This is a genomic window from Methylobacterium sp. J-070, assembly GCF_022829385.1.
Classification (GTDB): Bacteria; Pseudomonadota; Alphaproteobacteria; order Rhizobiales; family Beijerinckiaceae; genus Methylobacterium.
The window spans coordinates 1-46,016 of the sequence record NZ_JAKSXX010000098.1; the positions used below are offsets into that span (position 1 = coordinate 1).

Sequence of the window (46,016 nt, forward strand, 5' to 3'; positions counted from 1 at the left end):
GGGAGGGCGCCATGCAGATCGATATTGCGGCCGTCGAGACGACGGCGGGGGTTGCGCTGACGGGTCCGCCCCTGCGGGCGCGGAGCTGGCTGCGCCGGCTGGACGACGGGCTCGGCTACCTGGTGGAGATCCCGGCGGCGGCGCTCGTGCTGGCCGAGATCCTGGTGCTGCTCGGCGGCGTCGTCAGCCGCTACGTGTTCCGCGAGCCGCTGGTCTGGTCGGACGAGCTCGCCTCGATCCTGTTCCTGTGGCTCGCCATGCTGGGCGCCGTGGTCGCCTTCCGCCGGGCCGAGCACATGCGCATGACCGCCTTCGTCGCCATGAGCGGCCCGCGCCTGCGCGCCTTCCTGGAGACGGTCGCCCTGGTGGCCGGGCTGATCTTCGTGGCGCTGCTGCTGGAGCCGGCCTGGGAATTCGCCAGCGAGGAGACCTTCGTCCAGACCCCCGCGCTGGAACTCAACAACGCGTGGCGCGCCGCCGCCCTGCCGGTCGGCCTCGGCCTGATGCTGATCGTCGCGGTGATCCGCCTGCTGGAGACCGCCGACTGGCGCCTCACCGCGGGGGCGCTCGTGCTGGGTGCCGGCGTCGCCGCCGGCCTCGTGGCGCTGCAGCCCTGGCTGATGGACCTCGGCAACCTGAACCTGCTGCTGTTCTTCGTCCTCGGCGTCGGCGCCCTGGTCTTCTCCGGGGTGCCGATCGCCTTCGCGTTCGGCCTGTCGACCTTCGCCTACATCGCGCTGACCACCAACGCGCCCTCGATGGTCGTGGTCGGGCGCATGGACGAGGGCATGAGCCACCTGATCCTGCTCGCCGTGCCGCTGTTCGTGTTCCTCGGGCTGCTGATCGAGATGACCGGCATGGCCCGGGCCATGGTGGGATTCCTGGCCTCCCTGCTGGGCCATGTCCGCGGCGGCCTGCACTACGTGCTGGTCGGGGCGATGTACCTCGTCTCGGGCATCTCCGGATCGAAGGCCGCCGACATGGCCGCGGTCGCCCCGGTGCTGTTCCCCGAGATGAAGGCCCGCGGCGCCAAGGAGGGCGACCTCGTGGCGCTGCTGGCCACCACCGGCGCGCAGACCGAGACGATCCCGCCCTCGATCGTGCTGATCACCATCGGCTCGGTCACGGGCGTGTCGATCACCGCCCTGTTCACCGGCGGCCTGCTGCCCGGCCTCGTGCTCGCCGCGACCCTGTGCGCGCTGGTCTGGTGGCGCTACCGCCGGGAGGACCTGAGCCACGTGGCCCGGCCCTCCGGACGCATCATCGGCCGCGCCTTCCTGGTGGCGATCCCGGCGCTGGCCCTGCCGTTCGTGATCCGCTTCGCCGTGGTCGAGGGCATCGCCACCGCCACCGAGGTCTCGACCATCGGCATCGTCTACGCGATGCTCGCGGGCCTGCTGATCTACCGGCAGTTCGACTGGCGGCGGCTCTACCCGATGCTGGTGACCACCGCGACGCTGTCGGGGGCGATCCTGCTGATCATCGGCGCGGCCACCGGCATGGCCTGGGCGCTGACCCAGTCGGGCTTCTCGCAGACGCTGGCGGAGGTGATGAAGAGCCTGCCGGGCGGCACGCTCGGCTTCCTGTTCGTCTCGGCCGCCGCCTTCATCGTGCTCGGCTCGGTGCTGGAGGGGATCCCGGCGATCGTGCTGTTCGGGCCGCTGCTGTTCCCGATCGCCCGGGCGGTGGGCGTGCACGAGGTCCACTACGCCATGGTGGTGATCCTCGCCATGGGCATCGGGCTGTTCGCCCCGCCCTTCGGGGTCGGCTACTACGCCGCCTGCGCGATCAGCCGCATCCATCCCGACGCCGGGATGCGCCCGATCGTCGGCTACATCGTGGCCCTCCTGGCCGGCCTCCTCGTCATCATCCTCGTCCCCTGGTTCTCGATCGGCTCAGCGAATCCGACGAGACTGGCTAGGAAGGCTCCTAAAGCGCCGGAAGTGGGCAAACGTATTGCCGCCGGCCTCATGAGCTCACTTCCCCGCTTACAGGGACCTTGCGGCGGCGCTGCTCGCGCACGCCAAGGTAGGCCATAGCGGCGAGCGCGAGGGCGACGAAGCCCCAGATCCGCAAGTCGTGAAAACCTAAGCTGCTGCCGACGCCGATGCCGAGCGGGGCGGCGATGTGGAACATGGCGACCGAGGCCCGGGGCAGCCCGAGGGCAAAGGCCGAGCCGAGTAGGTAGAGCAGGGCGACGAGGACACCGACAGCACCGCCGGCGCTGATCGCCTAATCCTTGGCTATGCCGCCGCCGAGGCTGACGGCGCAGGATTGTAGGCCGACGGCGAGGGACATGCACAGCCCGATGATCAGCACGGCGATGCGCATGATTGGTCCTTGGCTGCGCTGATGGTGGCTGGAGTTCGGGGAGGCGAGCTTCGAGGATATTGAAGCCGTCAATGATAGGAGCCGGGCGACAGGCGAAACCTGACGTTGGTTTCATGTCGAATATATTCGGTGTTTTTGCGGCGGGCAAGGTGATGCCAGTGCCGGCATGGAAGGCCGAGCGCGCGTCGCCTGGAACCTGCGGCGGCTGCGGGTTGAGCGGGGCATCACCCAGGAAGGTCTGGCGGTCGATGCCGGCGTCGACCGCACCTACGTCAACGGCATCGAGCGGCGCGACTTCAACCCGACCGTGGATCTGCTCGACCGCTTGGCGACAGCTTTAGCGGTCGACATCCTCGACCTGCTGGCTGTGCCGGCGAGCGACGAGGCCGAGCCGTCGCCCCTGTCGGCGGGACGGAAGCGACGCTGAGCGTGAATGAAGAGGGATCATCCGGCTGAATTCGCGACTCGACTGTCATGGTCCGCCAGCCGAAGCGATATGCCCTGCACGGGATACACGCGATGCACGGGCTTTTGCGAGGGTAGGTAAGGGGTACAGGCGTCGGCACCCAGGTGCAGTTGCCCAACCTCATCAACCAGCCCCTCGAACCCCTCAAACCCGCCTTCGAACGGCTCAACCAAGCTGAAGAAACCGCCAACCAGGGTTCTGGTGTTTGCCTGCCTTCCACTCCCCATGATCAATTTGATGCATATGGCCAAGCTCGGCTGGGGGTGACGCGGCAAGGCAGGTGCTCGGCCTAGCTGAACCTCGGCTCCAATGCCGTCAGTCAGTTGCTCGACGCCTTCGGACCCGTCTTTTATGCCAACGCCTAGGGGATGGGACGGAGCTGGATCGTGCGGTTCAACCATGTCGCCAACCGGGTGAACCCGGGTCATTTCCAGACCGTCGTGGACATATTCGTCGGGCAGCTGGGGTTCGTCGAGCTGCGGCGGATCGAACGCGCCGTGTGGTTGCGACAGCCCGGGGCCAACGTGGATCTTCAGCTCAGCCGTAGCGACACCGGGCATCGGGATCACGACCGGGAGCGCTCGCAAATCTCATTCCTCAGCGACACCTCAAAAGCCGACCTCGACCGATTGGCCGCGTGGTTCCTCGCCAGCGGGCTGCCAGCTCATGTCGGCGCCTATTCCGATCGGGAATTCTACCTCGATGTGCCGGCAGCTTTCGTCGATTTCGTCGTCGAGGCGATGCTGCCTGAGCTCGCCGCTTACGACGTCGTGGTATGACCCTTCTCAGACCTTCAGAAGGTCCGCTTGCTGGAGGTCTGATCGAACCAGAATGACCGAAGGTGGCCGGAAGCGGCTGGTCCGCTTCGAACAAGACTTGCCGGGAAAGCGGACGTGAAACTCTGTTCCGTAGACGGCTAAGCCGGCTAAATGCAGATGCCCGTTTGCAGGCGATCCAGTGGCTGAAGCGGACCTTGTGTCCTGGCTTTGTTAGGCAATGTCGGACCGCACACCATAAAAGATTTAGGGACTGGTCAGTTAAAGCTCGATAGACCGACCCGGTTTGCGGCAACGAGTCTTATCTGATTTACCGGCCGTGCTATCGGATCTACGAGTCGGATCTGAGACGCTAGACTCAGGATCTAGCATTCACGTTACCTGGGCACCCCCATTCTGCCTTCGATCGAAGGACCGGACGCCAGCCGTCGGCACAGACTCTTCAACCTTCAGGTCGGCTACAGAGGGCTTGCTTGTCCGCGAGGCCGATAAGCCAAATCGGATCATCGTCAGTAGGAACATTGCCAGCATCAAGACAAAGACGCTAAACGAGATAACCCGCTGCTGCATGTGCTCCAAACCGAGCGTGGTTCCGATCCGGTTCGGATCCGTGGTCGAACGCAGCAAACGCGCACGTTCACCGGACCAGCTTCCAAAAACGAGATAGTTGAGCGTCCCGCCAACGCGGCTCGCGTCACCACGAGCGACGTATTCAATGTGGCAGGTGGAGACGAGATAGTACCAGCGCGTGCACTTCGACTCCTTGATCGCCAGGTCGTCGACTAACACCCACCGGCCGCCGACTTGCAGGTCGCTTGCGAGCTGTGGGCCGGCGTAAACCAGAGGACCGATGAGGGTGAACGCCACGGCGGCAAGGAACAAGAAACCGCGCACCATCTGTCTGCCTCCGATATGCACGTAATTGGTGCTGTCTGCCGCCCCTAGAGCGGGCCGAGGGTTTCTTCGTCAGACCCAGGACAAGGCCCGCGCCTTGGCGAACATCCGCGTGCCAGACCACGCCATGAATGCCGCCATGGCGCCGACGCCGAGCAACGTCGGCAAGCTACCCGCGAGAAGGCTACCGGCTAGCGCCGCAAAGCCCCAGAGGAGGGCAAAACCCCAGCAGATCAGGCCGCGGAGGTAGTACGTTCCCGCCTTGGCCGCCGCAGCACCGGCGACGGCCGCCGATCGAGCACCGGTGACGATCGCGCGCTCGCGCCCCCAAGCTTCGGTCGGTTTGCGGATCATCAGGCTGCCCGCCCTGCCTTGAGAGCAGCCAGCCGCTGGGCGATGGCCGCACTCTTCTGAAGCGCGTCGATCTCGGCAACCCGGTGGATCGTCCCTGCTTCGGCAGGTGTGAAGCCGACGCCACCCGCACCCTTCATAGCGCGCTCAAACGCCTTCTCCGCCACGTCGAGCCGCTGACCAGGTGAGTGTTCACGACGTACGGGGCAGTAGCCAATCCCCGCCTCGCGTTTTGAGATCTCGAAGGCGGCAAGCGCTTCCTCCATCTGCCCCTTGCGCGCCACCAGTGCCGCGAGGCCGGGCTCCAGTTCCGCCTCCTCGGCCCGGACCTGCGCCTGCACATCCTCGAGCGCCTTGGCCTGGGTCTCGAAATCGATCTGCCGGGACAACGCCGCCTCGGCGAGATCCTCCCGGCCCTCGTCGACGGCGAAGGCGGCTTTGCCACCCAGATCCTCGATGCGCTTAGCCAGCAGCTGTTGCTGGCGCGCCGCCTGCAGACGACGCACTGTCATGCTGTCGAGCTCTGCCTTCGCCTGATCGATGGCCCGCTCCGCTTCGCGGATAGCCTCGCGCATCAGCACCGGGCCACCGGCGGCCTCCAGCCTGTCGATCGCGTCCTCGACCGAAGCCGATAAAATTCGCGACATTCGTGAAAAGATCGATTCAGACATAGCGCACCTCGACAGCACCCACGATGTAAGATCGACTAACGCTTATTGAGCTTTGATTAAGACCGAGCAGTAATTCTCGGCGAGATAAACAGTTTCTATACCCGGCAGCTCCATCGTGGCAGGCGTTTCGATGAGAGGCGTGCCCTCATGGTTGATACCGGTCTCGTCCTGCTGGCCATCGCGTTGGCCGCCGCTCCATTCTACATCGTCGTGGCGACCCGCAATCGCCTCGTCGCGCTCGATCAGCGCTGCGAGACGGCGTTTGCCGACATCGATGCGCACCTCAAACACCGGCAGAACCTGATCCCAGGATTGGTCGAGACGGTCAGAGGCTATGCCAAGCACGAGCACGATGTGCTGCTCGGCGTCACCGAGGCGCGTACAGCCGCCCTCGCCGCAATCCAGCCCGAGGCACGTCTCGAGGCCGAGAAGAACCTGACGCAGACCATCAATGCCCTGATCGGGGCGGCCGAGCGCTATCCCGATTTGAAGGCGTCGAGTCAATTCGGCGCGTTGCGCGATGAATTCGTCTCTGCAGAGAACCGCATCACTGCATCGCGCCGCTTCTACAACCTCGCTGTCGGCGAGTACGGGGCGACTCTGCGCCAGTTCCCCGGCAGCCTCGTCGCGCGGCTCTGGAAGATGCAGCTGCGCAGGCCGTTCGACCTTGGCATCGAGCGCGTTCTTATCGACGAACCTGTCGCCTTCAAGTTCTGAACTGCCTGCGAGAGCCACATGTTGCGCGTCAACGGCCTGTTCGGCTGGATCGCGGCGAACGACCGACGTTCACTGGTTCTGTTCGCCGGCTTTCTCGCCGCCTTCCATGTCGGAGCCGTACTGGCGCTCTACCTGCCGCTCGCTGCTCTCGACCCAGAGCATGCGCCGGGCTTCACCTGGGCCGGCTACGCGAGCCGCTACCTGATTCTGGTGACGCTTGCCGGCATCATCCTGTTCGTTGCGCTTCTTCTCTGGCACGTCCATGCCGTGCGCAGGATCATGGCCTTCACGTTCGTGGACGAGCAGGACGAGCCGCGCTTGTGCCGCATCGTCGAACCGCTGGCGATCAGCATGGGCCTACCGCTACCTTATGTCGGCGTGATCTCCTCGCCTGCGATGAACGCATTTGCGTGCGGCATACGGCGCAAGGACGCTGTCGTCGTTGTGACGCGCGGGCTCATCGACGGTCTCGACGACGACGAGTTGGCAGCCGTGGTCGTGCACGAGCTCGCGCACATCCGCAATGGCGACATCCGCCTGATGGCCGCGGCCAACGTATGCCTGCGCCTGCTCGACTGGCTGATCACATCACGGATGAAGCAGACTACGCCGCTGAAGGAACTCGTGGGTCTCCCGATCCTGACGTTGTGGTTTCCCCCGATCCTCGTGTTCGTGCTGATTGTCAACTTCATCGCTCAGTCGGCCTTGAAGGCAGGCCGGCTCATCCGGCTTCTGATTTCTTCATCCCGTGAGTTTGTCGCCGACGCGGTCGCCGTGGAGGTGACGCAGAACCCCGCCGCCCTCATCTCGGCCTTGCGGAAGGTGCACGGCAACAGTGCGATCGCCGGACTCCCCCTCGGACAGGACGCGATGATGATCGATGGCGCGGTCGATGGCGGATTGGCGACGCACCCGAGAATGGATGACCGCGTGACCGCAATCGTCGCGGTGACTGGGTCCATGGCGCTTGTTGCTGCTGCGCGACATGACACGCGACCGAATGTCCTACGCAGGTCAGCCGACCGCCCGCATGACGCATCGGTCCATCCTGACAGGCCAGGGGGAGAGCGCGCGCTGAGCGCACTCCGTCGCGTCGCCGTTGATGACACTAGGAACTGGCTCGGTCTGACCCGCAACATGAGCTACGGTGCGATCCTGGCGGTTGCAGTCGTCCTTGGGAGTCATGCCAAGCAGCTCGATCGCCCGGCCGCGCTGATCGCGGTCTTCGATCCTCGACCGTTCAACGTCTTCCTCGCGGCTGCCGCCAAGGGCATAGCCTGCAACGTTGGAGCGATCGCCGCCCTGGCCGATGTTCCACTTCTGGCTCGGAAGTGCGATCCGAAGGAGATGACCGCATTTCTCACCGTGCAGAGTGAGCATGCTGGGCCGTTTGGCGCGATGTTGGCTGTGATGGCCGATAATCCGAGCGGCACCTTCTCGTCGCCTAATGCCAAAGAAAGGCGCGCAGTCAGTCGTTAGCTCTTTAAGCGGACCAGGCGTCCGGTCTTGCGCGACGGCAATCCCACGTGGCGCATTCTGGCCGAAAGCCGCCCGTCCGCTTCTGAGGATAGATGCCGCATGAGCAGATGAGTGCTTCGCGACCTATTTCGAGCACAGGCAGGATGCGCGTATCAGGCGGCCAGCCAATCCGGCATTGCGTCAGCAGCTAGTCTCGAGTAGCGGCAGCTCTGATCCGATGTGACTTCACGTCCGAGCCACAGCGGCTCACTCTTGTCGCAATGGTCTTGCGGTACTCTCCCAGTATCGCTTGCTTAGCCGTTCGGGCGTGATGAAGTGGAGCGATCGGCGACTGCCCTGACGCTCTGGTACAACGCGTCAACGCCAGTCCGGTCCTCCAACTCACGGCTACCGGGTCAGCGCGTCACAAGCGCGCCGGCGCTCGGGAAGAACAGCTGTTCGCCGCCGATTTTGAAACCCGCGATCGCCTGCTGTCCCTCTGGTGAGACAAGCCAGTCGATGAAGGCCTGTCCCCGCTTCGCCTTCACGCCAGAGCGCCTATCGGGGTTCACCAGCATCACCCCGTAGGGATTGAACAGGCTCGGGTCCCCCTGAACTAGGATGACTAGGTCGGCGCGATTCTTGAACGCGAGCCACGTCCCCCGGTCGGCGAGGATGTAGGCGCCGAGGGCGGAGGCCGCGTTGAGCGCGGGACCCATGCCTTGGCCTACATCCCGGTACCAAGAGCCTCGCACGGCCGCGAGATCGACTCCCGCCTCCTTCCAACTGCGCAGCTCGGCACTGTGGGTGCCCGAGCGGTCACCGCGCGACACGAATGCCGCCTTGCTGGCCGCGAGCTTGGCGAAGGCCTCACTCACGCCCCGGCCGCGCACGCCCGCCGGATCGGAGGCCGGGCCGATCAGCACGAAATCGTTGTACATCACGTCGTACCGCCTCTCCGCGAAGCCCTCGGCGAGGAACTTGTCCTCGGCCGGACGATCGTGGACCAGCACCACGTCGGCATCGCCGCGGCGCGCGGCTTCGAGCGCCTGTCCCGTGCCCAGGGCGACAACCTTCACGTCGATCCCGGACGTCTCCCGGAAGAGCGGGAGGATGTGTTTGAACAGGCCGGACTGCTCGGTTGAGGTCGTAGAGGCGACGACGATCGAGGTTGGTTCGGCGTCGGCCGAAGGCAGGAGGCCGGCCGCGCTCAGGAGTGCAGCCAATCCCAGGGTCAGGAGGCGACGACGAAAGGGGTCCACGGCAACTCACAAGCGAGGTAGGCCCGCGCCTCGGACGTGCAGGGCGAGAACAGGATTTGGCGGGATGGACCATGCTCGACGGCGCGGCCGGAGGCCAGCACGATCACCGTGTCCGCGAGGCGCGCCACCTGCCCAAGATTGTGTGAGACGAGCACCACCGTGGTGCCCGCCCGCGCCATCGCGGACACCAATCCCTCGACGATCTCGGTCGAGGCTGGATCAAGGTTGGCGGTCGGCTCGTCGAGGAGAAGCAGGTCAGGTCCGACCGCCCAGGCGCGGGCCAGCGCCAGCCGCTGCTGCTCGCCACCGGAGAGCCGCGTCGCGGCATCGCGTGCGCGCTTCGAGAGGCGGACGCGGGCGAGCGCTTCCTCCACCCGTGCGGAACGAGCAGGACGGGGCAGGCCTCCGAGAGCCAGCGCGACGTTCGCGAACGCGGTTGCGCGGATCAGCGCCGGCCGTTGAAACACGAAGGCCCGCCGGTGCGGGCCGACCTGAACCATTCCGCCGTCGGGTCGCAGTAGCCCGTCGATGACCCTGAGGGTGACGCTCTTGCCGGCCCCGTTCGGGCCGATGATGGCCGTGACGCTGCCCGAAGCAATCTCCAAATAGAGATGGTCGAGCACCGTTCGGCCGTCGAGTGACAGAGTCACGTCTTCGAGGCGAATGGCTGGCGTCGCGCTCATCCATACACTCGCGCGGCGTGCCGGCGGAGCACGGCCACGGCGACGTTAACCACCAGAACGAGGCCGATCAGCACGAGGCCGAGCGCCAGGGCGAGACTGAGATCGCCCTTCTGGGTCTCCAGCGAAATCGCCGTCGTCATCGTGCGGGTATACCCGTCGATGTTCCCGCCGACGACGAGGACCGCTCCGATCTCCGAGATTGCCCGGCCGAACGCGGCGAGCGCCGCGGTTACGAGGGAGAAGCGCACGTCGTAGATCATCGCCATGGCCTGACGCGGTGCGGAAAGCCCGAGGGAGCACAACTGCTCTCCGAGATGCACCCGGGCGTCGGCGACGATCTGCTGCGTCAGGGCGGCGATGAGCGGGGTCGCGAGCGTCGCCTGTGCGGCGATCATCGCGGCCGGGGTAAACAGCAGGCGGAGCGGTCCGAGCGGACCCGAGCGAGAGAGGACGAGGTAAAGTGCGAGGCCGACGAGCACCGGCGGCAGCCCCATGAAGGCGTTCAGTAGGCCGACCGCCGCGCCCCGTCCGGGAAAGCGGGCGACAGCCAGGAACGCACCCAGGGGTATGCCGAGCACGAGACCGATGCCGACGGCGGTGAGACTGACACGCAGCGACAGCCACGCGATCGCCAGCACGTCCCGATCCAGACTGCACAGGCGGGATAGGATTTCCTGGAGCGTCTGCATCATGCGCCCGGGCCGGTCCGCGGGAATGGGACGGGGCGGATGGTGAGATCAGCCGCCGAGTCCGACCTCGAGACGCAAGTTCGGTGGAATGGACCTGTCATGGCTGCCAGGGGAGCGCGTGCGGATAGGCGGCGAGCATATCGCCCGGGGCGACCATTGTCGTGTCGTCGGGACGTTCGACGAGGCCATCGCTATCCGTCGGGGATGTGAGCAAGCCCCCTTCTCGGGGTGACTTGCTCGCTGCGGGGCGTCGTCTGTGCCGCACTCCAGGCAGCGCCGCGCGTATTCTCGCCGACACGGCTTCTTTCGGTACGCGAGCGCGGCGCGCGCTGGGTCGACCGCCACGCCGGCCCTTGATCATCGAACCCGGATGGCGCATCGCCGCCACTATGATCCGAAATGCGTCCTCGGCGCTGATCCCGCTTCGGGAGGCGACGAACCTGCTCAGCGGCGAGGTTGCTCCCGTCGCCCCCGCGACCGTTCCGCTCGCAGCGGCGCTCGGACGCGTCGCCGCAGGAACGGTCGTCGCGCACGCCGCTGTGCCCGCGGGCCTGACGGCGATGCGAGACGGCTTCGCGGTCGAGGCCGCTGCGGTGGGCGGCGCGTCGGCCTACGCGCCGATCTTCCTGGCGCGACCACCGCCATGGGTCGAGGCGGGACAGCCGCTGCCGTCCGGCACCGATGCCGTCCTGCCCCCGGAGGGATTTGCGGACGGGATGGTCGTCGCGGACATCGCCACGCGGGAGGGCGTGCGGGGAGCGGGGGACGACGTTGCCGCCAACGAGAGGCTGATCGAGGCGGGCACCCGGATAGAGCCGCTTCACCTGCTCGTCTTTGAGGCAGTCGGCCTCAAGTCGGTAGACGTCCGTCAGCCACGCGTCCGCGTCGTCACCGCGGGTGCGTCCAGCTTCGATACCGTATCGCCCCTGCTCAGGCGTCTGATCGAGCGGGCAGGCGGGGCGACCGACGCCGTTCGCGCCCAGGGTGTCGGCGACATCGTCGATGCTATCCGCGGCGGTACGGCGGACGCGGTACTGGTCGTCGGGGGAAGCGGTTTCGGCCGCTCGGACCATAGCGCGGCGGCCCTCGCCCTTGCCGGAGAAGTCCGCGCGCATGGCATCGCGATGCGGCCTGGGGAAACCACCGCCGTCGGCTTCGCAGCCGGCAGGCCGGTTCTCCTGGTGCCCGGGCGTCCCGAGGCGGCGCTCGCCGCATTCTTGGCACTCGGCCGTCCTCTCATCGCGAGGCTTGCCGGCGCGCAGGACCGCTTGTCTCGGCGGCACGTCCTCGTACGAAAGATCGTCTCGTCGATCGGGCTGTCTGAGGTCTTCTTCATCCGAAGCGGGTCGGATGGCGTCGAGCCTCTCGGTGCAGCCGACCTTCCCCTCATTCGGTTGGTACAGGCGGACGGCATCATCGTGGTCGAGCCAGAAAGCGAAGGCTTTCGGGCCGGCGAGGAGGCAGAGGTTTGGGCCCTGTGAGTGCCGACGCAGACCGTGACGAGGCGGCGGATTTCGCCGAGCGTCTCGCCGCGGCCTCGAGCCAGGAGCAGTTTCTCAGGGTGATGAGCCGGGACGAGGCGCTCGCAAGATTCCGGGCGGCGGTCCCGCACACGCGCCTGCCTTCAGAGACGGTACCCTTGGAGGAAGCGCTTGGGCGCGTGCTCGCCCGCGACGTCGCCTCCCCGATGGACGTTCCGCCCTTCGACCGCTCCCTGGTCGACGGCTTCGCCCTGCGGGCGACAGACACGGAAGGAGCCGGGCCGGCGAGTTCGCGGCGTCTCACGCTGAACCGCGAGATCCTCGCCTGCGGCGTCGCGCCGACAATCGTCGTCCAGCCGGGAACGGCGACGCCGATCTCCACTGGCGGCATGATCCCACGCGGGGCCGACGCCGTGGTGATGATCGAGCACTCGGAGTTCGACGCCAGGAGCTTCGCCGTCGATGTTTTGACCGCAGTTCGGCCCGCGCAGTTCGTAGGCTATGCTGGGGCTGACATGGCCCGCGGCGAGACGGTGCTGCGCAGGGGAACACGGATCACCGCCCGCGAAATCGGTATGCTGGCGGCGTGCGGCCTCGCGGCCGTCGACGTCACCAGACGCCCGCGCGTCGCGGTCCTGTCCACGGGGGACGAGCTGGTCGCACCGGGCGAGCCCCTGCCCAAAGGCGCGATCTACGACTCGAACGGCGCGATCATCGCGGCCGCGGTGACCGAGAACGGCGGGGAACCGCTTCGGCTCGGGATCGTGCGCGACGATGCTGCCGTCCTCGAGGTCGCCCTCCGGTCCGCCCTACGCGACAGCGACCTAGTCGTGCTCTCGGGGGGTACGTCCAAAGGCGCTGGCGACGTCTCGCACCGTGTGCTGTCCCGCCTCGGCGAGCCGGGCATCCTGTTCCACGGCGTGGCCCTGAAGCCTGGGAAGCCACTCTGCGTGGCGGTGGCTCAAGGAAAGCCTGTCATCGTCCTGCCGGGGTTCCCCACCTCCGCGATGTTCACCTTCCACGATTTCGTCGTCCCTTTCGTGCGGGCGCTTGCCGGACTGCCGCCGCGGGAGGACGAGACGATCGAGGCGCGCGTGTCCCAACGGGTGCCCTCCGAGCTCGGTCGGACCGAGTTCGTGATGACCTCGCTCGCCCACGGTTCCGACGGGGCTATCGCCCTGCCGCTGCCGAAGGGCTCGGGTTCGGTCACCGCCTTCTCGCAGGCGGACGGGTTTTTCGCGGTTCCAGCCGCGCGCGCAGGCGTCGAGGCCGGAGAGGGCGTCTCCGTGGTTCGCCTAGGCGCCGGCGTCCGGGCGCCGGATCTGACGATCGTCGGCAGCCATTGCATCGGTCTGGACCGGGTGGTCGGCCTGCTCGCTGAGCGAGGCTACCGCGCCCGTACCATCTGGGTCGGGTCGGCCGGCGGCCTCGCCGCCTTGCGACGCGGCGAATGCGATGTCGCCGCCATGCACCTCTTCGATCTCGAGACGGGCCGGTACAACACCCCGTTCCTCACCGAAGGGATGTCCCTCGCCCCCGGTTGGCGCCGCCTCCAAGGCGTCGTGTTTCGCCGCGGCGACGCTAGGTTCGAAGGTCGGGACGCCGCGGACGCGGTCGCCTCCGCGCTCTCCGACTCCGACGCCGTGATGGTCAACCGCAACGCTGGATCGGGCACGCGCCTGCTCGTGGATGGGCTGCTGAACGGTGCCCGGCCGGCGGGATTCTGGAACCAGCCGCGCTCGCATAACGCCGTCGCCGCGGCGGTCTCGCAAGGCAGGGCTGACTGGGGCGTGGCGATAGCAAGCGTCGCGGATGCCTACGGGCTCGGCTTCCGCCCGCTGACGGAAGAGGCTTACGACCTGGCCTATTGCGAGCAAGCCGAGGGGATGCCGGCGCTAGCAGCCTTTCTGAGACTGCTCGGCGAGCCTAAGACGGCCGCGGCGCTGCGCGATCTGGGCTTCTCGGCCGCCGCAAAATCCTCGTGACGCGCACATAGCTTGCCGGCCTCGTCGCGGGCGGCGCGCCCCCGCCCGACCTGGCCGAGATCGCATGCATTCGCATCCGCCAAACGGCCCCGCGGTGGACCCACCTCGATGGAACGAAACGGACAATCTTGTCGCCCGCCGGGATGATCGACGATGCCGTTTCGCGTAAGGACGCCCGCGAGGCGCTGGGGCCTCCATCGAAGCGGCGGTATGCGTTGGGCGAGGACACGAGCATCAGTTTACGGATCGAGCTCGGCTCGGACACCTTGCTCGGACCGGGAAAGGCCGCCCTCCTAAGCGGCATCCGCGACACTGGTTCCATCGCCGCCGCGGGGCGCCGGATGGGCATGAGCTACAAGCGAGCCTGGTATCTCATCGACACGTTGAACAAGGCATTCCAGGAGCCGCTCGTCTCCGCAAGCAAGGGGGGACGCCGGGGCGGCGGCGCCATCCTGACGAGCACGGGCGACACTATCCTCGACAGTTACCTGCGCATGGAGCGGCTCGCCTCGGAGGCCGTGGCGGGCGAACTCGACCTCCTCGCTTCGCTGATGAAGCCCGATTCCTAGGATCGACGCCGCCGCGCGGAGGCGCGCATCCAGTAGGAGCAGAGTCGCGAGGTTGAGCGTCGGCCTAGCCCGGGAGCCCGCGGCTTGGTGCCCGCAAGCCTGCTGCTTCCGGCGCTGCCCGCGGCACGCGCCTGCTGTCCACCATCAAGGTTCGGCGGCACGCCTGGGCGCGCCGCCGGAGGTCGCGCTGCCTACTCGGCGGCCATTGGGGTCGCGTGGACGGCGGAGGCCCGGGCCGCGCAGAACTTGAACTCCGGGATCTTGCCCATCGGGTCGAGCGCCGGGTTCGTCAGCAGATTGGCCGCGGCCTCGGCGTAGCAGAACGGCATGAAGATCATGCCGACCGGAACGTCGCGGTCAGAGCGCACCTTCAGCTGGACGGCACCGCGTCGCGTCTCCAGCTTCATTGTATCGCCGGGCTCCAGCCCGAGCCGATAGAGCTCCTTCGGGGCCAAGAAGGCGACCGCCTCGGGCTCCAGCGCGTCGAGGACGCCGGCGCGCCGGGTCATCGATCCGGTGTGCCAATGCTCGAGCACGCGGCCGGTCGACAGGACCATCGGGTAATCCTCGTCCGGCAGCTCGTCCGGGGGCACCACGGCGGCTGGGACGATTTTCGCGCGCCCGCTCTCCGTAGGGAAGCCGGCGTAGAAGATGATCTCGTTGCCGGGTTTGTCCGGCGCGTCGACCGGGTAGGTCACGGCGCCCTCGCGCTCTAGGCGCTCCCAGGTGATGTTGTTGAACGACGGCATCACCATGGCCATCTCGCGGAAGATGTCGGCCGGGCCGCCGTAGTTCCAGGGCAGGCCGAGGCGCTTCCCCAGTTCCTGGATGATCCACCAGTCCTGCCGCGCGTCGCCCGGCGGCGACACCACCGGCTGCGAGATCTGCACGCGACGGTCGGTGTTGGTGAAGGTGCCGGCCTTCTCGGCGAAGGCGGAGGCCGGCAGCACCACGTCGGCGTGGAAGGCGGTCTCCGTCAGGAACAGGTCCTGCACGACGAGGTGGTCGAGCATCGCCAGAGCGTGCCGGGCGTGGTTTAGGTCCGGGTCGGACATCGCGGGGTTCTCGCCCTCGACGAACATGCCCTTGATCTCGCCGGCGTGGATCGCTCGCATGATCTCGACGACGGTGAGGCCCCTCTGCGGGTCGAGCTTCTGACCCCAGAACTCCTCGAACATCTCCCGCACCGCGGTCTTCTCGACCGATTGGTAGTCCGGGTAGACCATCGGGATCAGGCCGGCGTCGGACGCGCCCTGGACGTTGTTCTGGCCGCGCAGCGGATGCAGGCCGGTGCCGGGGCGCCCGATCTGGCCCGTGATGAGGGCCAAGGCGATCAGGCAACGCGAGTTGTCCGTGCCGTGGACGTGCTGGCTGATCCCCATGCCCCAGAAGATGATCGAGGACTTGGCGCGGGCGTAGAGCCGGGCGACCTCGCGCAGAGTCTCCGCGTCGATGCCGCAGACCGAGGCCATCTTCTCCGGCGTGAACTCGACGATCTTCTCCTTCAGCGCCTCGAAGTTCTCGGTATAGCCAGCGATGTACTGCTCGTCGTAGAGCCGCTCCTCGATGATCACGTTGAGCATCGCGTTCAGCATCGCCACGTCCGAGCCGGGCTTGAACGCGAGGTGCTTGTAGGCGTGCCGCGACAGCACCTGCCGGCGTGGGTCCATGACAATCAGCTTGGCGCCGCGCTGCTTCACCGCGTTCTTAAGGAAGGTAGCCGCCACGGGGTGGTTTACGGTTGGGTTGGCGCCGATCACGATGATGACCTCGGCATCGAGAGCCGCCGAGAACGGCGCCGACACGGCGCCCGAGTTCAGCCCCTCCATAAGGGCCGCCACCGACGAGGCGTGGCACAACCGCGTGCAGTGGTCGACGTTGTTCGAGCCGAACCCGAGCCGGACGAGCTTCTGGAAGAGGTAGGCCTCCTCGTTCGATCCCTTCGCGGAGCCGAAGCCGGCCAGCGCCTTGCTGCCATGCGTGTCGCGGACCGCCTTGAGGCCGCCGGCTGCGCGGTCGAGCGCCTCCTCCCAGGTCGCCTCGCGGAAGTGGGTCCACGGGTTGGCCGGGTCGACCTGGTCGTTGGCGTCCTTCGGGACGTTGTCCAGGCGGATCAGAGGCGCCGTCAGGCGGTGGGGGTGGTGGACGTAGTCGAAGCCGAAGCGCCCCTTCACGCACAGCCGGTTGTGGTTGGCCGGACCGTTCACGCCCTCGGCGTAGACGATCTTCTCGTCCTTCACCTTGTAGGAGACCTGGCAACCGACGCCGCAATAGGGGCACAGTGAGGTCACCTCGCGGTCGGGGTAGACAGTCCGGGTGTTGTGCTCGGCGTCGAGGTAGGCGGACGGCATCAGCGCGCCGGTCGGACAGGCCTGGACACACTCGCCGCAGGCCACGCAGGTCGAGCCGCCCATCGGGTCGTCGAAATCGAACACGACCTTGGCGTCAGCCGAGCGGTAGGCCATGCCGATGACGTCGTTGACCTGGACCTCGCGGCAGGCGCGGACGCAGAGGTTGCACTGGATGCATGCGTCGAGATTGACGCTCATGGCCGGGTGGCTGAAGTCGCCGGTCCAGCGCTCGGACGCGGGGAAGCGGCTCTCGGAGACGTCGAGGAAGTCGGCTTGAACCCAGAAGTGCGAGGTCGGGTCGTGCGAGGTCTCGCGCTCGGGCTGATCGGCCACGAGCAGTTCTAGAACCATGGCGCGGGCCTTGATTGCGCGCTCGGTCGCAGTCTTGACCTTCATGCCCACGGCAGGCGTGCGCTTGCACGAGGCGGCCAGCACGCGCTCGCCCTCGATCTCGACCATGCAGGCGCGGCAGTTGCCGTCCGGGCGGTAGCCGGGCTCGGGCTTGTGGCAGAGGTGCGGGATGTGGGTGCCTAGGCGCTTGGCGACGGCCCAGATCGTCTCGCCGGGGCCGGACTCGACGTTCTGTCCGTCGAGCTCGAACATGATGGTTGGGGGTGCGGTCGGCCGCTCCTTCAGATCGTGCAGACCCGACGGCTCCGGGGCCGCCTGGCCGCCCGCCTTCGCCCCTTGCGAGTAGGAGCCGCCGGCCACCGGCTTCGGGCCCTGCGCGGGGCCGCCCGCATCCTGCAGCCCGTCGGCCCGGATCTCGGACTTCTCGGTCTTGTCGCCGTGCTGTTCGGGGGCGTTGCTCATGCGGCCGCTCCTGGCTCGGACATCGGGATAGGGTTCACGGGCGCCATCGGTTGCCTCACTCCGCCGCCGCGGCGTGTGGCGCGGGGAAAAGATCCGGGAAATACTTGATGACGCTGCTGAGGGGGTTTGAGGCGGCTTGGCCGAGGCCGCAGATCGAGGCGTCCCGCATGCACTGGGACAGCTCGCCCAGGAGCTCGGTGTCCCAGACGCCCTGCTCCATCAGGATGCGGGCCTTCTGGGTCCCAGAACGGCAGGGGGTGCACTGCCCGCAACTCTCGTCCTCGAAAAACCTCATCAGGTTCAACGCGGCGCCGCGCACATCGTCCCGGTCCGACAGGATTACGACGGCGGCGGAGCCGATGAAGCAGCCGTACTTCTCCAGCGTCCCGAAATCGAGCGGGATGTCGTTCATCGACGCCGGCAGGATGCCGCCCGACGCGCCGCCCGGCAGGTAGGCCGCGAAGGTGTGGCCGTCCGCCATGCCGCCGCAATACTCGTCGATGAGTTCCTGGATGGTGAGGCCGGCCGGGCCGAGCTTCACCCCCGGCTCCTTCACGCGCCCCGAGACCGAGTAGGAGCGCAGGCCGACGCGATCGTTGCGGCTGTGGCTCTTCCACCACGTGCCGCCCCGCTCGATCAGGTCGCGGACCCAGAACAGCGTCTCGATGTTATTGATCAGCGTCGGACGGTTGAACAGGCCGACCTGGAACGGGAACGGCGGCTTGTGCCGCGGCAGCCCGCGCTTCCCTTCGAGGGACTCGATCAGCGAGGATTCCTCGCCACAGATATAGGCGCCGGCGCCGCGGCGCAGGTGGATGCGGGGGCCGCCCTCGGGGAGCTTCGCGATCTCGCGCGTCAGGATCTCGCGGGAGATGGGATACTCGTCGCGCAGATAGATGTAGACCTCCGGCGCCTCGACGACGTGGGCGCCGATCAGCATGCCTTCGAGGAAGCGGTGCGGGTCGGTGTTGAGGTAGAGCTGGTCCTTGAAGGTGCCGGGCTCGCCCTCGTCCCCGTTGACCGCCATTAGCCGGGGCCCGGGCTCGCCGCGCACCGAGCGCCACTTGCGCCCCGTCGGGAAGCCCGCGCCGCCGAGGCCGCGCAGGCCGCCATCGTCGAGCACCGTCAGGATGTCGTCGACCGGGAGGTCCCCGTTGCGGAGCCGGTCGAGGGTCGCGTATCCGCCGGCGGCCCGATAGGCGTCGTAGTCGACGTAGTCGGGGATGTGGGCGTGAGTGTCGCCGGCCTCGACCGCGGCCGTCACGGACGCGAGGTTGGCCTTGTGCAGGAAGTTGTGCCCGACCTCGACGGCGGGCGCGTGGTCGCACAGGCCGACGCAGGGCGCGCGCACGACGCGGACGGCGTCGGAGGCGAGTTCCCGCTGGAGCGTCTCCAGCAACTCCTCGGCGCCGAACATCGCGCAGGTGATGCTGTCGCAGACCCGAACGGTCAGCCGCGGGATCGAGGCGCCACCCTCCTTCACGACGTCGAAATGCGCGTAGAAGGTCGCGGTCTCGAACACCTCGGCGAAAGCCAAGGCCATCTCATCGGCCAGCGCCGCCAAGTGGTCTGCGCTGATCTGGCCGTAGGTGTCCTGGATCAGGTGCAAGTGTTCGATGAGCAGGTCGCGCTGGCGCGACCGGGAGCCGAGAAGCTCCTCGATCTCGACCTTCGCCCGCGGCTCGACCTGGCGCCCCTTGGGGACGCTGCGCGCCTTGTTCCGCCCCCGGCCGGGATGCGAGAAATTCCTGACTGTCCCCGGTGCCTCACTCATGCGGTATCTGGTTTCCAACTGCTGGGGCGGGTGGTCGCGGCGTCCTGAGGTCCGGTTGGGGCCTACTGGCCGCCGAAGGCTCGGAGCGGCTGACCGGCCTCGGACCGGTGTTTCATCGTGACAGACGCCGTCGCCTCGTCCAGGGACGTGACCCTGGGTCCGACGACGGAGCGGAGCTCAATCTCGAACGCGTCGAGGACGTCGTTCAGGCGGTCCATCAGGGAATTCGGGGCGTCTCCGGCCAGGGAATCAACCGCCTCGGCGATCGCGTCGCGGACCCGGCCGCTGAGCTCCTGCGTCAGCGGCGGCTTCGCGTCGGCGCAGTAGGCGTCCGTCACGATGGTGGCCCAGTCCGCCGCGGAGGATGCGTCACCCATGTTCATGCCTGCGCGATCGAGGGAAGGTTGAAGTCGTGCATGGCGTGCCCGTTCGGGTCCGCTGGTGTGGCGTTCGCTCGTGGCATACCAAATGGCAGCCGTTATAGCGGAGGTGTTATATCGTTTTTGAAGTCGTTTCAATTTGCGTGGCGCCGCGGTCACGCGCCAGGACGGCGTGGCTGACGCTTGCCCTGAGCCATAACGCGGGGCAGTGGAAACGGCACGAGGGAGGTGGTCAGCGGTGTCCGGCATTCGCGTTATCGGACTTGCCGGGTGGAGCGGGGCCGGCAAGACCAGCCTGCTGGTTCGGGCCATCCCCGTGCTCGTCACCCGCGGGGTTAAGGTGGCGACAATCAAGCACGCCCACCACGACTTCGACACGGACTGGCCTGGGAAGGATTCCTACGAGCACCGCAGGGCGGGAGCGAGCGAGGTCCTAGTCTCTTCGGGCCGCCGGTGGGCACAGGTCCACGAGCTGCGCGACGAGCAGGAGGCGACCCTAGCTCAGCTCCTGCGGCGGATTAGCCCCTGCGACCTCGTCGTCGTGGAAGGGTACAAGCGGGAGCCGATCCCCAAAATCGAGGTCCATCGCGCCGACAACGGCCGCCCGCCCCTCTATCCTTTGGACCCCACCGTCGTGGGCATCGCGAGCGACGTCGCATTTCCCGCATCGGGCATTCCCATCGTAGATTTGAACGATGCGGAGGCGGTGACAGGGCTGATGCTCGACGTAGCCGTTTCCTTCGAAAATGTCCTCGGGAGGCTCTAGCCGGATGGCCCAGCTCAGCGATGACTGCTTCGCGTTCGGCGGTCCTCTGATGACCATCGAGGACGCGCACGCGCTGTTCGGCGAGCGGCTCGTAGCGGTCGTCGGCACCGAGGACGTTCCCGTCTCGGACGCCGACGGACGCATCCTGGCCGAGGATTGCGTTGCGCCCATCGACGTCCCACCGTTCCCCAACTCGGCCGTCGACGGCTACGCAGTCCGTTTTGCGGACCTGCGCGCCTCCGATGCGACGGTCCTGCCGGTCGGCGCGGTCGTCGCGGCCGGCGTCGCCTCCGAAGGCGTGTCGGTGGCGGGCTCGGCCGCCCGGATCTTCACCGGAGCCCCGATGCCGGCTGAGGCCGACACCGTCTTCATGCAGGAGGACGTCTACGTCCTTCCCGACGGCCGGGTGTCCTTGCCGCTCGGGCTGAAGCGCGGCGCCAACAGCCGCGACGCCGGCGAGGACGCGGCGAAGGGCTCGTCGATCATCGCAGCCGGGCGGCGTCTCCGGCCGCAGGACTTGGCTCTGGCGACCGCGGTCGGCCTCCGCACCTTGAAGGTCCGCCGCACCCTGAAGGTCGGCGTGTTCTCGACGGGCAACGAGCTCGTCGAGCCGGGAGCGCCCTTGAGGCCAGGCGCGATCTACGACTCGAACCGTGTCCTGCTGCTCGCTCTTATCCGGCGGATGGGCTTCGCGGCGCGTGACCTCGGCATCATCCGTGACGATCCGGCGGCCCTCGCCGCGAGGCTCTCAGCGGCGGCTGCCGAGCATGACGTGATCCTCACCTCGGGCGGCGTGTCGACCGGCGACGAGGATCACGTGAAGACCGCCGTCGAGACTATCGGGCGCCTCGTATTCTGGAGGCTGGGGATCAAGCCGGGACGGCCGGTCGCGATGGGCATGATCGACGGCAAGCCGTTCCTGGGTCTGCCGGGCAACCCGGTGGCCGTCTACGTTACCCTCTTGTTCGTCGTGCGGCCGCTCCTCGCCCGGCTTGCCGGCGAGGCTTACGCGCCGCCGCCCGGATTCACCGTCAGGGCGGCCTTCTCTTATCGGAAGCGGGCGGGCCGCAGGGAGTTCGTTAGGGTTAGCCTCGCCCGGGACAGCGACGGCACCTGGGAAGCCCGGAAGTTCCAGCGCGACGGCGCGGGCATGCTGTCATCGCTCACCGAAACCGACGGTCTCGTGGAGCTGGAGGACGGCCGGATCGCGGTCGTGCCGGGCGACGTCGTGCGGTTCCATCCGCACGAAACCCATTGGTAGCAAGGCCGTACCTAGAGCCTCGCCAGACAAAGGCCGCGCCCGAGCATTGCCGGGCTCGGGCTTCCGTTATATCAAATCTGCTATCTCGCTTGTGATTGGCCGTGAGCGGCCGCTCGATCGGCAGGCTTGGGCAACGATGTTCGATGGTGTCTGGCGGAGCCAAGCAGGCGCGGAACTTCGCCTCCTCCAGATGGGCGAGGCCGTCTCCGGGACTTACACCGCCGCCAATCCCGGCTTTCCGCAGACGCATCGAAGCCGCATCCTCGTCGGCACGGCCGAGGGCGACATCATCGGATTCGTGACCAGCACGTCGTCGCCCCAGGAAATCACGGCTTGGACCGGGCGGCTCGTCCGCACCGACGAAGAGACGGCCGAGGAGATCCATGCGGTCTTCCATGCCGTCGATCGGTGTTCGCAGCCACAGGCCATGGACGGTCACATCGCGCTCGAAACAACCATCTTCTCGAAGGTCGAGACCGCTTGTCCATGAAGGCAAGGCCGCTTCCATCCTCGACATTGTCCTGAGGAACGGAAGGCGAAATTGGAGCGAGGAACTGTCGGCGCATCGTTTGCCGACAAACATCGTATTTCCGGTTCGTCCTCCATCCCGTCATTTCCAGATCGGGCATTCGAATAGCCGATCGCAATCGGTAGCAACCGCTTACGGGACGTCCTCAAAGCTGGCCGAATTGCCGGGATAGGCGTGAGATGGCCGGCTAGCGTTGTTCTGACGCGAATGATTCACCGCTTGCCATGCTCATGTTGGCGGCCGTCATTTGCAGCTGCCCTGGTGCGCAATCCATCGCTCACCGTAGCCGTACCGAGGACGGGCGCGGGTCGGCTGGCTCCCTCGTGTAAGTCGCCTCCTCAGGATTGCTGGGAGCTGTACGGCTATTCCCTCGGCCAATTCTCGTCGTGGAATCGCTGTTCATGCCAATATTTTGGTTTCGTTACTGATGAGTGTATTGGGTTCTTGATGCATGTGTGATCACTCAAACACGATTTGAATATTGAGTACACTTCGAGGCGCGACGGAGGGCATATGAGCACACACCCTGGTCGAACGGCAGACGAGTGGGCCGGCATTATCAGCGATGCGTATGCTGCTAGAACACGGCCACCATTGACACGCCAACTCGAGAAGGAGGTTCGTCAAGTGATCGCCGAGGCGCTTCGGGAAGCAGAAGCGGCCAACAGCCCGGACAGCGAGTGGTGCGAGCGCGTCAACCTCGTTCTGGATCGCAGCGAGATGTCCCTTCATGCAGCCGTGGGGCCTCGGCTTGCCGCGATCGATGATGCTTCAGGAACGGCCGTGATGATGCACCGCTCGGAAGCCGGAAGGCCCCTGCGCGCCTTCGGCGGGCAATAGCTGATGCGGCACGGGATGCACCTTCACTGACCAATGGCGTTTCATAGGCAGCAACACGGGAGCGGCGGGAGCGAGACCATGAGTTCCGTGAATGAGGTGTGTGAGGTGACTGGCTTCGGTCCGGCATGGCCAGCCGCCAATGCGGATTGGCCGACGATCCGTGACTGGCGCAAGGAAACCCGGGACAGACTGATCGCGCAGAGGAGAAGCATTTCGGCTGAGGATCGGTCCGCTTGGAGCGAGAGGATCAGCCGCGCCCTAGAAGCGGCTCTCGAGCCGTACGCCGGCAGACTGATCGGCTTCTACTGGCCGTTCAGGGGCGAGTATGATCCACGAGCCGTTCTCACCGCGATGCAAGAGCGCGGCTCACACCTTGCTCTGCCGGTGATCGTCGAACGTGGTCAGCCGCTCGTCTTCCGTGAGTGGTCCCCTGGCAGCCTGATGGTGCAAGGAACCTGGAAGATCCCGATGCCTGAGTCGGGCAAGGCCGTTTTCCCCGACCTCCTCGTGGTGCCGCTGGTCGGGTTTGATCGGCAGGGCTACCGTCTCGGCTATGGCGGCGGCTTTTATGACCGGACCATTGCCGCAATGCCAGAGAGGCCACGCTCCATTGGTGTCGGCTTCGAACTCGGACGCCTAGAAACGATCTGCCCCCAGAGGCACGACATTCCGCTGGAGCGGATTATCACGGAGGGCTGACGTGACCTGACCGGCCGACCCTTGATGGGACCGATCGGGTGAGTAAACCGATGTTTTTGGTCGAAGCATCCGGTTACTGATGAAACCGATCGTCCGACTTTCCGCCGTCGATCGTGGTCTGCCTTCGAGTGTTGCGCGCCTGACGTCGACTTAAGGCGCGCTGTAGACCGGATCCCTGCGCCGTGACGACGTCTGCTTCTGGGATACGGTCGGGGACGGTTGTACGGCTGCAATGGGCGCAAAGCGGAACGGCCGCTTTCCGGTAAGACTTTCAGGACTGGATGTGGCACACGGCCGGTCAGCCCGTGCGGAGATTTCTGACCTGTTGGAGAAGAACGGAAGGTCCGCTTCCGGGTATCTTGACGATTGGCTCAAGTGGCTGACGATGGCGGAACGCGGAAGCCAAGAGGTGGCTGCCGTAGGCCGGGGCCATGTTCAACATGGGGCCTCATACCACTTGGGCGGCCTCCGGCGCCGCGCAGTATGGCTCGTCAAGTGCGAGGAGACTTTCCTGCCCCTGTCATGAGCAGATCTGGATGTTCCTCAGGCGCTATAGCTCAGTTTCCGACGTTAGCGGGATCCAGAATCGGCTGGGAGCGACCGGACCACCTTGTCCCGTCGACGAGAACCGGGCATGGTCCTTCAATCAACCCTAGGTCGGATGCCTTTTCGATCCGTGCCGCTGGATCCCGACGATCGCCTTGGACTAGCTCTTCTGGCTCACATCAACCTGACGTGATCGTCTCGTTCGAAACCCCCGCCCTGCGTTCGTTGTGCGCCAGCCTGGATGCTGCCGAGCGCGAGCTCGGGGCGGACGATGCTCGCTCGCTCCTCACGACCCTGTCAGACATCGAGGCTTTGGATACCGCGAATGAGTTCCTAGAACTAGCGGTAGACGATGCTAGAGTCTTGTCGGGCAACGCCATCGCGGTGACCGTGGGACGCGAACATCGTGCGATCCTCGTACCGGTCGGCGTGCGCTATCAACAACGCCCCGACGGGAGCCCCGATTGGTCAACCGTCAAATATCTCAAGCTGACGGCCTTGTCGCGCCCATGACGCAAGATCCCGCTTTCCATCGCGACTGGTTTTCGAAGCCCGCCGACTCGCTGCTAGCCATGATGCAGCGCAAGCGGCTGGCCCCGTTCGATGTCGCCCAAGGGCTGCCGGGCGGCCTCACCACGCTTCGCGGTCTGCTGACAGGTGATGTCGCGATCGACGAAGCGGTCGCCGGAGGGCTCGCGGCCGCTGTAGGTGGTACGACGACGTTCTGGTTGCGCCGACAAGGATTGTACGAGGCTTCCCTCGGGCGCGTGGTCGATGCGGTGTTGGCGTCCGATGGCGACGCGTGGCTTGCCAAGGTCCCGGTGCCGACGTCGGACGACGCAACTAACCGCGGGCCAACGACCGCCAACTGCCGCCGCGCCGCTATCAAGCGGCGCCTCGTGTTCTTCGACGTCAACGGGGCTGAGACGTGGTCCCGCCGCTACGGGAGCTTGCGCTGCGATACGCGGTTTCGGGAATCGGCGGCCTTTGAGGTGCATCCGGGCGCCACGGCGATGTGGCTGCGGCAGGGCGAGCTTGAGGCCGCACTAATCTCGACGGCCGCGTGGGATCCCGACGGCCTGAGTACAGCAATCGGCGAGATCGTTGAGCTCAGCCGGATCGGCCAGCCCGTGCGTTTTCTCCCGCGGCTGAGAGCGCTGCTGGCTCGGTTCGGCGTCGCGTTGGTGGTCGTGAGGGCCCCCGAGGGCTGCCGGGCGAGCGGAGCGGCGCGGATGCTGTCCCCGACCAAGGCGATGGTCCTGGCGAGCTTCAGGCATCGCTCGGACGACCATTTCTGGTTCACGCTGCTCCACGAGATCGGCCACCTACTCTTGCACGGCGGGCGCACGTTCATCGACGAGGAGGGCGTAAGTGACGACGAGCTCGAACGCGAGGCTAACGCCTTCGCGGCCGACACCATCATCCCGCCAGACCGGCAACCGGAACTCGCGAGCCTCCGGGCCGACTACGAGTCGGTCATCCGGTTTAGCCGCAGCCTGCGCGTCGCCCCTGGTCTGACGTTGGGCCAGATGCAGCACAGGGGTTTGATCCAGCGCAACTGGCTCAACAAGCTCCGAAGGACCTGGACCTGGGACGAGATCGATCCGGCCCTGGCCTAGCCCTTGAAGTGCACGAACCTGGTCGGACTCTTCTGCCAATTGCAGAGCGCGTCCTCCATCACCGCCATCCCGACGCCGAGGTCTCCGTCCAGCACGTCGAGACCCGCTTGCAGCCGCTCGATCGACGAAGAGCCGTCCCGCCGCCCGTCGAGAAGAAGGCGGGCGCCGTTCGCCGGACCGGTGGCCCCTTTCAGGTATGCTGAGCCCGCCGTGATCGGGGCGATGCCGTACCGCCCGACCAGAGAAAGATAATCGAACTTAGCGAGCCTGCCGAAGGTCGGGACGCGAAGATCTCCGTAAAGGACCTTGAAGATCGCGTGAGGATCGTTGCCCGTGCGCCTGACGACGTCGGCGAAGAAGCGGGCGTGGCCGCCCGGTCCGATCCAGCGAACATAGGCGGCGACGACGTCGGCCATCGGCCGGTTCGAGTCGGGTCTGAGGCTCTCGTACTTCCTGTGATTCCCGAATTTGCCGCCGACCGACATCCAATTTGCGGCGAGCCAGGCGGCGAACGCTCCGGGGTTCGCGCTTACCGTGACCCAATCCCAACGGCCCGTGCCGAGGCGGCCGTACACGTCTTGCAAGCGTCGCCAGCCGCTGTCGGCCGGTCGTGCGAAATGGGTCATGAGGAAGATGAGCCATCCCGCCTCGTCCACGTCGCCTTGACGGACGTGGTATGCGACCGCCCGTTCGGCGTCGAAGCTCGGGTCGTTCGGGTCGGCTCGCTCCGCTGAAACGGACTTCGCCTGCACCTGCCTGTAATAGCTCTCGCGCCGCAGGCTCGCCACGAACTGCCATGCCAGGACGTCGAGGGCGCGGGGATCCGCCAAGCCCGGGAGCGGGCCCGCATGCATTCGAAGGGCGTGGGTCAGACGCTCGTGTTCAGGGACCCAGCTCGGCCACATCAGAGCACGCTCCCCCTGATGAACCGCGCCTGGCGCGGCGCGGGCTGACGCCTCGGCTTGTCGCGACGGCTGTCGACGAAAATCCGAAAGCCCGGCGCGATGTCCGCCCTGAGCGCATCGAGCTTGGCCTCGTCTCCCGACGCCCAGAAGGCCTGCAGGAGACGAAGGAAATCGGCCCAGTAGGGAGAAGGTGCCATCTCGGCCGCCGAGAAGGGCTCTCCAGCACGGATCCTGCCCTCCGCCTCGACCAGGGTCTCGGCGAGCCCGAACGGATCGCCGGGGGGCATCGGCGGCATCTCGACCATCTTCTGGTGGCCTTCCGTAACGTAGCCGCGGACCTCGTCGAGGTCCGGTTCGTAGATGTGCATACTGCCCGCGTAGTGGAGGTACTCGCCCGGTTCCGCGCCCAGGCGCCTAGCCATCATCTCCTGAATCATCGTGAAGCAGAACACGTCGTGCGGGAGCCCCTTGTACGCGTCGTTGGACCGCATATTAGCGGACAGGTGCAGCAGTCCTTCGCGCAGGTGGAACTGTAGGCTGACAGTGCAAGGCACCTCGCGGTAGACGAAACCCTCGCCCCGGGCGGCGGCGTAGTCGAGGGCGATGTCCTCCGCATTGAAGAGCTGTATGACGGCGCGCTTCGACGTCGGCTTCCAGTCGAGGAGTTTCGTGACGTTGTCCAACTGATCGATGCCAGACCGCATGGAGAATATGCGAGGTCCATAGGCGCCCGGGATCTTACCGTCGACTGCCTCTTTCTCATACTCTCGAATGTATGGCCGGATAAACTCTAGGTCGCCCGAGCCGGAGAGATACCAAAGAAATTCGGCGAGCGCGCTGAAAGGCTTGCCCCGGTTCTCAGAGCGGCTGAGGCGCGCCCGAGGCCTTCGAAGCCGGATCGCGGCCCCCAGGACTTCGTATGTAGAGCCGCGGGACCCGGTGTTTGGACGGCCTGATCCCAACAAGGATTTATACAAATCGATCAGGATCTCATCCAAGCTATCGCCGCAGATTTCCATCGGACGTCACCGCACGCATCCGGATCGAACGCGCGGCCGCTCCGGGATTGATCAACGACAGGCAGGGCGCTCGATATCGGCTGGCTAGACGGTTCGTGCAAGCATGCGTTGAGCGAGCTGAAGCCGACGACGCCTGCTGGTAGAGATGGAAGCGGATGCTGACGGATCGTCGGGTCCGGCAAGTGGGGAAGGTCTCTCGTGAAGGCGCGATCACTGATGGGCGTAAGCGGAGCAGGCCTTCGGAGCGGCGGCTGGCGCCTGAGGGAGCGGCCGCGACGATGAAGAGCCTAACAATTCTTGGCTGACGCAGATTCACGCTTCCGTCCCGCTCGCAGATCTAGACCCCGCGCACGCAGCGCTGCCATGACGGGCGCCTCGGCAATGTCAGCTTCTGGGCAAGCACCTGATGTCCGCTGATGGCGCATTTCGGAACTGAATCGAGCCGCCTGCTTAGTCAGCGATTCAAGGTTTTGCGCGCGTTTCGTCCTTCCAAGCCCTTCAAGCGCCGCCGCAGCCCAACAATCTCCGCTCCCAACACGCCGGTGATCGCATAGCGCCGTTTTGCCTTCTGGGATCCGTCCGGCCGCCGCGTCGTCATGCTGACCTCGTGGATCAGCGCCCGCTGCTGTGCCTCAGCTTTCGCTCGACGAGCTTCCGCCATGGCATTCGCTGAGGATGAGCACACCCGCTTTGCTACCGCCCGCTGACGTGCCCAGGCGTGCAGCCCTTGCCCTGGAGTCGCCGCTAACGCCTGAACACGGCTCGGCAACACCTTAGCTGATTCGAGGTGCTGGATCGCCCGCACATCCCGGCTGATCAATTTGCGCGCCGCTAGCCGCTCGGCCGCGGTCTCGCCGCCGTAGGAAACGAACCGCTCGACGATGAGATGCAGGTCGTGAGTGGTGCGCGAGCGCTTGCGCCCGCTCAAGATCTCCAGCTCGGCCATGATCGCGGCACGCAGCAGGCTGGCGCTGATTCGGATGTAGGTCGCGTAGGCGAGCGCGATGGCCTCGAGGTGCTGTGCGTCTGACGCCTTGCGGATGTTCAAGCCCGCCCGCTGCATCCAATCCGCGCTGCCAAGGGGCTGCGACCCGGCACCTCTGACCTGATGCAGGAAGCGTTCCGCATCGGCGGCTACAGCTTCGCGGCTGCCACCCTCAGCGCTGGTTCGACCTTCTTCGGCGGGTTCACCTACAGGCTTTGTCGCCCTTGGCCCGTCGAGCGCCTTCGCTGATTCATGATGGCGCAAAGGTCGGGCTATCGGGGAGGGACGACTAGGTCGGTTAAACCGAAAGGCTGGGATTGTGTCGTTGAGCATGGCTGTCGATCCATACCGAGCTTGGCGCCACGCTTCGGGGTAAGCGGCACCGGTGAGTCGGTATGAATTGGCATCACGCTGAAAGGTGTAACCGGTTCACTAACCGGCTGTCGGCGGCCGATGCCGCACAGCGATCCCCGCTGTGGTAGCTATGTGGTTGCTAGATGCTTAAGGCCGCTTTGCTACCACGAGCTAAGTGCCTGTCAGGCTTGGTGGGCGCACTAGGGTTCGAACCTAGGACCCGCTGATTAAGAGTCAGCTGCTCTACCAACTGAGCTATGCGCCCGATCGCGTTCGCGATCGCCCGGCGGCCACCAAGTCCGTCCGGGGTGGCGGGCTGATACCAACGCGGCCGGGGGCTGTCCACCCCCGGCCGCCGCTTTTTATCATTCCGCGGCGGTATGCTGCGCATGCATCCGGACGGCGTGGGCGGAGAGCTTGTTCAAGGCCGAGAGATACGCCTTCGCGGAGGCCACCAGGGTGTCCGGATCGGCGCCGCGGGCGGTGACGCTGCGTTCGCCGTCGCGCAGGCGCACCGAGACCTCCGCCTGCGCATCGGTGCCGCCCGTGACGGCGTGGACCTGATACAGCTCCAGCTGGGCCTGATGCGGCACCAGTGCCGAGATCGCGTTGAACACCGCGTCCACGGGCCCGTTGCCGTCCGCCTCCTCGATCCGCGTGCCGGCCTCGTCGGCGATCCGCAGGGTCGCGCGCTGCGGCCCCCGGGTGCCGGCGATGACCGACAGGGACACCAGCCGGATCCGGTCGTGGGCCGTGGCGAGGTTCTCGTCGACCAGTGCCTCGATATCCTCGTCGTAGACATGCTTCTTGCGGTCGGCCAAGGCCTTGAACCGATCGAAGGCGTCCTGGAACTGGTTGTCGGACAGGTGCAGTCCGAGATCGTCCAGCTTCGAGCGGAACGCCGCCCGTCCCGAATGCTTGCCCATCACCAGAGAGGTCTTGACCAGGCCCACGGAGGCCGGGGTCATGATCTCGTAGGTCTCGGCGTTCTTCAGCATGCCGTCCTGGTGGATGCCGCTCTCGTGCGCGAAGGCGTTGCGGCCGACGATCGCCTTGTTGAACTGCACCGGGAAATTCGTGGCGTGGCTCACCAGCTTCGAGGCGCGGGTCAGCATGGTCGACTCCACGCCGGTCTCGTAGGGCAGCACGTCGGCGCGGGTGCGCAGCGCCATCACGATCTCCTCCAGCGCGGCGTTGCCGGCGCGCTCGCCGATGCCGTTGATGGTGCACTCGACCTGGCGGGCACCCCCCTCGATCCCCGCCAGCGAGTTGGCGATCGCGAGGCCGAGATCGTTGTGGCAATGGACCGAGAACACCGCCCGGTCGGCGTTCGGCACGCGCTCGCGCACGCTCGCGAACATCTCGCGGTATTCGGACGGCGTCGCGTAGCCCACCGTGTCGGGCAGGTTGATCGTGGTCGCGCCGGCCTTGATCGCGGCCTCGACGCAGCGGCAGAGATAGTCGATCGGCGTCCGCGTCGCGTCCATGGCCGACCACTCCACGTCCTCGACGAGGTCGCGGGCCTGCGCCACGGTCTTCAGGATGATCTCGACCACCTCGTCCTGGGTCTTGCGCATCTGGTGGGCGAGATGGATCGGCGAGGTCGACACGAAGGTGTGGATCCGCGCGCGCCGGGCGTGCCGCACGGCCTCGCCGGCCCGGGCGATGTCGGCCGGGATCGCCCGGGCGAGGCCCGCGATGGTGGCGCGCTTGGTCCGCCGGGCGATCTCCGAGACCGCCTCGAAATCGCCGATGGAGGCGATCGGGAAGCCGGCCTCGATGATGTCGACGCCCATCGTGTCGAGCAGCTCGGCCACCGCCAGCTTCTCGTCGAAGGTCATGGTGGCACCGGGACACTGCTCGCCGTCGCGCAGCGTGGTGTCGAAGATCACGATCCGGTCGCGGGCGGTGGTGCTGGTGGTCGTTGTCATGGCGTTACCCTATCGCGGGCCGCCCGGCTCGACGTGGCGCGGCGCGGCGTGGTGCCCTGGCGGGCGGTTTCGCGAGTGTCGAAAATCCCCTGAAGGCCCAGGCGCGCGCCCGGACGGCCCTCAGGGGCGGGTAAGCAGAAGCGGAAGAGCAAGCCCGACGCGGCGCGCGCACGACCGCGGCGCCGTCGTGGCGGCGCGGGCGGTCTCGGGCGCTGAGCCGGCTCTGGCCAAGGCTCGTCTCTCCTGTCGGCGACCCGCGCGGGACGTTCTCACCGCGCGGCGCAGGTCCGTAGGTATCCCCGGAGACGCAGGAACACAAGCGAGACCGGATCCGACGATCGGAAGGGTTCGGACGGCGCGGAGGTCGCTGCCGCGCGCGGCGGCGGCGCAGGGAGCGCCACCGCGAGATCGTCGCCAAGCAGCCTCCGGCCGGGGGGACTCGTCCTGCTATGCCAACCGCGGCGTCGGCACGAAATCTCCGGGGCGCGGATCCACCCTCGAAGGCGATCCAACCGCCAGCTTCAGTCCAGCATGTCCGGCAAGGATGGGACGCGCCGGCGTATCGCCCCAGAGACGGGTCGGCTTGCGTGTCGCGTGCGGGTGCCCTGCCGGATGCGGGTGGCAACGAAGGCGAAAGGACCCCTCGATCGTGTGCGAACTGCATCAGCGCGCCCTCTCGCGGCGCGGACTCCTGACGGCCGTCGCGGCCGGCACGCTGGTGGGCGGCTCCCTCGGACCGCGCGGCGCCGACGCGGCCGAGGCGGGGCGGTCGAACGCGATCACGCCCGAGGAGGCTCTGGCACGGCTGATGGACGGCAACACCCGCTACGCGGCCAATGCCCCGGCCAACAGGGACTTCTCCGCCGGCCGCGCCGCGCGCGCCTCAGCGCAATACCCGATCGCCTGCATCGTCGGCTGCGCCGATGCGCGGGTCGCGCCGGACTATGTCTTCGATCAGGGTCCCGGCGACCTGTTCGTCGTCCACGTCGCCGGCAACTTCGTCAACGCCGACGGCCTCGGCAGCCTCGAATACGGCGTGCAGGTGCTGGGAGCTCCGCTGATCCTCGTGCTGGGCCATTCCGATTGCGGGGCCGTCAGGGCGACGATCGACGTCATGAAGACCGATGCCGTCCTGCCGGGCCATCTCCCCATGCTGATCGACGCGATCCGCCCGGCGGTCGATCTGGCCGCGAAGGCGCAGGCGCAGGATCCCCTGGCCGAAGCCATCGCGCAGAACGTCCGGCACAACGTGCGGCGGCTGGAGCAGGCGGGCCCGATCCTGTCGGAGGCGATCGCCCGCAGGCAATTGCGGGTCGTGGGCGGCTTCTACGAGATCGCCACCGGAAGGGTCGCGCTGCTCTGAACGCGTCGGCGCGGTCCGCGCCTTGCCAACGGCGGTTCCGCCTCGATAAAGCCCGCCGGCACGTCGAGAGAGAATCCGCGAGACCGCCATGGCCAGCTACAAGCTCCTGCTCCTGCCCGGCGACGGGATCGGCCCGGAAGTCGCCGGCGGCATGCAGGTGGTGCTCGACGCCCTCCGGGAGACCGGCCTCGCGACCTTCGAGACCGAGACCGACCTCGTCGGCGGCTCTGCCCTCGACGCGCACGGTGTCCCGCTCGCCGATACCACGCTGGAGCGCGCCCGGGCGGCGGACGCGATCCTGCTCGGCGCGGTCGGCGGCCCGAAATGGGCCGGCGTTGCCTACGAGCAGCGCCCGGAGGCCGGGCTGCTGCGCCTGCGCAAGGACCTCGATCTCTTCGCCAACCTGCGGCCGGCGATCTGCTACCCGGCGCTGGCCGAAGCCTCAGCCCTGAAGCGCGAGCTGGTCGAGGGCCTCGACATCATGATCGTGCGCGAGCTTACCGGCGGCGTCTATTTCGGCGAGCCCAAGGAGATCACCGTCTTGGAGGACGGCTCGAAGCGGGCGGTCGACACCCAGGTCTACACGACCGCCGAGATCGAGCGGATCGCCCACGTGGCCTTCGACCTCGCCGGCAAGCGCTCCGGCCGGGTCGCGTCGGCCGAGAAGCACAACGTGATGAAGTCAGGCGTCCTGTGGAAGGAGGTCGTCACCAAGGTCCATGGCGAGCACTATGCCGAGCTGGAGCTGGAGCACGTCCTGGCCGACAATTGCGCTATGCAGCTCGTGCGCCGGCCGAAGCAGTTCGACGTGCTGGTGACCGACAACCTGTTCGGCGACGTGCTTTCCGACATCGCCGCTATGCTCACGGGCTCGCTCGGCATGCTGCCCTCGGCGTCCCTCGGCGCGGTCGATGCCGGCGGCCTGCGGCGGGCGCTCTACGAGCCCGTCCACGGCTCGGCCCCCGACATCGCCGGTCAGGACCGGGCCAACCCGATCGCCATGATCGGTTCCCTCGCCATGTGCCTGCGCTACTCCTTCGGCCTCGGCGAGGCCGCCGACGCCCTCGACGGCGCCATCACCGACGCGCTGGCGGGCGGCGCGCGCACCGCCGACATCGCCGGCGCGGATACGAACCCGATGGGCACCCGCGCCATGGCGGGCGCGGTGGCGGACGCGCTCCGCGCCCGCGTCGGATGAGAGCCGCGCTCACGAGCCGGTCTCCGCGACTCTCGGCTCCGCTACCGCGGGATGAGGGCGAGGCCGGCGGCGAGCCGCGTCCGCGTGTTTCGACGCATGGCGGACGGGCGCGACCTTCGCTATGACGCGCCGATCGAGGAACGGGAGCATCATGAAGGCCGGCGACGGGACGTCCGACCGCGCGAGCGCGGATTTCGGCTTCGAGCGCGTGGCGCTCGACGAGAAGCAGGGGCGCGTCGACAGCGTCTTCCACTCGGTGGCCCGCCGCTACGACATCATGAACGACCTGATGTCGGCGGGCCTGCACCGGGCCTGGAAGGCGCAGCTCGTCTCGATGCTGCGGCCATCGCAGACCCGCGCCTTCGCCCATCTCGACGTGGCCGGAGGGACCGGCGACGTGGCGTTCCGGGTCCTGGCCGCGGGCGGCCCCCGGACCCGCGTCACCGTGCTCGACATCAACGAATCGATGCTGCGCGTCGGCGCCGAGCGCGCCCGGGAGCGCAAGGTCGATGAGGCCGGCGACCGGATCGCCTTCGTCACCGGCAACGCCGAGAGCCTGCCCCTGCCGGACGCGGCCTTCGACGCCTACACCATCGCGTTCGGCATCCGGAACGTGCCGCGGATCGAGGTGGCGCTCGCCGAGGCGCGGCGCGTGCTGAAGCCCGGGGGGCGCTTCCTCTGCCTCGAATTCTCCGCCGTCGACATCCCGCTGCTCGACCGGATCTACGATGCCTACTCGTTCAACGTGATCCCACGGATCGGCGCCCGGGTGGCGGGCGATGCCGAATCGTACCGCTACCTGGTCGAGTCGATCCGGAAATTCCCGACCCGCGGCGCCTTCGCGGGGATGATCGAGCGCGCGGGCTTCCGGCACGTGACCGACCGGCCGCTGTCGGGCGGGATCGTGGCGATCCATTCCGGCTGGAAGGTCTCTTGACCTCCGGTCTGCGCGACGGGGTCATCCGCCGGTGATCAGCGCCGCGATCAACCTGTTCCGCGGTGCCCGCGTCGGCTTCGTGCTGGCCCGGGAGGGCGCCCTCGCCTTCGCCGATCCGTCGGAACTGCCGGCGCATCTGCGCCTCGCCCTGAAGATCGGGCGCTCCCTGGAGAAGCCGGGCCGCAGCGACGGCGCGGTCGGGCTGTCCGCGGCCCTGACGCGCCTCGGCCCCTCGTACGTGAAGTTCGGCCAGTTCCTGGCGACACGACCCGACATCGTCGGCATGCGGGCCGCCGCCGACCTGGAGCGGCTGCAGGACCGGGTCCCGCCGTTCCCGCAGGAGATCGCGCTGCGCGCGGTCGAGGCGGCGCTCGGAAAGCCGGTCCACGAACTGTTCCTGTCCTTCAGCGAGCCGATCGCGGCCGCGTCGATCGCGCAGGTGCACAAGGCGGTCGTGGAGGATGCCGACGGGACCCAGCGCGCGCTCGCCGTGAAGGTGATGCGGCCCGGCGTGCGCGAGCGCTTCATGCGCGACCTCGAAGTCATGCGCTTCATGGCCCGGGTGGTGCACGCGCTCTCGCCGCAGGCCGAACGCCTGCGCCCGCGCGAGGTCGTGGAGATCCTCGCCCGGTCGGTCCTGATGGAGATGGACTTCCGGCTGGAGGCGGCGGCCGCCTCGGAGATCGCCGAGAACACCCGGGACGATCCCGATTTCCGGGTCCCGAAGCCGGAATGGGAACTCACCGCCCGGGAGGTGCTGTCCGCCGAGTGGATCGACGGAGTGCGCCTGCACAGTGCCGCCGAACTCGTGGCCGCGGGACACGACCCGCAGGTCATCGGGCGGACGGTCATCCAGAGCTTTTTGCGGCAGGCGATCCGCGACGGGTTCTTTCACGCCGACATGCACCAGGGAAACCTTCTGGTCGATGCCGAGGGGCGTCTGGTCGCGGTGGATTTCGGCATCATGGGCCGTCTCGGGCCGAACGAGCGCCGGTTCCTCGCCGAGATCCTGCTCGGCTTCATCCTGCGCGACTATCGCCGGGTGGCGAAGGTCCACTTCGAGGCGGGCTACGTGCCGGCCCACCATTCCGTGGAGGATTTCGCCCAGGCGATCCGGGCGATCGGCGAGCCGATCCACCAGCGCCGGGCCGACGAGATCTCCATGGCCAAGGTGCTGACGCTCCTCTTCGACATCACGGCGCTGTTCGACATGAGCACTCGCACCGAGTTGGTGATGCTCCAGAAGACCATGGTGGTGGTCGAGGGCGTCGCCCGGTCGCTCGATCCGCGCCTCGACATGTGGACCACCGCCGAACCGGTGGTCCGGGCCTGGATCACCCGCCACCTGGGTCCGGTCGGCCGCGCCCAGAGCGGGCTGGAGGCCCTGCGGGTGATGTCCGATGTGGTCGGCGACGTCCCCGACCTCGCCCTTCGCGTCAAGCGCGTGCTGGTCCGCCTCGACGAGGCCGGCACGGGCGATGCGCACCGCCTGGAGCGCTTCGCCCGCGACGAGCGCCGAAGGGCCATCTGGTCGACCCTGGCCCTCTGGGCCATCGCCGTCGGGGCGTTGGCGATGGCGTTCCGGGGCTTCTGAAGTCCACGGGTTCGATCCGCGCTATCGTCCCGGGTCGAGCGCGGGGATCCGGAGCCTCGGCGCGGTCGTCGGTCTTGGCGCCGCACACGGCCGAATTGCCCCACGGGCGCAGGCGGCGGCCCGTTGTCCGGGCCTTTCAACCGGCTGTTCGATCAGGGGGTCTCGCTCCCGGCCGGCAGCAGCGCCCGCAGCTCTCGGACCAGATCCGCGAGCCCCGTCGATCCCTTGGCCAGCACGCGGTCGGCGTGGCCGGCGAGACGGCGGCGGTCTTCGGCGGCGATGTCCTTGGCGGTGAGCACCACCACGGGCACGTCGCTGCAATCCGCCCGGGCTCGGAGTGCCCGCAGGAAACCGAACCCGTCCATCTCGGGCATCATCAGGTCGAGCAGGATCAGGCTGGGCCGTTGCGCCTCCACGGTCTCCAGGGCCCGCACGCCGTTCTCGGCCTGGCGGACCTCGAAGCCCTCCCGGCCGAGATAGGCGCAGAGATGTCCGCGCACGTCCGCCTCGTCGTCGACGACGAGGATCGGGCCGCCGCCCGCCGCCGGCCGGAACCGGTCGACGATCTGCCGGAGACCGGCCCAGTCGATCGGTTTCTGAAGATAGTCGGTGGCGCCGAGCGAGAAGGCGAAATTCTGCTCGTCCAGGACCGTGACCATCACGATCGGCGTGCCACCGATCTCGGGATCGGCCCGGAGCGCCCGCAGGACCGCCCAGCCGTCCATCTGCGGCATGGTCACGTCGAGGAGCACCGCCCGGGGGCGCAGGCTCCGGGCCAGTTCGAGGCCGCGCCGGCCATCCTCCGCGACCGCGACGGCGAAGCCTTCCCGCTCCAGGAAGCGGGCGAGGAGGTCCCGGGTGGCCGAATCGTCGTCGATCACCAGGATCGGCCGCGCGGTGTCCGCTCTGGGCTGGGGTTCGGCGCTCGGCTCCGCGTCCGGTGCCGCGACGTGGGCCGGCAGGGTCAGCGTGAAGGTGGTGCCCTCCCCTTCCCGGCTCTCGACCGCGATGGCGCCGCCGAGCATCTCGGCGAAGGCGCGGGTGATCGAGAGGCCGAGGCCGGTGCCGCCGAAGCGCCGCGTCGTCGACGCATCGGCCTGGCTGAACCGCTCGAACAGCTTTCCGAGCTGTTCCGGGTTCATGCCGATCCCCGTATCGGACACGCGGAAGCGCAGATCGTCCCCCACCCGCTCGGCCCGAAGGCCGATCCGCCCGTCCGCGGTGAACTTCGCGGCGTTGCTCAGGAGGTTGATCAGGCACTGACGCAGCTTCGTGACGTCGGTGTGGGCCGTGCCGAGGCCTTCCGCCAGATCGAGCGCCAGGGTGTTGCCCGTCTTGGCCACCAGACCCTCCACCGTGGCGGCGACCTCGCGCACCACATCGGCGACGTCGAAATCCTCCGCGTAGATCTCGACCCGGTCGGCCTCGATCTTCGAGATGTCGAGCACGTCGTTGATCAGGCCGAGGAGGTGCCGGGCATTGGCCTCGATCTTCTTCATGTCCGCGATGAGGTCGGCCGCACCGATGTCCTCCAGCTCCTCCTGGACCATCTCGGAGTAGCCGATCACCGCCGAGAGCGGGGTGCGCAACTCGTGACTCATGTTGGCCAGGAACTGGCTCTTGGCCGCATTGGCGGCCTCGGCGGCGGCCCGCGCCGCCTCGATCGCCGCCTCGGCCTCCTTGCGCTCGGTGATGTCGGTGTGGGTGCCGACCCACTCGCGCAGGCTGCCGTCGGGTTCGAGGATCGGCACGGCCCGCACGCTCATGTGGCGGTAGGATCCGGAGGCGGCCCGGAGCCGGTGCTCGGTGGCGTAGGGCTGGAGCTGCGCCAGCGCGGTCGACCATGCGGTCCGGGTCCGCTCGCGATCCTCGGGATGGACGGCGTCCAGGAAGCCCATCCCGGCGTAGGAGGCCTCGTCCTGGCCGGTGAAGCGGCTCCAGGCAGTCTGTCGCCGTTGCAGGCTGCCCTCCGGGTTGGCGGTCCAGACGATCGCCGCGCTGGCCTCGATCAGCGAGCGGAAGCGCTCCTCGCTCCGGCGCAGGCGGGCCTCGGCCAGATGGCGGATGGTCTCGTCGACGACCACGAGGCCGACGCCCTCGACGCTGCGGTCCGGCGCAGAGTCGTCGTCGCCGCGGAGTGGATAGAAGCTCATCGCGAACTGCCGGACGCCCCCGGGCGCCGAGGCGGCCGGCACGGCCACCGGGACGTTGGGCGAGACCAGGCCCTCGTGGAGCGCCGCGGCGAGCTTGGGCGCGAGTTCCTCCTGGAGGGTCGGCAGCATCGCCCAGATCGGCGCGCCGCAGTCGGCTCCGAAGCCGCGCTCGCTCATGGTGGCCAGCGCCCGGTTCATGTGGCGGATCTTCAGGTCGCGGTCCAGGAAGCCGAGCCCCACCGGCGCGTTCGCCAGCACGCCGTCGAGGAGGCGCGACATGCGCAGCGATTCCTGCCGCCGCACCAGGGCGAGGCGCGCGAGCAGGACGATGGCGCCAAGCGCCGCCGCACCGGTGAGCAGGAACAGGATCAGTCCGCGGCGGAATTCGCGGGTCTGCAACGCCGCGAGGTCCTGCCCGGCGGCGGCCTGCCGTGACGCGGCCTCGGCGCGGATCGCGTCCATCAGGCGCTTGCCTTCGCCGGTCCGGACGAGGTCCGTCGCCGCGTCGAAACCCTGCCCGCGCCGCGCCGCGATCACCCGGGCGGCGAATTCGCGCTTCTGCGCGATCAGGCCGGCGAGGGACGGGCCGCCGCTGCGGACCGGCTCCTGCGCGGCCGATCCGAGGCTCGAGAGCTCCGTCTCGATCCGGCTCAGCGCGACCCCGTAGGGCGTCAGGTAATCCTCGGTGCCGACCAGCACGAAGCCCCGCTCGCCGGTCTCGAGATCCTTGACCTCGGAGATCAGGCGCTCGACGCCCGCCACGACGGCGTTCAGGCGAACGGTCGCCGCGCGGTCGCTTTCGCTGGCGATGTAGTTCGCGACGCCGGCGGCCAGGGCGACGACGAGAAGGATGAAGGCGGCGGGCGACCCGAGCAGCGGTCCGAGCGCGCCGGCCCCGCGCCAGTTCCGGCGGCGCAGACCGAAGATCGAATTGGCGGCCGGCGCGCCGCTCACGTCTCCACCAGCCCGGTGCTCGCCCCCGACGCCTCGGAATCCGGACGGCCATGCGGCAGGCCGAGATATTCGCGGGAGCGCATCTCGATCAGGCGCGAGACGGTCCGGTCGAACTCGAACGCCTCCCGGCCGGTCTCGGCGCCGTAGAGGTCCTGCGCCTCGGCCGCCGCGGAGGCCACGAGCTTCACGTGGCGGTCGTAGAGGGTGTCGATCAGCGTGATGAAGCGCTTGGCCTCGTTGCGCTCGGCCTCCTTCATCACCGGGATACCGTCGAGGATCACCGTGTGGAAGGCGCGCGCCAGGGCCATGTAGTCGGAAGCGCCCAGGGGCTGCCGGCACAGATCGTCGAAATGGAAGCGGGCGACGCCGCTCGCCTCCTCGGGGATCTCAACGTCCCGGCCGTGAACCTTGATGGTGGCGGCACGGCCCCGGGCCTTGCCGGTGAGATTCTTGAAGGCGGCGTCGAGGGCCGCCCGGGCGGCCTCGTCGGCGGGCACGTGGTACACCGCGGCACCGCCGAGCTTCTCCAGGCGGAAGTCGGTGCGTGAATCGAGGCGCACCACCTCCACTCGCTCCTTCAGCGTCGCGATGAAGGGCAGGAACAGCGCCCGGTTCAGGCCGCCCTCGTAAAGCCGGTCCGGCTCGACGTTGGAGGTCGCCACCACAGTGACGCCCCGCCGGAACAGGTGGCCGAACAGGCGGCCCAGGATCATCGCGTCGGCGATGTCGGTGACGGTGAATTCGTCGAAGCACAGGAGTGTCGCCTCGTCGGCGAGCTGGTCGGCCACGGGCCCGATCGGATCGTCGCCCTTCACCGTGCCGGCCTTCAGAGCCTGCCTGTAGGCGTGGATGCGCTCGTGGGCATCCGCCAGGAAGCCGTGGAAATGGACCCGGCGCTTCGGTTCGGGGGCGGCCTCGTGGAACAGGTCCATCAGCATGGTCTTGCCGCGTCCGACCGAGCCCCAGACGTACAGCCCCTTGGGCCGCTCGGCCTCGTCCCTGCGCCGGAACAGCCAGCCCAGTGCGCTGGTCTTGCTGGCGCGCCTCTGCCGCTGCAGATCCTGGATCAACCGGTCGAGGGCACGCACCAGCCGGGTCTGCGCCGGATCGCGCTCGATGGCCCCGGTCGCGACGAGCCCCTCGTAGCGCTCGTGAACCGGGCCGGGTGAGACCGCGCTGGCCCGCGCCTCCGGAGAGGGGGCCTGTTGCTTGCCGGATCTCTCGTTCACGCCGCCGGTCCCTCGCCCCTCGCCCCTCGCCGCATTGCCGGACCGGCCCCGGCCGCCCGCGACGGCGACCCGCGGCGACAATACGCACGACCCCGGCCTCTCCTGTGGCGTGCAAGATCAACCTGAATCAAGTGCGGGTCCCGACAGCGGAGCCGAAGCGTCCCATCGCGGGCGCGCATGGCAGCCCCGCTCGCGGACCCGCGGGCCGTCCGCTGCATTGCACAATCACGACCGAGCTGCGAAATCAGAGGCGTCTCTGGGGAGGAACGTCCGGATCACCCTGCGCGCATGCGCGCACAGACCGGAGACTCAGCATGGCCGTTCAGGCGCGAGACGTGCCGGCCCACAGGATCCGGCGCCTCTGGCCGGCCGACCGCAACGCGGTACTCGACTACTTCCTGCGGCTCGATCCGGAGACCCGGGCGAGCCGATTCATGGGTAACGTCAGCGAAGCCGGCGTGCGGGCCTATGCCGCGCAGGCGGTGACCGCCGAAGGCATCCTGTACGGCGCCTTCGTGGACGGTGCGCTGCGCGGGCTCGGCGAACTCCGACCCATGGGGGCGTCACGCTTCGGCTTCGGTCCGCGTGCCGAGGCGGCCTTCGCGGTGGAGCGTGCGTTCCGGCGCCGCGGCATCGGAGCCGATCTCTTCGCCCGGATCGCCCGTTCGGCGCGCCATCGCGGCGTGGAGGATCTGCACGTCCGCTGCCTGTCGGGGAATGGCCCGATGCTCCGGCTGGCGGCCAAGCACGGGGCGGCCCTCCAGCACGCGGGCAGCGAGATCGAGGGCGCTCTGCACCTCGCGCGGCCCACGCCCTTCTCGCTCTGGTACGAGGGTATCGCGGAGACGTTCGACTTCTCCCTGGCGGTGAGCTTCCCGGACCGGGACGGCACCCCCGCCTGAGCGGGGAGCGCCCCGCTCACCCGACCCCGTCGCCCACCAGCGCGAAGGTCAGGAGGTCCACGGAAGCGGCTCCGGCGCGCCTGAGCGCGCGGGCGGCGGCGTTTCCGGTGGCGCCCGTGGTGGTCACGTCGTCGATCAGCAGGATCCGCCGGCCGCGGATGCGGTGCGCCTCGGCCGGTGCCACACGGAACGCGCCGCTCACATTCTCGGCCCGCGCCGCGCGGCTCAGGCCTACTTGGGAGCGCGTCGCCCGGACGCGCACCAACGCGGTGGGCTCCACGGGACGCCCGCCTTCGTCCCCTATACGCCGGGCGAGGAGTGCGGCCTGATTGAAGCGGCGGCGCCAGAGGCGCCCGCGATGGAGCGGCACCGGCACCAGGCAATCGGCCTCGGCGACGAGCGTGCGTCCGCTGGTCGCCATCATCCGGGCCATCACGTTGGCGAGGTCGAGCCGATCGTCGTATTTCAGCCGGTGGACCAGCCGCCGGGCGGCGCCGTCATAGAGGGCAACCGCGCGGCCGCGCTCGAAGACCGGCGGGTCGGCGATCGCCCGCGGCGAGAGCAGCGGGCCGACCCCGAGATCCAGGGCGAACGGCGTGCCGTAGCGCTGACAGACGGGCTCCTCGATCAGGCGCAGGCCCGACCAGCAGACCGGGCACAGGGCGGCGGGGTCGGCCGTGGCGGCGCCGCACCCCGCGCAGGTCGGCGGGTAGATCAACGACAGAACCCCGCGCGGCAGGCCGCGCAGGGCGGAGGCGACGGTCTCGACCGCCGTCACGCCGGCCGGGCCGTGCGCCGTGGCTTAGCGGGACGAGACCGGGCGGCCCTGCTGGCCCATCTGCTGCTGGTCCACCTGCCGGTCGCGGGCATTCGCCCGGTGGCGTCCGATCGCGCAGCCCGCCGCGGCGCCCAGAAGGCCGTGATGGCCCGCGTAGTGGCCGGCCACGCCGCCGACGATGGCGCCCTTGATGCAGCCCTTGGCCTCGGCGCCGCCCGCGGCGGCGATGGCGGCGACGGCGACGGCGGCCCCGACGAACACGCGCTTCATGATAAATGCTCCCCGCTCAATCTCGGCCGTACGGCCGGCTGCAGCAGGAACTGCGGCGCTGCCGAGTCGTTCCGCCATCCTATCGCGGCTCACGGCTCCGTGCATACCGGTGGAGGGAACCGATCGGGTGCTGGCGGTGGACCGGCACGAGCGCCATCTGAGTGGCGATGGATGCCCCGGCCCCTCTGTTCGACACCGCCCTTGCGCGACGCCGCCTCGCCCGCGCCGGGCGCGCCGGCTACGCGGACTTCCTGATCGACAGGCTCGCCGAGGATCTGGACGAACGCCTCGGCGCGGTCCTGCGGGAATTCTCCACGGTGCTCGATGTCGCCACGCCGGCGCCGGCGGCCGCGCGGATCCTCGCGGCCCGGTATCCGGAGGCGCGGCTCCTCAGGCTGGCGCCGCTGCCCGAGTCCGGCGGCGGCGTCATCGTCGGCGATCCGGAATTGCTCCCGGTCGCCCCCGGGAGCCTCGACCTCGCCGTCTCGCTCCTGTCCTTCCACGCCGTCAACGATCTGCCGGGCACGCTGATCCAGCTGCGCCGCGCCCTGCGGCCGGACGGTCTGTTCGTGGGGTGCCTGCTCGGCGGCGCTACCCTCACGGAGCTGCGCCAGAGCTTCGGGCAGGCCGAGAGCGAGATCGAAGGTGGGATCAGCCCGAGGGTCGCCCCGTTCGCCGCCGTCCGCGAGGTCGGCGCCCTGCTGCAGCGGGCCGGGTTCGCGCTTCCGGTGGCCGACACCGACACGATCACGGTGCGCTACGCCGATCCGTTCGGCCTCATGCGCGATCTCCGGGCCATGGGCCTGACCAACGTCCTCACCGACCGCCGCCGGACCCCGCTCCGCCGGGCCACCCTCCTGCGGGCCGCCGAGATCTACGCCGAGCGCTTCTCGGATCCGGATGGCCGTGTCCGGGCGACCTTCGAGATTCTGTGGCTGTCCGGCTGGGTGCCGCACGAGAGCCAGCAGAAGCCGCTCCGGCCGGGGAGCGCGCGGTCGCGGCTCGCCGACGCGCTCGGAACGGTCGAGCTGACACCGACCAATGACGGAGGAACGCCGTGAAGCTGCCCGGACCGGATCACCCCATCACCATCGCTCCCGAAGCCCGGCGCGTCCGCGTCCGCGTCGGGGACGCGGTGGTCGCCGACACGCGCAACGCGCTGCGGCTGGAGGAGGCCCGGTATCCGGCCGTGTTCTACGTGCCGCGTGCCGACATCCGCGCCGAGAACTTCGTCGCGTCGGCCCAGACCAGCCACTGTCCCTATAAGGGCGACGCGCACTACTTCGACCTCGTGGTCGACGGAACGCGCCGGCCCGACGCGGTCTGGAGCTACGCGGACCCCTACCCCGCCGTCGCGGCCATCCGGGACCACGTGGCGTTCTATCCGGACCGGGTCGACGCGATCGAGGTCACCGACTGACACGGTGCCGCCGCCGTCGATCGGCGGCCCGCGGCCGCCGCTCAGTCCGGCACGAGAGTCCAGAAGGCGGACTTGCGACCATGCGTGCGCCGCAGCGTCGCGCGGTATGCATCCGCCGCGGGACTGATCGTCCCCGCCGTCAGCCGGCCGGCCAGGCCGTCGAGTTCCGCGAGGTAGCGCGCACCGTGGGCGTAGGCTGCGCTGCGACCGCCTTCGAGGATGTCGTCGAGCAGGCGGCGATAGAGGATCGTCGCGGCCGCCGGATGGTGCAGGGCGAGGAGGTCGGCCGCGGGAGCCAGCACGCTGTACTGATCGCCCTGCCAGACGAGGGGGTGGCCGGTCACGAGCCGCGCGGCGCGGTTCAGGTCGGGCCACGCCGTCAGGAACGCGAGCGCCCGATGAGGCTGCGGGAAGGCCTCGGCGTGATCCAAAGCGCGCAGCAACGCCTCCTCGTCGTCGAAATCCGGAAGCTTGGCGAGGTAGGCGCGGAGCATCGGCGCGTCGAGATCGCGCTCGAAACGAGCCCAGCGCAGCGCCTGCGCCTCGTCGGGGCGGCCGAGGGCATCGAGGATCGCGATCTCCAGCGCCTGCCGCTCGCGCTCGGGGCCGCGCGGATCGAAGCCGGCGATCAGATCGGCCCGGGTGACGATCCGCGACCCCGGCGCCGTCTCGCGCCGGATCCAGTCCAGCGCCGCGTCCGGCCGTCCGGCGCGGAGCAGCCGCTCGGCGACCGCCACCCGGTTCTCCCGGCCGGACACCAGGGCGCTCTCCAGGGCGATGAAGCCGTCCGTGTCGCCGCGCCGGTCGGCGATGGCCTGCCGCAGGCGCACGATCTGGATGCGCGCGGCCTCGCGATGATGGGTCGGCGCCCGGCGGGGATCGCCCCCCGACGGCAACGCCGCGTCCGCCTCGGCCAGCCGCGCGTCGATATCGGCGAGCGCGTCCTCGGCCAGCGTCGGGATCATGTCGGCGAGGACCGCGCGCAGGGGCCCCAGCGGATCGGCAACGAAGGCGCCGACCAGATGGCCCGCCACCCGCCCGGCATCCGGCGGCGGCAACGCGCCCGCGATCTCCACGAAGGCGTCGGCGGCACGTTCGAAGACGGCCTGCACCGTCCCGTTGCCGTCGTCGACGCGGTTCAGCACCGTGTCGGCGCCGGCCAGGAAGCGCCGGAGCCGCTCGAGCGCCGCCCCGGGATCGAGCGGGCGCAACTCGGTCAGGATCACCGTCACGATCGTGTCGAGGTCGGCGGTGAAGGCGCGGCGCCTCTGCCAGTCGATATAGCTTCGTGCCCCTTCGAGGGCCGTGAGTCGCCGGTCGATGATCGCCGCCACCGCCTCCGGCCCCTGGAGCGCCGTCAGCGCGGCGCTGACCAGTTTCTTGAAGGTCGGATTGCGTCCGGTCTCGTCCAGGATCAGTGCGATCAGCCGATCCGGCCCGAGCGCGGCGAGCGTCTCCGGCGACGGCGTCGTCCGCCGCGCGCCCTTCGGCAGGCCGGCCGGCTTCGGACGCGGTGCCGAGGTCACACGCCGCGCACGCGCCACGTCCGTCCCCGTCGATGCGGCCTATCGAGCACGGTCGCCGGTCCCGACGCGGCTACTCCACCACCTTGGCGCGCGGCCGGTCGCTCCCGCGGGCGGTCTCGTCGTGCCAGCCGCCGGCATGGTCCTGATAGCGGATACCCTCGGTCGAGCCCGGCACCTGCTGTTCGGCCGCCGCGGCCTGGGCCGCCTGCAACGCCTCCTCGCGGCTCGGGAAGGTCTCGGAGAAGACATCGCCCACCTTGTAGGCGAATCCGCCATCGTGCTCGACGATGCGATAGGTGACCTCGGACATCACGCCTCCTTTACGCGCTGGATATCGTTGACCGCGAACCTACCGGACGCCCGGCGGTTCCAGGCGACGCGGCCTCCGATCCGCCGAAAAGTGCCGCTACCGGCGCGTCATCTGCGCATCCGGAGCGACCACGATGCAGCTTCGACCGATCCTCGCCCTTGCCGTTCTGCTGATCGCGGCGCCGGCTCACGCCGAGGAGGGCTTCCTGGACAAGCTCTTCGGCGGCTCCGGGCGGGGCGCGCCGCCCAACCCCTTCGCGTCCAACTACCCGTCCGCC

The 46,016-nt window shown here is 68.2% G+C and carries 41 protein-coding genes and 1 tRNA gene; 22 read left to right on the top strand and 20 right to left on the bottom strand.

What is annotated here, in order from left to right:
- Nucleotides 1–11 precede the first annotated feature (11 nt).
- The 3 genes from MKL01_RS06905 to MKL01_RS06915 all read left to right on the top strand — a co-directional run bounded on the left by MKL01_RS06905 (nucleotide 12) and on the right by MKL01_RS06915 (nucleotide 3,576).
- The gene (locus tag MKL01_RS06905) at nucleotides 12–2,039 is read left to right on the top strand and encodes a TRAP transporter large permease subunit (protein ID WP_243904510.1); all 2,028 of its coding nucleotides are present in this window, start codon (nucleotides 12–14) and stop codon (nucleotides 2,037–2,039) included.
- 458 nt (nucleotides 2,040–2,497) lie between these two features.
- Nucleotides 2,498–2,758, top strand: a complete 261-nt coding sequence (locus tag MKL01_RS06910) for a helix-turn-helix transcriptional regulator (RefSeq protein ID WP_243904474.1) — start codon at nucleotides 2,498–2,500, stop codon at nucleotides 2,756–2,758.
- Nucleotides 2,759–3,183: 425 nt separating this feature from the next.
- Nucleotides 3,184–3,576 carry a hypothetical protein gene (locus MKL01_RS06915; RefSeq protein ID WP_243904475.1) on the top strand — a complete coding sequence of 131 codons (393 nt, stop codon included), beginning with the start codon at nucleotides 3,184–3,186 and terminating at the stop codon, nucleotides 3,574–3,576.
- 369 nt (nucleotides 3,577–3,945) lie between these two features.
- On the opposite strand, the gene MKL01_RS06920 is transcribed toward MKL01_RS06915, so the two are convergent.
- The 3 genes from MKL01_RS06920 to MKL01_RS06930 all read right to left on the bottom strand — a co-directional run bounded on the left by MKL01_RS06920 (nucleotide 3,946) and on the right by MKL01_RS06930 (nucleotide 5,489).
- A complete protein-coding gene (locus tag MKL01_RS06920; RefSeq protein WP_243904476.1) occupies nucleotides 3,946–4,470 on the bottom strand; it encodes a hypothetical protein in 525 nt (174 codons plus the stop codon).
- A gap of 69 nt (nucleotides 4,471–4,539) precedes the next feature.
- A complete protein-coding gene (locus MKL01_RS06925) occupies nucleotides 4,540–4,821 on the bottom strand; it encodes a hypothetical protein (RefSeq protein ID WP_243904477.1) in 282 nt (93 codons plus the stop codon).
- Complete coding sequence (locus MKL01_RS06930; RefSeq protein ID WP_243904478.1) at nucleotides 4,821–5,489, bottom strand: PspA/IM30 family protein; 669 nt, start codon at nucleotides 5,487–5,489, stop codon at nucleotides 4,821–4,823. The genes MKL01_RS06925 and MKL01_RS06930 overlap by 1 nt, the downstream gene beginning before the upstream one ends.
- 147 nt (nucleotides 5,490–5,636) lie before the next feature.
- On the opposite strand from MKL01_RS06930, the gene MKL01_RS06935 reads away from it, so the two are divergent.
- On the top strand, nucleotides 5,637–6,206 hold the full coding sequence (locus tag MKL01_RS06935) for a LemA family protein (protein WP_243904479.1): 570 nt from the start codon (nucleotides 5,637–5,639) through the stop codon (nucleotides 6,204–6,206).
- A gap of 18 nt (nucleotides 6,207–6,224) precedes the next feature.
- Nucleotides 6,225–7,685 carry a M48 family metalloprotease gene (locus MKL01_RS06940; RefSeq protein WP_243904480.1) on the top strand — a complete coding sequence of 487 codons (1,461 nt, stop codon included), beginning with the start codon at nucleotides 6,225–6,227 and terminating at the stop codon, nucleotides 7,683–7,685.
- A 395-nt stretch (nucleotides 7,686–8,080) separates the two neighbouring features.
- On the opposite strand, the gene MKL01_RS06945 is transcribed toward MKL01_RS06940, so the two are convergent.
- Genes MKL01_RS06945 through MKL01_RS06955 form a run of 3 tightly spaced genes read right to left on the bottom strand, consistent with a single transcriptional unit; the run spans nucleotide 8,081 to nucleotide 10,301 of the window.
- Complete coding sequence (locus tag MKL01_RS06945; RefSeq protein ID WP_243904481.1) at nucleotides 8,081–8,926, bottom strand: substrate-binding domain-containing protein; 846 nt, start codon at nucleotides 8,924–8,926, stop codon at nucleotides 8,081–8,083.
- Nucleotides 8,899–9,609 carry a phosphate ABC transporter ATP-binding protein gene (locus MKL01_RS06950; protein WP_243904482.1) on the bottom strand — a complete coding sequence of 237 codons (711 nt, stop codon included), beginning with the start codon at nucleotides 9,607–9,609 and terminating at the stop codon, nucleotides 8,899–8,901. Before MKL01_RS06950 ends, MKL01_RS06945 begins: the two co-directional genes overlap by 28 nt.
- On the bottom strand, nucleotides 9,606–10,301 hold the full coding sequence (locus tag MKL01_RS06955; protein ID WP_243904483.1) for an ABC transporter permease: 696 nt from the start codon (nucleotides 10,299–10,301) through the stop codon (nucleotides 9,606–9,608). The genes MKL01_RS06950 and MKL01_RS06955 overlap by 4 nt, the downstream gene beginning before the upstream one ends.
- A gap of 386 nt (nucleotides 10,302–10,687) precedes the next feature.
- Here MKL01_RS06955 and MKL01_RS06960 point away from each other — a divergent pair, with 386 nt between their 5' ends.
- The 3 genes from MKL01_RS06960 to MKL01_RS06970 all read left to right on the top strand — a co-directional run bounded on the left by MKL01_RS06960 (nucleotide 10,688) and on the right by MKL01_RS06970 (nucleotide 14,333).
- On the top strand, nucleotides 10,688–11,779 hold the full coding sequence (locus tag MKL01_RS06960) for a molybdopterin-binding protein (RefSeq protein WP_243904511.1): 1,092 nt from the start codon (nucleotides 10,688–10,690) through the stop codon (nucleotides 11,777–11,779).
- Nucleotides 11,776–13,764: a molybdopterin biosynthesis protein gene (locus tag MKL01_RS06965; RefSeq protein ID WP_243904484.1), complete on the top strand. Its 1,989-nt coding sequence runs from the start codon at nucleotides 11,776–11,778 to the stop codon at nucleotides 13,762–13,764. Before MKL01_RS06960 ends, MKL01_RS06965 begins: the two co-directional genes overlap by 4 nt.
- A gap of 143 nt (nucleotides 13,765–13,907) precedes the next feature.
- A complete protein-coding gene (locus MKL01_RS06970) occupies nucleotides 13,908–14,333 on the top strand; it encodes a winged helix-turn-helix domain-containing protein (RefSeq protein WP_313901441.1) in 426 nt (141 codons plus the stop codon).
- 191 nt (nucleotides 14,334–14,524) lie between these two features.
- Here the strand turns inward: MKL01_RS06970 and fdhF are convergent, their stop codons facing one another.
- The 3 genes from fdhF to MKL01_RS06985 form a co-directional block, all read right to left on the bottom strand.
- Nucleotides 14,525–17,497 carry a formate dehydrogenase subunit alpha gene (gene fdhF / locus MKL01_RS06975; protein WP_243904485.1) on the bottom strand — a complete coding sequence of 991 codons (2,973 nt, stop codon included), beginning with the start codon at nucleotides 17,495–17,497 and terminating at the stop codon, nucleotides 14,525–14,527.
- A 55-nt stretch (nucleotides 17,498–17,552) separates the two neighbouring features.
- Nucleotides 17,553–19,271, bottom strand: a complete 1,719-nt coding sequence (locus MKL01_RS06980; RefSeq protein ID WP_243904486.1) for an NAD(P)H-dependent oxidoreductase subunit E — start codon at nucleotides 19,269–19,271, stop codon at nucleotides 17,553–17,555.
- 62 nt (nucleotides 19,272–19,333) lie between these two features.
- Nucleotides 19,334–19,648 carry a hypothetical protein gene (locus MKL01_RS06985; RefSeq protein ID WP_243904513.1) on the bottom strand — a complete coding sequence of 105 codons (315 nt, stop codon included), beginning with the start codon at nucleotides 19,646–19,648 and terminating at the stop codon, nucleotides 19,334–19,336.
- A gap of 241 nt (nucleotides 19,649–19,889) precedes the next feature.
- On the opposite strand from MKL01_RS06985, the gene mobB reads away from it, so the two are divergent.
- The 7 genes from mobB (at nucleotide 19,890) to MKL01_RS07020 (ending at nucleotide 25,911) form a co-directional block, all read left to right on the top strand.
- Nucleotides 19,890–20,417 (top strand): molybdopterin-guanine dinucleotide biosynthesis protein B, encoded by a 528-nt coding sequence (gene mobB / locus MKL01_RS06990; protein WP_243904487.1) that lies wholly within the window; start codon nucleotides 19,890–19,892, stop codon nucleotides 20,415–20,417.
- A gap of 4 nt (nucleotides 20,418–20,421) precedes the next feature.
- Nucleotides 20,422–21,678: a gephyrin-like molybdotransferase Glp gene (gene glp / locus MKL01_RS06995; protein ID WP_243904488.1), complete on the top strand. Its 1,257-nt coding sequence runs from the start codon at nucleotides 20,422–20,424 to the stop codon at nucleotides 21,676–21,678.
- A gap of 136 nt (nucleotides 21,679–21,814) precedes the next feature.
- Nucleotides 21,815–22,168 carry an avidin/streptavidin family protein gene (locus MKL01_RS07000; protein WP_279604444.1) on the top strand — a complete coding sequence of 118 codons (354 nt, stop codon included), beginning with the start codon at nucleotides 21,815–21,817 and terminating at the stop codon, nucleotides 22,166–22,168.
- Between the two features lie 666 nt (nucleotides 22,169–22,834).
- Nucleotides 22,835–23,047 (top strand): hypothetical protein, encoded by a 213-nt coding sequence (locus MKL01_RS07005; RefSeq protein ID WP_243904490.1) that lies wholly within the window; start codon nucleotides 22,835–22,837, stop codon nucleotides 23,045–23,047.
- 78 nt (nucleotides 23,048–23,125) lie between these two features.
- A complete protein-coding gene (locus tag MKL01_RS07010) occupies nucleotides 23,126–23,746 on the top strand; it encodes a 5-formyltetrahydrofolate cyclo-ligase (protein ID WP_243904491.1) in 621 nt (206 codons plus the stop codon).
- Between the two features lie 735 nt (nucleotides 23,747–24,481).
- A complete protein-coding gene (locus MKL01_RS07015) occupies nucleotides 24,482–24,805 on the top strand; it encodes a hypothetical protein (protein WP_243904492.1) in 324 nt (107 codons plus the stop codon).
- Complete coding sequence (locus MKL01_RS07020; RefSeq protein ID WP_243904493.1) at nucleotides 24,802–25,911, top strand: ImmA/IrrE family metallo-endopeptidase; 1,110 nt, start codon at nucleotides 24,802–24,804, stop codon at nucleotides 25,909–25,911. The genes MKL01_RS07015 and MKL01_RS07020 overlap by 4 nt, the downstream gene beginning before the upstream one ends.
- On the opposite strand, the gene MKL01_RS07025 is transcribed toward MKL01_RS07020, so the two are convergent.
- From MKL01_RS07025 to MKL01_RS07045, 5 genes are all read right to left on the bottom strand, one after another.
- Nucleotides 25,908–26,741: a hypothetical protein gene (locus tag MKL01_RS07025; RefSeq protein ID WP_243904494.1), complete on the bottom strand. Its 834-nt coding sequence runs from the start codon at nucleotides 26,739–26,741 to the stop codon at nucleotides 25,908–25,910. The two genes, MKL01_RS07020 and MKL01_RS07025, sit on opposite strands and share 4 nt — an antisense overlap.
- 74 nt (nucleotides 26,742–26,815) lie before the next feature.
- Nucleotides 26,816–27,814 carry a thymidylate synthase gene (locus MKL01_RS07030; protein WP_243904495.1) on the bottom strand — a complete coding sequence of 333 codons (999 nt, stop codon included), beginning with the start codon at nucleotides 27,812–27,814 and terminating at the stop codon, nucleotides 26,816–26,818.
- A 475-nt stretch (nucleotides 27,815–28,289) separates the two neighbouring features.
- Nucleotides 28,290–28,883: a hypothetical protein gene (locus MKL01_RS07035; protein ID WP_243904496.1), complete on the bottom strand. Its 594-nt coding sequence runs from the start codon at nucleotides 28,881–28,883 to the stop codon at nucleotides 28,290–28,292.
- A gap of 480 nt (nucleotides 28,884–29,363) precedes the next feature.
- Nucleotides 29,364–29,439: transfer RNA gene (locus tag MKL01_RS07040), tRNA-Lys, on the bottom strand.
- A gap of 100 nt (nucleotides 29,440–29,539) precedes the next feature.
- The gene (locus tag MKL01_RS07045; RefSeq protein ID WP_243904497.1) at nucleotides 29,540–31,105 is read right to left on the bottom strand and encodes a 2-isopropylmalate synthase; all 1,566 of its coding nucleotides are present in this window, start codon (nucleotides 31,103–31,105) and stop codon (nucleotides 29,540–29,542) included.
- A gap of 649 nt (nucleotides 31,106–31,754) precedes the next feature.
- Between MKL01_RS07045 and MKL01_RS07050 the strand changes: the two genes are divergently transcribed.
- The 4 genes from MKL01_RS07050 (at nucleotide 31,755) to ubiB (ending at nucleotide 36,197) form a co-directional block, all read left to right on the top strand.
- Nucleotides 31,755–32,468 carry a carbonic anhydrase gene (locus MKL01_RS07050; RefSeq protein ID WP_243904498.1) on the top strand — a complete coding sequence of 238 codons (714 nt, stop codon included), beginning with the start codon at nucleotides 31,755–31,757 and terminating at the stop codon, nucleotides 32,466–32,468.
- A gap of 88 nt (nucleotides 32,469–32,556) precedes the next feature.
- Nucleotides 32,557–33,666: a 3-isopropylmalate dehydrogenase gene (gene leuB / locus MKL01_RS07055; RefSeq protein WP_243904499.1), complete on the top strand. Its 1,110-nt coding sequence runs from the start codon at nucleotides 32,557–32,559 to the stop codon at nucleotides 33,664–33,666.
- Nucleotides 33,667–33,817: 151 nt separating this feature from the next.
- Complete coding sequence (gene ubiE, locus MKL01_RS07060) at nucleotides 33,818–34,603, top strand: bifunctional demethylmenaquinone methyltransferase/2-methoxy-6-polyprenyl-1,4-benzoquinol methylase UbiE (protein WP_243904500.1); 786 nt, start codon at nucleotides 33,818–33,820, stop codon at nucleotides 34,601–34,603.
- Between the two features lie 31 nt (nucleotides 34,604–34,634).
- Nucleotides 34,635–36,197, top strand: coding sequence for a 2-polyprenylphenol 6-hydroxylase (ubiB, locus tag MKL01_RS07065; RefSeq protein WP_243904501.1), 1,563 nt, complete (start codon nucleotides 34,635–34,637; stop codon nucleotides 36,195–36,197).
- Between the two features lie 152 nt (nucleotides 36,198–36,349).
- On the opposite strand, the gene MKL01_RS07070 is transcribed toward ubiB, so the two are convergent.
- Both MKL01_RS07070 and zapE read right to left on the bottom strand, forming a co-directional pair.
- Complete coding sequence (locus MKL01_RS07070) at nucleotides 36,350–39,304, bottom strand: response regulator (RefSeq protein ID WP_243904502.1); 2,955 nt, start codon at nucleotides 39,302–39,304, stop codon at nucleotides 36,350–36,352.
- Nucleotides 39,301–40,533, bottom strand: coding sequence for a cell division protein ZapE (gene zapE, locus MKL01_RS07075; protein WP_243904503.1), 1,233 nt, complete (start codon nucleotides 40,531–40,533; stop codon nucleotides 39,301–39,303). Before zapE ends, MKL01_RS07070 begins: the two co-directional genes overlap by 4 nt.
- 314 nt (nucleotides 40,534–40,847) lie before the next feature.
- On the opposite strand from zapE, the gene MKL01_RS07080 reads away from it, so the two are divergent.
- A complete protein-coding gene (locus tag MKL01_RS07080) occupies nucleotides 40,848–41,435 on the top strand; it encodes a GNAT family N-acetyltransferase (protein WP_243904504.1) in 588 nt (195 codons plus the stop codon).
- A gap of 16 nt (nucleotides 41,436–41,451) precedes the next feature.
- Here MKL01_RS07080 and MKL01_RS07085 read toward each other — a convergent pair whose 3' ends face one another.
- Together MKL01_RS07085 and MKL01_RS07090 are read right to left on the bottom strand one after the other, a co-directional pair.
- Nucleotides 41,452–42,213: a ComF family protein gene (locus tag MKL01_RS07085; RefSeq protein ID WP_243904505.1), complete on the bottom strand. Its 762-nt coding sequence runs from the start codon at nucleotides 42,211–42,213 to the stop codon at nucleotides 41,452–41,454.
- 24 nt (nucleotides 42,214–42,237) lie between these two features.
- Nucleotides 42,238–42,483, bottom strand: a complete 246-nt coding sequence (locus MKL01_RS07090; protein WP_243904506.1) for a hypothetical protein — start codon at nucleotides 42,481–42,483, stop codon at nucleotides 42,238–42,240.
- Nucleotides 42,484–42,650: 167 nt separating this feature from the next.
- Here MKL01_RS07090 and MKL01_RS07095 point away from each other — a divergent pair, with 167 nt between their 5' ends.
- Together MKL01_RS07095 and MKL01_RS07100 are read left to right on the top strand one after the other, a co-directional pair.
- A complete protein-coding gene (locus MKL01_RS07095; RefSeq protein WP_243904514.1) occupies nucleotides 42,651–43,544 on the top strand; it encodes a methyltransferase domain-containing protein in 894 nt (297 codons plus the stop codon).
- Nucleotides 43,541–43,903 (top strand): DUF427 domain-containing protein, encoded by a 363-nt coding sequence (locus MKL01_RS07100; RefSeq protein ID WP_243904507.1) that lies wholly within the window; start codon nucleotides 43,541–43,543, stop codon nucleotides 43,901–43,903. The genes MKL01_RS07095 and MKL01_RS07100 overlap by 4 nt, the downstream gene beginning before the upstream one ends.
- Nucleotides 43,904–43,944: 41 nt before the next feature.
- On the opposite strand, the gene MKL01_RS07105 is transcribed toward MKL01_RS07100, so the two are convergent.
- Complete coding sequence (locus MKL01_RS07105) at nucleotides 43,945–45,447, bottom strand: DUF6880 family protein (protein ID WP_409566210.1); 1,503 nt, start codon at nucleotides 45,445–45,447, stop codon at nucleotides 43,945–43,947.
- A gap of 52 nt (nucleotides 45,448–45,499) precedes the next feature.
- Nucleotides 45,500–45,739 (bottom strand): hypothetical protein, encoded by a 240-nt coding sequence (locus MKL01_RS07110; protein WP_243904509.1) that lies wholly within the window; start codon nucleotides 45,737–45,739, stop codon nucleotides 45,500–45,502.
- Nucleotides 45,740–46,016: the final 277 nt, after the last annotated feature.

Bases quoted from the DNA above. Each gene is read 5' to 3' on its own strand.
- MKL01_RS06905 (WP_243904510.1), top strand. From the start codon at position 12: ATGCAGATCGATATTGCGGCCGTCGAGACGACGGCGGGGGTTGCGCTG.
- MKL01_RS06910 (WP_243904474.1), top strand. From the start codon at position 2,498: ATGGAAGGCCGAGCGCGCGTCGCCTGGAACCTGCGGCGGCTGCGGGTT.
- MKL01_RS06920 (WP_243904476.1), bottom strand. From the start codon at position 4,470: ATGGTGCGCGGTTTCTTGTTCCTTGCCGCCGTGGCGTTCACCCTCATC.
- MKL01_RS06925 (WP_243904477.1), bottom strand. From the start codon at position 4,821: ATGATCCGCAAACCGACCGAAGCTTGGGGGCGCGAGCGCGCGATCGTC.
- MKL01_RS06930 (WP_243904478.1), bottom strand. From the start codon at position 5,489: ATGTCTGAATCGATCTTTTCACGAATGTCGCGAATTTTATCGGCTTCG.
- MKL01_RS06935 (WP_243904479.1), top strand. From the start codon at position 5,637: ATGGTTGATACCGGTCTCGTCCTGCTGGCCATCGCGTTGGCCGCCGCT.
- MKL01_RS06940 (WP_243904480.1), top strand. From the start codon at position 6,225: ATGTTGCGCGTCAACGGCCTGTTCGGCTGGATCGCGGCGAACGACCGA.
- MKL01_RS06950 (WP_243904482.1), bottom strand. From the start codon at position 9,609: ATGAGCGCGACGCCAGCCATTCGCCTCGAAGACGTGACTCTGTCACTC.
- MKL01_RS06955 (WP_243904483.1), bottom strand. From the start codon at position 10,301: ATGATGCAGACGCTCCAGGAAATCCTATCCCGCCTGTGCAGTCTGGAT.
- MKL01_RS06960 (WP_243904511.1), top strand. From the start codon at position 10,688: ATGATCCGAAATGCGTCCTCGGCGCTGATCCCGCTTCGGGAGGCGACG.
- MKL01_RS06970 (WP_313901441.1), top strand. From the start codon at position 13,908: ATGATCGACGATGCCGTTTCGCGTAAGGACGCCCGCGAGGCGCTGGGG.
- fdhF (WP_243904485.1), bottom strand. From the start codon at position 17,497: ATGAGCAACGCCCCCGAACAGCACGGCGACAAGACCGAGAAGTCCGAG.
- MKL01_RS06980 (WP_243904486.1), bottom strand. From the start codon at position 19,271: ATGAGTGAGGCACCGGGGACAGTCAGGAATTTCTCGCATCCCGGCCGG.
- MKL01_RS06985 (WP_243904513.1), bottom strand. From the start codon at position 19,648: ATGGGTGACGCATCCTCCGCGGCGGACTGGGCCACCATCGTGACGGAC.
- glp (WP_243904488.1), top strand. From the start codon at position 20,422: ATGGCCCAGCTCAGCGATGACTGCTTCGCGTTCGGCGGTCCTCTGATG.
- MKL01_RS07000 (WP_279604444.1), top strand. From the start codon at position 21,815: ATGTTCGATGGTGTCTGGCGGAGCCAAGCAGGCGCGGAACTTCGCCTC.
- MKL01_RS07010 (WP_243904491.1), top strand. From the start codon at position 23,126: ATGAGTTCCGTGAATGAGGTGTGTGAGGTGACTGGCTTCGGTCCGGCA.
- MKL01_RS07020 (WP_243904493.1), top strand. From the start codon at position 24,802: ATGACGCAAGATCCCGCTTTCCATCGCGACTGGTTTTCGAAGCCCGCC.
- MKL01_RS07045 (WP_243904497.1), bottom strand. From the start codon at position 31,105: ATGACAACGACCACCAGCACCACCGCCCGCGACCGGATCGTGATCTTC.
- leuB (WP_243904499.1), top strand. From the start codon at position 32,557: ATGGCCAGCTACAAGCTCCTGCTCCTGCCCGGCGACGGGATCGGCCCG.
- ubiE (WP_243904500.1), top strand. From the start codon at position 33,818: ATGAAGGCCGGCGACGGGACGTCCGACCGCGCGAGCGCGGATTTCGGC.
- MKL01_RS07080 (WP_243904504.1), top strand. From the start codon at position 40,848: ATGGCCGTTCAGGCGCGAGACGTGCCGGCCCACAGGATCCGGCGCCTC.
- MKL01_RS07090 (WP_243904506.1), bottom strand. From the start codon at position 42,483: ATGAAGCGCGTGTTCGTCGGGGCCGCCGTCGCCGTCGCCGCCATCGCC.
- MKL01_RS07095 (WP_243904514.1), top strand. From the start codon at position 42,651: ATGGATGCCCCGGCCCCTCTGTTCGACACCGCCCTTGCGCGACGCCGC.
- MKL01_RS07110 (WP_243904509.1), bottom strand. From the start codon at position 45,739: ATGTCCGAGGTCACCTATCGCATCGTCGAGCACGATGGCGGATTCGCC.